Annotated in this window: 39 protein-coding genes and 1 pseudogene (1 of these 40 cut by a window edge); 24 read left to right on the top strand and 16 right to left on the bottom strand. The window is 45.9% G+C overall.

Annotated features, from left to right (window positions below; all coding sequences use genetic code 11):
- From H8S63_RS06975 to H8S63_RS07020, 10 genes are all read left to right on the top strand, one after another.
- Window positions 1-2,525: the 3' portion of a two-component regulator propeller domain-containing protein gene (locus H8S63_RS06975; RefSeq protein WP_186926300.1), read on the top strand. The gene continues 1,000 nt to the left of window position 1, outside the view; only the last 2,525 of its 3,525 coding nucleotides appear in the window; its start codon lies off the left edge, out of view; its stop codon occupies window positions 2,523-2,525.
- 115 nt (window positions 2,526-2,640) lie between these two features.
- Window positions 2,641-5,250 (top strand): cellulase family glycosylhydrolase, encoded by a 2,610-nt coding sequence (locus H8S63_RS06980; protein ID WP_022275171.1) that lies wholly within the window; start codon window positions 2,641-2,643, stop codon window positions 5,248-5,250.
- Window positions 5,251-5,331: 81 nt separating this feature from the next.
- Window positions 5,332-8,307 carry a TonB-dependent receptor gene (locus H8S63_RS06985; RefSeq protein ID WP_186926302.1) on the top strand — a complete coding sequence of 992 codons (2,976 nt, stop codon included), beginning with the start codon at window positions 5,332-5,334 and terminating at the stop codon, window positions 8,305-8,307.
- 19 nt (window positions 8,308-8,326) lie between these two features.
- On the top strand, window positions 8,327-9,934 hold the full coding sequence (locus H8S63_RS06990) for a RagB/SusD family nutrient uptake outer membrane protein (protein ID WP_186926304.1): 1,608 nt from the start codon (window positions 8,327-8,329) through the stop codon (window positions 9,932-9,934).
- Window positions 9,935-9,957: 23 nt separating this feature from the next.
- Window positions 9,958-11,721: a DUF5114 domain-containing protein gene (locus tag H8S63_RS06995; protein WP_186926306.1), complete on the top strand. Its 1,764-nt coding sequence runs from the start codon at window positions 9,958-9,960 to the stop codon at window positions 11,719-11,721.
- Window positions 11,722-11,733: 12 nt separating this feature from the next.
- Entirely contained in the window at window positions 11,734-12,852 is a 1,119-nt protein-coding gene (locus tag H8S63_RS07000) for a glycosyl hydrolase 53 family protein (RefSeq protein WP_186926308.1), read from the top strand.
- Window positions 12,853-12,958: 106 nt separating this feature from the next.
- On the top strand, window positions 12,959-15,406 hold the full coding sequence (gene galB / locus H8S63_RS07005; protein ID WP_370527606.1) for a beta-galactosidase GalB: 2,448 nt from the start codon (window positions 12,959-12,961) through the stop codon (window positions 15,404-15,406).
- A 270-nt stretch (window positions 15,407-15,676) separates the two neighbouring features.
- A complete protein-coding gene (locus H8S63_RS07010; protein ID WP_186926312.1) occupies window positions 15,677-16,126 on the top strand; it encodes a nuclear receptor-binding factor 2 in 450 nt (149 codons plus the stop codon).
- A 47-nt stretch (window positions 16,127-16,173) separates the two neighbouring features.
- Window positions 16,174-18,621, top strand: a complete 2,448-nt coding sequence (locus H8S63_RS07015) for a DUF3160 domain-containing protein (RefSeq protein WP_229102131.1) — start codon at window positions 16,174-16,176, stop codon at window positions 18,619-18,621.
- Complete coding sequence (locus H8S63_RS07020) at window positions 18,621-19,547, top strand: CapA family protein (RefSeq protein WP_186926316.1); 927 nt, start codon at window positions 18,621-18,623, stop codon at window positions 19,545-19,547. The genes H8S63_RS07015 and H8S63_RS07020 overlap by 1 nt, the downstream gene beginning before the upstream one ends.
- Before the next feature lie 23 nt (window positions 19,548-19,570).
- On the opposite strand, the gene H8S63_RS07025 is transcribed toward H8S63_RS07020, so the two are convergent.
- Together H8S63_RS07025 and H8S63_RS07030 are read right to left on the bottom strand one after the other, a co-directional pair.
- Entirely contained in the window at window positions 19,571-20,257 is a 687-nt protein-coding gene (locus H8S63_RS07025) for a TrkA family potassium uptake protein (protein ID WP_007758853.1), read from the bottom strand.
- A 4-nt stretch (window positions 20,258-20,261) separates the two neighbouring features.
- Window positions 20,262-22,091 (bottom strand): TrkH family potassium uptake protein, encoded by a 1,830-nt coding sequence (locus H8S63_RS07030; RefSeq protein ID WP_186926318.1) that lies wholly within the window; start codon window positions 22,089-22,091, stop codon window positions 20,262-20,264.
- A 131-nt stretch (window positions 22,092-22,222) separates the two neighbouring features.
- Here H8S63_RS07030 and H8S63_RS07035 point away from each other — a divergent pair, with 131 nt between their 5' ends.
- From H8S63_RS07035 to H8S63_RS07100, 14 genes and pseudogenes are all read left to right on the top strand, one after another.
- Window positions 22,223-23,593: a TrpB-like pyridoxal phosphate-dependent enzyme gene (locus H8S63_RS07035; protein WP_055278192.1), complete on the top strand. Its 1,371-nt coding sequence runs from the start codon at window positions 22,223-22,225 to the stop codon at window positions 23,591-23,593.
- 125 nt (window positions 23,594-23,718) lie between these two features.
- Window positions 23,719-27,780, top strand: coding sequence for a two-component regulator propeller domain-containing protein (locus tag H8S63_RS07040; protein WP_186926320.1), 4,062 nt, complete (start codon window positions 23,719-23,721; stop codon window positions 27,778-27,780).
- Between the two features lie 87 nt (window positions 27,781-27,867).
- Window positions 27,868-28,096 (top strand): annotated as a pseudogene (locus H8S63_RS19840) (ATPase); the annotation flags it as partial.
- A gap of 1,045 nt (window positions 28,097-29,141) precedes the next feature.
- Complete coding sequence (locus H8S63_RS07050; protein WP_032588465.1) at window positions 29,142-29,552, top strand: hypothetical protein; 411 nt, start codon at window positions 29,142-29,144, stop codon at window positions 29,550-29,552.
- A gap of 62 nt (window positions 29,553-29,614) precedes the next feature.
- Entirely contained in the window at window positions 29,615-29,950 is a 336-nt protein-coding gene (locus H8S63_RS07055; protein WP_004310306.1) for a hypothetical protein, read from the top strand.
- A gap of 7 nt (window positions 29,951-29,957) precedes the next feature.
- Window positions 29,958-30,173, top strand: coding sequence for a hypothetical protein (locus H8S63_RS07060; RefSeq protein ID WP_005643957.1), 216 nt, complete (start codon window positions 29,958-29,960; stop codon window positions 30,171-30,173).
- Window positions 30,174-30,184: 11 nt separating this feature from the next.
- A complete protein-coding gene (locus tag H8S63_RS07065) occupies window positions 30,185-30,406 on the top strand; it encodes a hypothetical protein (RefSeq protein ID WP_008019901.1) in 222 nt (73 codons plus the stop codon).
- A gap of 23 nt (window positions 30,407-30,429) precedes the next feature.
- Window positions 30,430-30,849: a PcfK-like family protein gene (locus H8S63_RS07070; RefSeq protein ID WP_004310304.1), complete on the top strand. Its 420-nt coding sequence runs from the start codon at window positions 30,430-30,432 to the stop codon at window positions 30,847-30,849.
- Window positions 30,846-32,111: a PcfJ domain-containing protein gene (locus tag H8S63_RS07075; protein ID WP_004310303.1), complete on the top strand. Its 1,266-nt coding sequence runs from the start codon at window positions 30,846-30,848 to the stop codon at window positions 32,109-32,111. The genes H8S63_RS07070 and H8S63_RS07075 overlap by 4 nt, the downstream gene beginning before the upstream one ends.
- A gap of 24 nt (window positions 32,112-32,135) precedes the next feature.
- Window positions 32,136-32,393, top strand: coding sequence for a hypothetical protein (locus tag H8S63_RS07080; protein WP_005827305.1), 258 nt, complete (start codon window positions 32,136-32,138; stop codon window positions 32,391-32,393).
- 31 nt (window positions 32,394-32,424) lie between these two features.
- On the top strand, window positions 32,425-32,643 hold the full coding sequence (locus tag H8S63_RS07085; protein WP_008770680.1) for a DUF3873 domain-containing protein: 219 nt from the start codon (window positions 32,425-32,427) through the stop codon (window positions 32,641-32,643).
- Complete coding sequence (locus H8S63_RS07090) at window positions 32,583-32,888, top strand: hypothetical protein (protein ID WP_004310302.1); 306 nt, start codon at window positions 32,583-32,585, stop codon at window positions 32,886-32,888. Before H8S63_RS07085 ends, H8S63_RS07090 begins: the two co-directional genes overlap by 61 nt.
- Before the next feature lie 53 nt (window positions 32,889-32,941).
- Complete coding sequence (locus H8S63_RS07095; protein ID WP_004310301.1) at window positions 32,942-33,250, top strand: hypothetical protein; 309 nt, start codon at window positions 32,942-32,944, stop codon at window positions 33,248-33,250.
- A 116-nt stretch (window positions 33,251-33,366) separates the two neighbouring features.
- Window positions 33,367-33,588: a hypothetical protein gene (locus H8S63_RS07100; RefSeq protein WP_004310300.1), complete on the top strand. Its 222-nt coding sequence runs from the start codon at window positions 33,367-33,369 to the stop codon at window positions 33,586-33,588.
- A gap of 62 nt (window positions 33,589-33,650) precedes the next feature.
- Here the strand turns inward: H8S63_RS07100 and H8S63_RS07105 are convergent, their stop codons facing one another.
- The 14 genes from H8S63_RS07105 to H8S63_RS07170 all read right to left on the bottom strand — a co-directional run bounded on the left by H8S63_RS07105 (window position 33,651) and on the right by H8S63_RS07170 (window position 44,785).
- The gene (locus H8S63_RS07105) at window positions 33,651-34,178 is read right to left on the bottom strand and encodes a glycoside hydrolase family protein (RefSeq protein ID WP_005827312.1); all 528 of its coding nucleotides are present in this window, start codon (window positions 34,176-34,178) and stop codon (window positions 33,651-33,653) included.
- Window positions 34,175-34,681 carry a DUF3872 domain-containing protein gene (locus H8S63_RS07110; RefSeq protein WP_032595742.1) on the bottom strand — a complete coding sequence of 169 codons (507 nt, stop codon included), beginning with the start codon at window positions 34,679-34,681 and terminating at the stop codon, window positions 34,175-34,177. The genes H8S63_RS07105 and H8S63_RS07110 overlap by 4 nt, the downstream gene beginning before the upstream one ends.
- On the bottom strand, window positions 34,681-35,580 hold the full coding sequence (locus H8S63_RS07115) for a toprim domain-containing protein (RefSeq protein WP_004310298.1): 900 nt from the start codon (window positions 35,578-35,580) through the stop codon (window positions 34,681-34,683). The genes H8S63_RS07110 and H8S63_RS07115 overlap by 1 nt, the downstream gene beginning before the upstream one ends.
- An 8-nt stretch (window positions 35,581-35,588) precedes the next feature.
- Window positions 35,589-36,164 (bottom strand): conjugal transfer protein TraO, encoded by a 576-nt coding sequence (locus H8S63_RS07120; RefSeq protein WP_151858437.1) that lies wholly within the window; start codon window positions 36,162-36,164, stop codon window positions 35,589-35,591.
- Window positions 36,165-36,166: 2 nt separating this feature from the next.
- Window positions 36,167-37,225: a conjugative transposon protein TraN gene (gene traN / locus H8S63_RS07125; RefSeq protein WP_032588475.1), complete on the bottom strand. Its 1,059-nt coding sequence runs from the start codon at window positions 37,223-37,225 to the stop codon at window positions 36,167-36,169.
- A 69-nt stretch (window positions 37,226-37,294) separates the two neighbouring features.
- Window positions 37,295-38,650: a conjugative transposon protein TraM gene (gene traM / locus H8S63_RS07130; protein ID WP_032595739.1), complete on the bottom strand. Its 1,356-nt coding sequence runs from the start codon at window positions 38,648-38,650 to the stop codon at window positions 37,295-37,297.
- Entirely contained in the window at window positions 38,631-38,939 is a 309-nt protein-coding gene (locus H8S63_RS07135) for a TraL conjugative transposon family protein (protein ID WP_004308924.1), read from the bottom strand. The genes traM and H8S63_RS07135 overlap by 20 nt, the downstream gene beginning before the upstream one ends.
- Before the next feature lie 6 nt (window positions 38,940-38,945).
- Window positions 38,946-39,569: a conjugative transposon protein TraK gene (traK, locus tag H8S63_RS07140; RefSeq protein WP_004308925.1), complete on the bottom strand. Its 624-nt coding sequence runs from the start codon at window positions 39,567-39,569 to the stop codon at window positions 38,946-38,948.
- A 31-nt stretch (window positions 39,570-39,600) separates the two neighbouring features.
- Window positions 39,601-40,605: a conjugative transposon protein TraJ gene (gene traJ, locus H8S63_RS07145; protein WP_004308926.1), complete on the bottom strand. Its 1,005-nt coding sequence runs from the start codon at window positions 40,603-40,605 to the stop codon at window positions 39,601-39,603.
- 3 nt (window positions 40,606-40,608) lie between these two features.
- Complete coding sequence (locus H8S63_RS07150) at window positions 40,609-41,238, bottom strand: DUF4141 domain-containing protein (protein ID WP_004308927.1); 630 nt, start codon at window positions 41,236-41,238, stop codon at window positions 40,609-40,611.
- A 30-nt stretch (window positions 41,239-41,268) separates the two neighbouring features.
- Window positions 41,269-41,652 (bottom strand): DUF3876 domain-containing protein, encoded by a 384-nt coding sequence (locus H8S63_RS07155; protein ID WP_004308928.1) that lies wholly within the window; start codon window positions 41,650-41,652, stop codon window positions 41,269-41,271.
- A 37-nt stretch (window positions 41,653-41,689) separates the two neighbouring features.
- Window positions 41,690-44,194 carry a TraG family conjugative transposon ATPase gene (locus H8S63_RS07160; RefSeq protein ID WP_005827325.1) on the bottom strand — a complete coding sequence of 835 codons (2,505 nt, stop codon included), beginning with the start codon at window positions 44,192-44,194 and terminating at the stop codon, window positions 41,690-41,692.
- The gene (locus H8S63_RS07165; protein ID WP_004311206.1) at window positions 44,191-44,523 is read right to left on the bottom strand and encodes a DUF4133 domain-containing protein; all 333 of its coding nucleotides are present in this window, start codon (window positions 44,521-44,523) and stop codon (window positions 44,191-44,193) included. The genes H8S63_RS07160 and H8S63_RS07165 overlap by 4 nt, the downstream gene beginning before the upstream one ends.
- A gap of 10 nt (window positions 44,524-44,533) precedes the next feature.
- Window positions 44,534-44,785, bottom strand: coding sequence for a DUF4134 domain-containing protein (locus H8S63_RS07170; protein WP_255467635.1), 252 nt, complete (start codon window positions 44,783-44,785; stop codon window positions 44,534-44,536).
- Between the last annotated feature and the right edge of the window lie 36 nt (window positions 44,786-44,821).

The raw sequence follows: 44,821 nt of genomic DNA on the forward strand, positions 1-44,821 counted from the left end.
CTCAAATAACGGGTACAGGAGACGGAAATCAATTCTACTCGTTATTCCGGGATTCCAAAGGGATGTATTGGTTTGGCGGCACAAACGGATTACTCCGTTTTATCCATCCTACCGGAAACAGACATGAGGCTGTCTGGTACAGGATGGGAGATAAAGCACACCCTTTATCACACAATCGTATCCGCCATATCTATGAAGATAAAGAGCAGCAATTATGGATAGCTACAGATGGCAGTATCAACCGTTATGACTATACGACACAAGAATTTGTACACTATAACATTATCGACAGCACAGGAACCTACAATACAAATTGGGCTTATTACATCTTCGAAGACGATTCCGGAAACCTATGGATCGCCACCTGTTTAGGCGGAATCTTTGTAGTAGACAAGCATAAATTAATGCAATCTAAAGTCGGACAATACGTAGCCGAATACAATTACTCTATTCACAATGGACTGTCGGGTATGTTTATCAATCAGATTATGCCCGATAAGGAAGGTAATGTATGGGTACTGCTATACAACAGTAAAGGGCTGGATAAAATCAATCCACGCACAAAGCAGGTCACCAAACTATTTTCCGATGAGTTGAGCGGAGAAAAAAGCCCGAATTATCTACTATGTGATGCGGAAGGTATGCTTTGGGTAGGATTTCACGGGGGAGTAATGCGTATCAACCCTAAAGACTCCAGTCGGCAAAGCATTTCTTTCGGGAACTTTAATAATAACGAGATTTTGTCCATGACATCGGTCAAAGACCATATATGGGTTTCTACCACGAACGGGCTTTGGATTATCAACCGGGAAACGATGGATGCGCGTCAGCAGAATATGACGGATAAGCGTTTTACCAGTCTGCTGTTCGATTCGAAAGACGGAAATGTTTATTTGGGAGGCGCTGACGGTTTTGCCATATCCTGCCCGGAAATACAAGCCATGAATCGTCCCGAACGTCCCATTCTCCTGACAGCTTTGTACATTAACAATCAATTGATGGACCCACGCATAGCGAATATTCCCAATATACGTTACACCAATGCCATTGAACTGAAGTACAATCAGAATAATTTGGCTTTTGAGCTGTCCGACCTCCCCTACTCTCTCGAAGAAAAGAATAAATTCGTTTACCGGCTCGGAGGTATGGACAAAGAATGGAATTTTCTGCCATCCAATACGAACCGTATTACTTATAGCAATTTGAGTTATGGGGATTATCAATTATCTATCAGCAAAGTAGAAAAAAACGGAGTTCCTTCGGAACATCCTTATATATTGGACATAAAGATCCTGCCGCCCTGGTATTATACGCTTTGGGCAAAAATAATCTATTGCCTTTTACTTCTAAGCCTGGTCGCTTGGACTATCAATTTCTTCCGGGTTAAAAACCGATTGAAGATGGAACGCCTGGAGAAGGAGAAGATTTTGGAACAGTCACGTCAGAAAATGGCATTCTTTACAAACCTATCCAATGAACTGAAAACACCACTTAGCCGGATTATAGCTCCTGTCAGCCAGTTGTTGCCTGCCACAGAGACTGAACATGAGAAACAAACGTTAGAAGAAGTACAGCGCAACGCCATGAAGATAAATTCGTTGATTCATCAGGTACTCAATTTCAATCGGATAGAGGGTAATGCGGATTCATTACTCATTCTGTCGCGTATCGAACTGGTATCTTTCAGCCGTAGCCTGTTCTCCGTTTACGAAGAGAATTCCCGGCTCACTTTTCATTTTGAAGCGAACAAAGCCAAAATTTATGCGGATATGGATGCAATCAAATTGGGTGTGATACTGGACAATCTGCTCTCAAATGCCGTAAAATATACTCCTGACAGCGGAAGCGTGCGGTGTTCCCTTTTTTATTCGCAGGAAACCGGACAACTGGACATTTGTGTATCGGACACCGGAACCGGAATTCCGCAACAAGACATTCCATATATCTTCCAACGTTTTTATCAATCCCCCCGTTCGGGAAATAAGGAAGGTACAGGTATCGGGCTTTACTTGGTGAAGACCTATACGGAACTGCACGGCGGACATATCAACGGAGTTACCTCCAAAGAGAATCAAGGTACAAGCATAGGACTAAGTATTCCCATTACCGCCATTGAAGAAGAAGGAATTACCCCTAGTCATCAAACCAAAAAATCGCTGGAGTCATTGCCTGTGCTCAAACCCATCGAAGCTGAATCACAAGATGAGAAGTTCTTGTCAAATATCATCCGCCTGATTGAGGACCATCTTTCCGATGCAGACCTGAACGTGAATGCCCTATGCGAATTGTCCGGCTTCAGCAACAAACAGATCTACCGGAAGATTAAACAACTGACCGGAATGTCTCCTGTGGAATATATCAAATCGATCAGAATGAAAAAGGCGGCAATGTTACTGCAACAAAAGAAATTCACCATTGCCGAAGTAATGTATATGGTAGGTTTTTCCAATCACTCTTATTTCTCCAAATGTTTCCAATCGGAATTCGGAAAAACACCCCGTCAATACTTAAATGAAGAGCTGTAGGGGCATTCTAAAGCATTTCGTCCTATTTTTATCCTTATATGTCCAATCTGTGCTTTCACCTGATTTACCAATAATTTACCTTTGTCACTATCAATGAACCGATAAATTTGATAGCATGAAAAGACTATTTATTCTTACCTCCATTTGTTTATTATTCGCCTTTGTCAATATACAAGGGAAATCATCTTCTACACCTTTTATATATATAGACGGAAACGGAGTGATACGTTGGAGTGACACCCGCCAGGAAGCCTCTTTCTTCGGTGTGAACTACACACTCCCCTTTGCCCATGCCTATCGTGCCTTAGGTTATCTGGGACTTGATCGTAAAGCTGCTATAGATAAAGACGTATATCATATCACCCGTTTGGGATTGAACGCTTACCGTATCCACCTTTGGGATGTCGAACTCACAGACGAGCAAGGAAATCTCCTTGAAAACGAGCATCTCGACCTGATGGACTATCTGATTGCCAAACTCAAGGAACGGAACATTCATATTGTTATCACCGCCCAAACCAATTTCGGAAACGGTTACCCGGAACGGAACATTCAGACCGGTGGTTTCTCTTATAAATATGATAAATGCGACGTGCACTCTCACCCGGAAGCCATTACCGCACAAGAGACCTATCTCCACAACCTAGTGAAACATATCAATCCTTATACCGGAATAGCCTATAAGGACGATCCTTCCATAGTGGGATTTGAAATCAATAACGAACCTTGCCACTCCGGTACGAAGGAAGAGGTAAAGGCATATATCAACCGAATGTTGGAAGCGATTCATAGAACCGGGAACCGTAAACCTGTCTTCTATAATGTAAGCCACAACGAATATGTGGTAGAAGCATACTATGAGACTGCCATTCAAGGCACTACTTATCAATGGTATCCTATCGGACTGGTATCCGGACAAACGCAACAAGGAAATTTTCTTCCCTATATAGACCGCTATGATATTTCTTTTGCCGATAAGGTGAAAGGATTTCACAAGAAGGCACGCCTGATTTACGAATTCGACCCGGCAGATATTATGTATTCCTATATGTATCCGGCTATGGCACGTACTTTCCGTATGGCAGGATTTCAATGGGTTACGCAGTTCGCATACGACCCGATGGACATTGCATACGCCAATACGGAATACCAGACTCATTTTCTGAATCTTGCCTATACACCACACAAAGCAATCAGCATGAAAATTGCTGCCGAAGCGGCACGCAATCTGAGAAGAGGAGAATCATACGGTAGTTATCCTCAAGATACACTGTTTGGTGACGGATTCCGTGTCAGCTATACGGAGAATTTAAGCGAGCTGAATAATGGAAGGAAATACTATTATTCCAACAATACCCACAGCCTGCCCCAAAATGCTTCACAGCTTATGTCCATTGCCGGTTGCGGCAGTTCTCCCGTCGTACATTACGAAGGAACCGGTGCATATTTTATTGACTGTCTGGAAGCAGGAGTATGGAGGCTGGAAGTAATGCCGGATGCAGTGACAGTCAGCGATCCGTTTGCCAAACCGTCACTTGCCAAAGAGGTAGTCAGCATTATCTATGGTTGTTGGGATATGGCTCTTCAAATTCCCGATTTAGGAGAATCATTCACTCTTACCGCACTCAATAAAGAAAACCAACGGAAAGAAGAGACTGTAAAAGACGGAGTTATCCGTAATCTTCAACCGGGTGTTTACTTGTTGAAACGCAAGAACTGCACACCGAAGCAGAATTGGACAACAGATTCCCGGTGGAATTCCATTCGTCTCGGAGAGTTTGCAGCCCCTTCCCCGCATACGACAGATTACAAAGTCATCCACAATCCTGCACAAGTCACCGAAGCAGACAGAGATTTAACAATTCTTGCACAAGTGGTTGGAAACACTTCTCCGGACTCCGTGATTATCTACACAGACAAAGTGTCTTTCTGGAATGATCATAATCCATCTATCAAGATGAAACGTATAAGCGGCTATAGCTATCAAGCTACAATTCCTGCCGCAGAACTACAAGAAGGTTGTTTTAAGTATAACATTATTGTCTGTCGGGGCGACAGTACCCGTACTTATCCTGCCGGAAATTCCGTAAAGGGATTTTCTTCTGGAATAAAAGGAAATCCGTTGGATTGGGATTACATTGCCGATTCATATTGGACTACCCGTATTGTCGCTCCCGACAGTCCAATACAATTATTGAGCGTGACAGACACACATAGTGGCATAGAAGCCTATACGCTTCCCGAATGGAACGACCTGAAACGTACCTTAATCGATTTTTCTCCGATTGAAAAGCCATTACTCCGTTTCGCCTTCACATCCAAAGGAGAGAAAACACAGCACTTCCTGCGCAAATCCATTCAAGACGTGCTAAAAGAAAGAAAAGGAAAATTAAAGAGTTGCACCACTCTTTGCATCCGTGTCAACCGCCATAAGAATCTCCCTGAAGGATTCTATGCAGGATTCATCACTTCAGACGGATATACATACAAAACAATTTGCAGTACCCCTTCACCGGAAGGAATCATACGTATCCCTTTGAAAAAGTTGCATCAAGCGGACACGGCATTACTTCCGATAGCTTATCCGACTTTTCTGAAACAATATTTCCATCCGGAAACAGACATACCTTTCCAAATGGAGAAGGCAGAGAAACTGGAATTGTCTCTATTAGGAAAAGACAAGACAGAATCCATCATCGAGCTAGGGGAAATCTGGCTGGAATAAATAAAGTAATTCTATACTCGGTCCAGAACCTGATCTAAAAGTAAATATAATAACAAATCTATTATCAATAACACAGTAATTATGAACAGTAACATCTTAAATCTACGCCATCTGACTGTACTACTCATGTTGTGTACAGCCTTTTTAGGAGGCACGATTTCGGTCTTCGCACAGCAAGGAGGCAAACGAATCACCGGACAAGTGATTGATGAAAACAAAGAACCTATGATTGGAGTAAGTATTCTCATTGTAGGTACCTCTACCGGAACGGTTACCGACTTCGACGGTAATTATACGCTGAATGTGCCGCAAGGCAATAAAGAACTTCAATTTTCTTACATCGGATACGAAACTAAGATTGTAGCCATCCCAACAAGCAGCGCTACACTGAACGTTCAGATGAAAAGCGACTCACAAGTCTTGAGCGATGTCGTTGTCATCGGATATGGTACGCAACGTAAAAGCGACCTTACCGGGTCGGTTACAAACGTCAGCAGCAAAGACTTCAATATGGGGTTGGTCAGCTCTCCCGAACAACTGATAAACGGTAAAATATCCGGTGTGCAAATCATGTCCAACAGTGGTTCTCCTACTTCGGGAAGTACAATCCGTGTTCGTGGCGGTGCTTCACTGAATGCCAGCAACGACCCTTTGATTGTATTGGATGGTGTTCCTTTGGAACAGGGAGGTATCAGTGGTAACGACGGCAATTTCCTTAGCCTCATCAACCCGAACGATATTGAGAGCATGACCATTCTGAAAGACGCATCCTCCACAGCTATCTATGGTTCGCGTGCATCCAACGGGGTTATCTTGATCACTACCAAGAAAGGAAGTTCGGACAAACTGAAGTTTACTTTCAGCACGACTAACTCCGTACAGACACGTACCAAACTGGCGGATATGATGAGCTATGACGAATTCGTAAATACCATCCAAAGCAAAGGTACCGATGCGCAACAGGCATTACTCGGCACCGCACATACAGATTGGAACGATGAAATCTATCAAAACGCATTCGGTACGGACAATAATCTGAGCGTTGCCGGAAAGATAGCCAAAAACCTGCCGTTCCGTGCATCCGTTGGTTATTACAACCAAAGCGGGTTATTACGCACGGACAATGCAGAACGTTATACGGGAAGCATCACGCTAAATCCGTCTTTCTTCAAAGACCACTTGAAACTGAATATCAATGCCAAAGGGTCTATCAACAAAAATACATTCGCCAATACCGGAGCTATCTGGGCAGCGGCAACCATGAATCCTACCATTCCCGTATATTCAGGAGCAGACAATTTCGGCGGATATACGGAAGCTATCGATAACACCGGAGCTCCCGTGAACGGAGCGGTCATGAATCCGGTCGGACTTCTCAAAATGAATGATTCTCACAGTACGGTGAAACGTTTCATCGGAAATATCGATGCAGACTACCGGCTGCATTTCTTTCCCGATCTGAAGTTGCACGCTACATTGGGTTATGACTATGCACAAGGTAAAGGAAGTGTATATGTCCCGGCTGAGGCGGCACAAAACTATACAACTTCCGGTTTGGACTATACTTACGGACCGCAGAAAAAGGTAAACCGTTTGCTTACCTTATATGCCAACTACAATAAACTGGTAGAATCCATCAAGAGTAGTTTTGATGTAACAGCCGGTTACGACTATCAATATTGGAAATCCACTACCCCGCTCTACTATGAGACAAATACACTCGGAGAAATTCAAAAAACATCCAAAGCTACCGATGACCGTCATGTGCTGTTATCTTATTACGGTCGTCTGAACTATTCGTTCGACTCACGTTATATGTTGACGACAACCGTACGCCGGGATGCCACTTCGCGTTTCGCAAAAAATGTACGCTGGGGTACTTTCCCTTCAGTAGCTCTCGGATGGAGAATGACGGAAGAGTCTTTCCTGAAAGATAACAAGATATTAAGTACATTGAAACTCCGTGCAAGCTACGGCGTGACAGGGCAGCAGGACGGTATCGGTAATTATAATTACCTACCTGTCTACAATATCAGCCAAAGCGGTGCATCCTCCCTGATTGGAGGTAACCCGATCCACACGTATCGTCCGGAGGCTTACGTACCCGACCTGAAGTGGGAAACGACTACTTCATGGAATGCCGGATTCGATTTCGGTTTTCTGCAAGACCGCATCACCGGTAGCTTTGACTATTATACCCGCCAGACCAAAGACTTGATTGCAACCGTACCGGCTGCAGCAGGTACTACTTTCGACCGCAATATCACCACAAACGTAGGCAATGTAGACAGCGAAGGCATTGAGTTCAGTATCAACGCTACTCCGATACAAACAAAAGACTGGAATTGGGATTTGAGTTTCAACATGACTTGGCAAAAGATGAAGGTGAAAAACCTTTCACTCGCAGCCGGTACTCAAGCTACCAACACTTCCGTAGGGCCGTACATCGACAGCTATCAATTGCAAGTATTAAGTGAAGGATACGCACCTTATATGTTTTACGTTTACCATCAGCTATATGACGAAAAGACAGGCAAACCGGTAGAAGGCGCATACGTAGACCTCGACGGAAACGGGGAAATCAACACCAATGATTTATATCGCTATCATTCTCCGGCACCGGATTACATTCTCGGTTTCAGCACTTCACTGCGTTATAAGAAATGGACGTTAAGCACCAGTCTGCGTGCCAATATCGGCAACTACGTTTACAATGCCATGGCAATGAATGCCGGAGCTTGGGAGACGGTCAGCTATAACTCTTATCAATTGAATAATCTTTCCAGAAGTTATCTGAAAACCGGATTTAAATCACGTCAGTATCTATCCGATTATTATGTAGAGAATGCTTCTTTCTTAAAGATGGATAACCTGTCATTGGGATACAACTTCGGAGAAATTTATAAAGGATGTAGCCTGAATGTCAGTGCAATGGTTCAGAATGTATTCTGCATCACCAAATACAGTGGTGTGGATCCGGAAGTTCCCAACGGAGTGGATAACTCATTCTACCCCCGTCCGCGTACATTCTCCCTAAATATCGGTCTTAACTTCTAATTATCAAAAACATCCAATCATGAAAAAGATATTTTATATAGCCTTTTACTTTTGCAGCACGTTGCTGTTCACTTCCTGTATAGGCGACTTGGATCAATATCCACACGTAGACGAAACTTCGTCGTCCATTTACACCAGTGCGGAAAACTACAAGTCTGTCTTGGGGAAAATATATACTTCCATGGTAACTACCGGTCAGGAAAAAAACGGTAACGAAGATTTGAGTAGTAACAGTGGTCAGGATTATATGCGTTGCTATTTCAATTTGCAGGAATGCGGTACGGACGAAGTAGCATCTACTTGGCTATCCGGTGACAATGTAACGGGACTGACTTATTTAAGTTGGGACGCCAACGACCCTTGGGTATCGGACATGTATTATCGTATCTACTACAACATCGCTTTATGTAACGAATTCCTACGCAACGCAACGGATGATAAAATCGGCTCTTTCTCCGCCGATGACCAAAAGCAAATACGTACTTACCGTGCGGAAGCCCGCTTCATGCGTGCTTTGTTCTACTATCACGCACTCGACCTCTTCCGCAATATTCCGTTCGTAACGGAAAATGATCCTTTGGTCGGTTATCTACCTCCCCGCTATACAGGAGCGCAGATTTTCAATTACATCGAAAGCGAACTGAATGCAATCACAAATACAAGTGATACGAATAATTGTTTGTCTGCTAACGGAAGTGATATGTACGGTCGGGCAACATTAGGAGCGGCATATACGTTGCAGGCAAAACTGTATCTGAATGCGAAAGTTTATACCAACACCGACAATCAGGAAATGTATACGAAGTGTATTACAGCCTGCAAGAATGTGATAGCACAAGGGTATTCATTGGAAAGCGATTATGCGAAATTATTCAATGCAGACAACCATCTCCGTACCAATGAAATAATCTTCACCCTTCCGGTGGATGCAACGAATACCGTATCATGGGGGTCTTCTACTTATATCGTTTGCGGGGCAGTAAGTAATACATCCGAATTACAGAAACCGGAGGATTATGGTGTAAAGAGTGGTTGGGGAATGTTCCGGGTACGAGGCAATATTCCTGAATTATTCACAGGATATGAAAATACTGATAAACGATATATGTTTTTCACCACCGGACAAAGTCAGGACGTAGAGATTATAGACGACCAGACGAATGGATACTTTGTAGAAAAATGGACGAACCTGACCGACTCGAAAGAAACGGCCTCCAATACAGCTGATGGCGGAGTAAATACAGACTATCCCTTATTCCGCTTGGCGGATGTTTATCTGATGATAGCGGAAGCTTTCAAAAGAGGCGGAACGGGAATTGACGCTACTACTGTAGTAGGATATATCAATGATCTACAACAACGGGCATACGGTGATAATAGTAACAATAAGACAGAAGATGAAATTACCTTATCTTTCATCCTAGACGAACGCGCCCGCGAATTATACTGGGAAGGATACCGACGCACGGACCTGATACGTTACAGTCTGTTCACCTCAAACGATTACAAATGGCAATGGAAAGGTGGAGTCAAAGAAGGTACAGGAGTAAACGATAGATATAACATTTACCCAATACCAACAACTGAGTTGACTGCCAATCCGAATTTATACAATGAAAACTATTAATCACGCTTATACGTATCAACGATATGAAAAAAATAAATAACCTACTCACTTTACTTTTCGTCCTCCTGCTATCGGGAGCGTGCGAAAAAGACGGAGACAAGTTCTTCCTCTCCAGTCCTGAAGAAAGCGCATTAATCGCTTCGGCCGATGCAGTCGTACTGACAGAAGCAACTGCCAAGCTATATGCCTTGTCACTTGCTTGGACAGACCAGACTTTGCAAATAAGCGATGCAAACTATCAAGCGACTACCCGAGTACAGACTACCATACAAATATCACGGTCGGAAGATTTTTCCGGAACAATCATTGAATCAACAGAAAGCGGGCTTTCTAAAAGTTATACAGTTTCTGCATTAAATATCATCGCTTATAAACTAAATGCGACAGCAGAAGAGGCTGCGCCACTTTATTTCCGATTGGCAGGAAGTAACGGAAGTAACATTACTCCTGTATACAGTAACACAGTAAAAGTGATGGTGACTCCTTATCCGATTGATATGCACTATGCCGACATCATCAACAAAGAAACGGTAGCTGACTCCGGCAAAGATTTCTATTCAGCCAATGCAGATGGTCAGTATCTAGGATTTTTCGGAGCTGTAGCTTATGAGGGTATTTATGTACAAGAAGCCGATGGAACAACTTGGCACACAGCTCAGTCCGGTGGTATAGGCACTCCGTTTTTACTGACAACGGATGCAGCTGACGGTACATGGGATATGTGGTTTCCAGGACAATCAGGATGTTATTTTGTCAATGTCAATACAGTCAAGAGGCAATGGAATGCCTTACTAATACCTCAACTGGAAGTAAGCGGAATTGACGGTATCACAATGGAATATAAGCGTGCCGATAATCAGTGGAGAGGTGTATTTACAGGTACAGCAGGAACAGATGTTACCATTCAAATCAAAGGAACAGGTAAGTTCTATGATAATACGAGTGTTAGTGGATCAGATAATGGGATTGACGACAGCAAAGCTCAAAATACCTCGTTCGCTTTTGGCGGAACAGCAGGGCAATTGACATTCAGCACAGGTGAAAATGTAACAGCAGGAAACATCACAGTGAATGTACCGATGACAGGTGAATGCACGTTAGTTATTGACTTGAATAATCCGGAAGCATGGACGGTCAGTGTGACGGAAAAAGAAGAAGAACCTGAGCCTGAACCAGAAGAAGGAGAATATTTATATTTACCGGGGATAGGTCCAGCCGTCAATGGACAATGGGCATACGACCATAAAATTACCATTTACGATAAAGACGCTCAGAAATATGCTGGAGTTGTAAATGTCGCTTCTGAATGGGGAGATTACGCAATGTGTCTGGTTAATTATTGGGACGAGAGTAAATTGTACACCTTAGCCACAGACGACAACACAAGCACTGCCGAAAGCGGAGATTTAATCAATGGAAAAGGAAATAATCTAACAGCTCCAGATAACGGTCTTTATTTATTTGAGGTATCTTTGAAAGAGCTGAAATATAGTGTCAAAGCCGTAACAGGCATCTATTGCTACTTAGGCATATCCGGCAACGATGACCTCCCCCCCTTACAGTCTACTGACACAGAAGGATTATACACAGGGACTATTACATTAGACCAAGATTCCGAATATGGTGTAAAATTCATAATAAATAATGACCGGGCAGGATCTTACGGAGGATACGATGGCAAACTATATTACAATGCCAACAAAGGAATATATCCAGTAACTACCGGAACTTACGATATCAGTGTAGACTTGATAAACGGCACTTATACTATCCAATCTATAAATTAAGATATTATAACTATGAAACGATTAAAATATATACTACTTACGGCTTCCGCACTATTGTGCGGAACCTTCTTCACCGCTTGCAGCGATGATAACGACACTCCCACTTTTCCGGAGAAAACAGAAACAGTTTACGATATGTCCGGCTTTGTTCGGGGAGCAGACGTCAGTTGGCTCACAGAGATGGAAAGTTCCGGCTATAAATTCTACAATGCTAAAGGTCAAGAACAAGAATGTATGTCATTGCTACGTGACTTAGGTATGAATGCTATCCGCTTGCGCGTTTGGGTCAACCCGGAAAATCCGACAGAAAAAGATAACGTATACGGTTGGTGTAACAAAGAAGATGTCGTACTCAAAGCGTGGCGGGCTCATAATTTAGGTTATCGTCTCATGATAGATTTCCATTACAGTGATGCTTGGGCAGATCCCGGTAAACAATACAAACCTCAAGCATGGAAAAACCACTCGGTAGAACAATTGCAGGAGGATATCGCCAAGCATACCAAAGATGTACTCAACACTCTGAAAGAAAAAGGTATAGATGTAGAATGGGTACAAGTGGGCAACGAAACTCGATACGGAATGTTGTTCGATGAAGGCAATATAAATAAAGAAAATGGAACCGTAAATTTTGCCAAGTTCGTAACAGCAGGTTATAATGCAGTAAAAGAAGTTTATCCGCAGGCTAAAGTCATCGTACATATAGACCGTGGAAATGAAATTGGACAATTCCAGAAAGTATTCGGAGATCTACAAGCTAATCAAGCCAAATGGGATATCATCGGAATGTCTCTTTATCCTCAAATGGATCCTGACAATGAAGAAGATTCCAATTTTGTTGCAGCAGATTGGCGTAAAATGAATACAGATTGTATCGCAAATATGCAAAAACTCTATGAAGAATTCAACACACCCGTTATGATGTGTGAAATAGGCATGACATGGAACAATGAAAACGCCGAAGCATTTTATACAGACTTCATTACTAAAGCTAAATTACTAGGTACTGATATATGTCCCGGAGTATTCGCTTGGGAACCTCAATGCTATGGCGGTTGGAAGGGATATCACAAAGGTATGTTCGATGACGACGGAAGACCTACCAGTTCATTTAATGCCTTCAAGCGATAAATTTATTGATTAGTTTTTATACCTTTACACCGGCATTACTATGTGAATGTAATGCCGGACATTGACATTTAATAAATCCAACTAATAGTATACCTGAAAAGCAAAAATGAACATGAAACATCCCAAACAGTTATTAACTGTACTTTTGATGGGCGTTGCCTGCACATTGCAAGCACAACGCAGTGAGACACTACTCGAAAAGGACTGGAAATTCAGTAAAGGAGATTTCAAAGAAGCCAACCAGCCGGAGTTTAATGATACCCAATGGGAATCGGTTGTTATTCCACATGATTGGGCAATCTTCGGTCCGTTTGATGTAAACAATGACCTACAAAATGTAGCAGTCACACAGAACTTCGAGAAAAAAGCTTCCTTGAAAACCGGACGCACCGGCGGACTGCCATACGTAGGCACAGGCTGGTATCGAACAAGTTTTGACGCTCCTGCCGACAAAGAAGTAACACTTCTTTTTGATGGGGCTATGAGCGAAGCACGTGTCTATGTAAACGGAAAGGAAGCTTGTTTCTGGCCTTTCGGCTACAACTCCTTCCACTGCAATGTAACTCCCTTCCTCAACAAAGATGGAAAAAAGAACACACTCGCCGTACGTTTGGAAAACCGTCCACAATCTTCACGCTGGTATCCGGGAGCTGGTTTATACCGTAATGTACATCTGATTGTAACAGACAAAATTCATGTACCCGTATGGGGAACACAAATCACAACGCCTCATGTCGACAAGGACTTTGCATCCATACGCCTTCAAACGAAAATTGAGAATGCAGGCGAGAAAACACAACTCCGTATCGAAACGGAGATTCTTTCTCCTGATGGAAAAGTCGTTACCCGCAAAGAAAATACAAGCCGCATTAATCATGGACAGCCATTCGAACAGAATTTTATTGTAAATGCGCCCGAACTCTGGTCACCGGAGAATCCGTCACTCTATAAAGCCGTTTCCAAGATTTACGCAGACAATAAGTTGGTAGATACTTACACTACACGTTTCGGTATCCGTAGTATTGAATATATTGCCGACAAAGGATTCTACCTGAACGGAAAGCATCGTAAGTTTCAAGGAGTATGCAATCACCATGATTTAGGTCCGTTGGGTGCCGCTATTAATGTAGCCGCTCTCCGGCATCAGCTTACACTATTAAAAGATATGGGATGTGACGCCATCCGTACCTCCCACAATATGCCGACTCCCGAACTTGTAGCCTTATGTGACGAAATGGGATTTATGATGATGATTGAACCATTTGATGAATGGGATATCGCCAAATGTAAAAACGGTTATCACCGTTATTTCAATGAATGGGCAGAACGTGATATGGTGAATATGCTTCATAATTACCGTAACAATCCGTGTGTAGTAATGTGGAGTATCGGAAATGAAGTACCGACCCAATGCAGTCCTGTCGGTTATAAAGTAGCCAAGTTCCTGCAGGATATTTGCCATCGTGAAGACCCTACCCGTCCCGTTACCTGCGGAATGGACCAAGTGACTTGCGTACTTGCCAACGGATTTGCCGCTATGATCGACATTCCGGGACTTAACTATCGGGCTCATCGCTATAAAGAGGCATACGACCAACTCCCACAAAATCTGATATTAGGAAGTGAGACAGCTTCTACCGTCAGCTCACGCGGAGTATACAAATTCCCTGTGGAAGATAAAAAAAGTGCCACTTACGACGACCACCAATGCTCTTCATACGATGTGGAAGCCTGTTCCTGGTCAAATATTCCGGATGAAGACTTTGCGCTAGCTGACGACAACCATTGGACAATCGGACAATTCGTATGGACAGGATTTGATTACCTAGGTGAACCATCGCCATACGATACAAACGCATGGCCTAATCACAGTTCAATGTTCGGCATCATCGACCTTGCCAGTATCCCTAAAGACCGTTACTATCTTTATCGCAGTGTATGGAACAAAAAGGCGGAAACATTACATATCCTGCCACACTGGACATGGCCGGGACGTGAAGGGAAGGTTACTCCCGTATTTGTATACACCAACCATCCTACAGCCGAACTGTTTATTAACGGTAAAAGTTACGGCAAACAAAGTAAAAACAACAGCTCGCTTAAAAACCGTTACCGCCTAATGTGGATGGATGCTATATATGAGCCGGGCGAGATAAAAGTAGTGGCCTACAATAAAGATGGAAAAGCAGTAGCTGAAAAAATTGTCCGCACTGCCGGAAAGCCTCATCACATCGAACTGGTGAGCAACCGCAACGAACTGACAGCAGACGGAAAAGACTTAGCCTATATCACCGTCAAAGTGGTAGATAAGGATGGAAATCTATGTCCCGCTGACAGCCGACAGATAAACTTCTCCGTAAAAGGAGCAGGCAAGTATCGTGCCGCTGCTAATGGCGACCCGACAAATCTGGAGCAATTCCATCTTCCGAAAATGCATACCTTCAACGGAATGCTGACAGCCATAGTACAATCCGGTGAAACAGCCGGAGAAATCGTACTCACAGCAAAAGCAAGTGGAGTGAAAGCTGGAAATATTCGTATCCAAACGAAATAACACATTTCAAGAACAAACAATATCTTAATCTGCCACCGGATTGCACTTCTATCGAAAGTCGTCCGGTGGCTTTTATATATAAATACAGGCAAGGCCTTTTCTTTTGCAAGAAAAGGAGCTTATAAATGCAAGTTAATATTTATCTTTGCATCAGAAAAAATTACGGATATGTCATATAGGACTTCTTTCCTCCTTTTAACAGGTCTTATGCCTATATTCTGTTCATGTCACGACAATAACAGGTTTGAATGGAAGGTTGCTCAGAAACACATGGAAGTGTCTCTGAATAAAGAGTCCGACTCACTTTATGTTATCCACCTGGACACGGATCGCCCCAGTCATTCTACCTGGGAATTGCCCTACCCTGTCTATCAATTTGATTATGGAGATATTACAGGAAACGGAGTTCCCGAAATCATTGTCGGAGTTATCAAACCGACAAGATTTGATCCCAAACCGGACAAACGGTTATTTATTTACCGGATTGCAGATGAAGCTTATATCCGTCCGCTTTGGTTAGGGTCAAGGGTAGCACAACCATTGGAAGACTTCAGAATAATCCGTGAAGAGACTCCCACACGGATACGGACTCTAGAACGGGAACGCAGTGGGAATTTTCTAGTCGCAGAATACATCTGGAGAGGATTCGGTCTGGATTTCAAGCGATACTTAAAACGGGAGGTTAAAAAACAGGAAGCCATACATATCCTCAAACATTAGCTACTATCATCATACTATATAGCGTAATTAATTGAATGGAAATAAACATGAAACGACTATTATTATTCACCTGTATACTATTGTTCATTCTCTGCGGATGCAAGAATAAAAACAAAAACAACCAAATCATGTCCGCTGTATCTGCACAAACAGATACAATTACCAATCCCGTTTCCTCGCTGTTGACTGATACGGTACTACCTCAGTTCATTGATTTAAAGCAGGATATCAGCCATCTTTCTTTTCAGGAACTACGGTTATTACGCAGTTATCCGTATGCCATACATGGCTATCATTTTATGGAAGCGGATATCAATGCTTTTTTCTCAGCCAATACCAAATGGTACAACAACTTAGTCAATGATATATATTGGGACGCAGAAGAAGGAAAAGGTAAGTTTGCAGAAAGCTATGAAGAGGTCAACCTGACACCTGAAGAAAAAGCCTTTGTCGACCGTATTGATGCACGTATGACAGAACTACGCCAGCATCAATTCATACAACGGGATTCCTATTACCTGGGAAATACAAATAACATCGTCAACTTGTTTCAATTTAAGGATATAGACAAAGAAATATTGGAGAAACTACAACAAAACAACTTTGTCATCACAAAAGGAAATAACCTGCAACTCTTTCATGCCTACGAAGAAAACGACTACCGCCAAGTACCTAATTTTATTACTACCGACCTGTATCTGCAAGCATTCCACATGTATTTCTCTTATATCCTAAAGAGTCTGGAAAAGCAACATATCATTCCTACACTCGAAATGCTATGCCATTCTTTCAATGCAGCCTGCATCAAGCTGGCCGAACAAACGGAGGACGAATCCCTAAAAGATATGGCCGAACACGCAGCAACCTTCTATGCCATCCCTTATTATCTGCTGACCAATAAGACGCTTACCGTTCCCTCCAAATATGAAACAGAATATCAGGAAGAAATAGAGCACATTAATAAACAGGAAGATAACTTTTCTGACTTTCTTTCATACAAAGATGCATATTTCCCGTATAGCCTTTTCAAGCCTCGTGGACATTACACGCGAGAACCGCAATTACAAGCATATTTCAAAGCAATGATGTGGCTGCAAACTGCCTGCTTTTGCAGGGAGCAACAGGAACAATTGAAACGTTCCATTTTTCAGGCTGCCGTACTTTGTACTTACAAAAGTATAGACCAGACACCACTGATAAAGTTATATCAACATATCTATACCCCACTCACATTCCTAATGGGGGAAGCCGACAACCTATCCATCTTTGATATCGCCCGAATTTTGGAAAAGAATAATGCCATACATATTGAAGACGCACTGACAGCCGGACAAATAGAGAAAGTGAATCAGGCTCTTATTGAATTGGCAAAACATAAAAACAACATAAAGCCTCAGATAGAAATCACTTGCCGGGATAAAATAAACTTTATGCCACAACGGTATCTATCTGACAATGAAGTAATTCAAAAGTTAGTTGATGTCAATCCCAATAGTCAACGAGCCTACCCGAAAGGTTTGGATGTATTCGCGACCTTTGGCACAGGTACTGCTGAAAGTTTGTTGATTGATTTTTATAAAGAGCCTAATAACTGGAGCGAATATTCTAAAGAATTACAACAACTAAAGGATAAATTCAAAACAAGTAAATCCACACAACTCTCTGTCTACGAACTATGGATGAAGAGTTTGCTCACCATGCAACAAACGGACAAAAATAATCCGGGATTCATGCAAACTCCTGAATGGGGATACAAGAATCTGAATACTGCTTTGGCTTCTTGGGCAGAGTTAAAACACGATGCCATACTTTATGGAGAACAGCCGATGGCTGCTGAATGTGGAGGTGCCGGACCTCCCGATCCAATCGTTGTAGGATATGTAGAACCTAATCTACCTTTCTGGAGGAAAATGGAGAACATTCTCCAGGCCACCCGACTAATCCTGCAACAGAACGATTGTATGACCGATGACCTGAAAGGAAAAACCGATCAATTGAATGACTACGTCACCTTCCTTATTCAAGTAACAGAAAAAGAACTGAGAGGAGAGAAACTGACAGAACCGGAATACCGGACACTGGAATATATGGGTAGCAGTATTGAGTATTTCACTTTATCTGTAGTTGACCCAGATTTGCATCTGGATGATTGGTCATTAGTACAAGGTCCGGACAAGTCGATAGCCATAGTAGCCGGTATTTATACCCGCAATATAAGGGGTTGTAACAAGAATGGAATACTACATATAGCGACAGGAAATGCCAACAATATTTATGTCGTAGTAGAAATAGAAGGCAACCTCTATTTGACTCGCGGGGCGACCTTCAGCTATTACGAGTTTGTCCAGCCACTAGGCACAAGGCTTACCGATGAAGAATGGCAAAAAATGCTGGAAGAAAAGAAAGCACCCGCCGTACCAGAGTGGATGAAGAGTATCCTGATAGAGAAGGAGCCTCATGTAAATGAAAGAGTTTTTTATAGTTCCGGTTGTTAATGAACTTTTATCAGATAAGCCGAATCACAGCTGGCATTGGAATCATATTCCTAATGCTGGCTGCCTGTCAACAGCCTTCAGAAGAATGTCTGTCTATCGCTTTCACTGGAGACGTCCTTTTGGACAGGGGAGTACGCCAACAAATCCGAAAAAAAGGTGTCGAACACTTATTTGAATCAGTCACACCACTGTTCCGCTCCGTAGATGCAACAGTTATCAATCTAGAGTGCCCTATTACCTCCGTTCGTTCACCACTGCACAAGAAATATATCTTCCGCGCTGAACCAATATGGGCAACAGTTCTATCCCAAGCCGGTATTACTCACGCTGCTATGGCAAATAATCATACAATAGATCAAGGACGAAACGGATTGACAGACACCAATCAATATCTCTTATCCTCTGGAATTACTCCGGTAGGCTACGGAGATACTTCCCCACAAAGTTGCCAGCCTGTTCTTATTAAGAAAGGAAAGATAGAAGTGGCACTTTACAACTCCGTTGCACTTCCTTTGGAAAACTGGGTATATCTGGAAAACAGCCCCGGTATCTGTCAGCAGCCGATAGAGGAACTGAAAGAAGAAATCACAAACTTCAAACGGCAGAATCCCAAAAGTTACATAGTCGTTATTCTTCATTGGGGAGTAGAATATCAGCCCCTCCCTACCCTTGTCCAAAGAAAAGGTGCACACTCGCTCATTCGCGCCGGAGCGGATGCAATCATCGGACACCATCCTCACATCATTCAAAAAGAGGAATATTACGATGGCAAACCAATCTTTTACAGTTTGGGGAATTTCGTATTCGACCAGCACAAACCGGAAACTACGCAAAGTTTAATTGTACAACTAAACTTTACAACCACAGAATGCAATGTCCAACTTCATCCTGTGGTTATTAATCATTGCAAACCGGAACTCCAATAGCCGATATTCACATAAAGCAATTATCAGATAGCTTTCCAGAAAGCCTGGAAATCACGGTATTTACCGTAACAAACCAATTCGTCCCCCTCATTTACTTTCTCATCCTCCGGCAAATTGTTTTTCACATGAAGCTCTGTCAGGGAGATCCCCAAACAATTAGTTATTTTATCCGCACGTTTCAGCCCGATAAGTTTTAAATGAAACTCTCCATCCAAATTCAGTTCATTCACAAAATATCCCACAAACTTCTTCGGTACGGTAAACTTCACTACATAATATTCCGAGTCAATACGGAAACCCTCCATATTTGTCCCGAAGTCAAGTAATTGCACCAAGTTACGTGCAGCATCTTCTTCCGGAGTCAGAATCTTCTCCAAGTTGAAAGCCTCCAATACCGCCTTATGCACACCGTCAATTGCACGGGCATAAATACGGGCTACTTTCTTCTGCTTCAGCAGGGCCACTACCCGCACAGACGCACCGAAGTTTTCGCCAATCGCCACAATCACCACATCCACACTATTCAGCGGAAGTACCGACAAAGATTGTTCGTCCGTCGCGTCAATTACAAAAGCAGTAGCCACCTTATCTTTGATTGCGTCCACACGGCTTTCGCTGATATCCGCACCAATAATTTCATGTCCCAATGCGGACAACTCTTCTGCCAACACATGACCATAATTCCCTAAACCAATAATAATATACTTCATATCTTTAGTTTATGATGATGTTATCACTCGGATAACGGTATTTTGTATTCTTTTTCTGTTTCACAATTCCAAGCATTAATGTTATCAAGCCCACTCGACCGATAAACATCAATAACGCTACCAATAATTTGCTTGCATCACACAAACTCGGAGTCAGATTCAAGCTGGAGCCTACCGTGCTAAGCGCCGAAACACATTCGAACGTCAATGCCATCAACGATGCTTGCGGTTCGAGCATACTCAAGATAAAAATAAAAAGAAATAGCACGCTCAATGACATAACCACTGTTGCATTGGAACGCCGGATAGAATCATGAGACAACTCCCTACCAAACACCTCGACACGCTCCGTACCACGCAACACAGCTACGAGATTGAGAACAACTACCGCAAAGGCATTCACTTTGACACCACCGGCAGTAGACTGCGCCCCACCTCCAATCCACATCAACACCAGATAAACCAACAACGTCTGTACACTCAGAGAGGCCAAATCGACACTGCTGAAACCGGCGGTTCGCGGACAAGTGGCATTAAAGAATGCCTGCGTCCATTTATCTGCAACAGGCATCCCCGCAAACGAAGCATTCCATTCGAAAGCGGCAATCGCCAATGTACCGATTACCAAAAGCAGAAAAGTCATTATCAGCACAATCTTCGTATTCAAATTATAAAGATGATGCACCTTGTGCCTTTCCAACTTACGGGTACGGATAAACCTCCAGAAATGACGCAGATGATATAGAACGATATCCTTGAAGTTAACCAAAATAGGGAAACCGATCCCACCCAGAATAATCAAAAAGGAAACAGAGACAAACAACCAGTTATGATTGGTCATCACCATCGGATTCCCCAAATTGCCGGAAAGCGTAGAGAACCCGGCATTACAGAAAGCCGAAATGGAATGAAAAGCAGCAAAAGCCAGTTCCTCATCCAGATTCATCCCCAATGTACCATGAATACTGAACCAGATAGCGACCATACCGATTCCTTCAATCACCAATGTAAAGCCCAATATATATAATAAGGTAGACAACAAAGAACCCAATGAATTGGAACTGACCATATCCCGGACAACCAACTGATTATAAAGAGAGGTATTTCCCATAAAGAACATCGCAAAGAAACTCGTTAATGTCATCACTCCCAAACCACCGATTTGAATCAGCAAGATTATAACAACGAGCCCTCCTGTCGTAAATGTAGTCGACACATCCACCGGTACTAGCCCCGTCACACACACCGCACTCGTAGCCGTAAACAGCGAATCGACCCAAGTAATGCCATTCACCGTACACTTTGGCAACATCAATAATCCCGTGCCAATAAGAATGATAGCCAGAAAACTGACTGCCAATATCAAAGACGGGTTGGTACGCCGCCCCAACAGACGTACCAATCCGTTGGACAGATTCAATAAAGAAAAGACCAGCAATAATATCAAATGGTAAAATTTGCCATCCAAGAACTCCCAGAACTGCAAGATAGCTCCTTCCTCCTCCGGACGATGAAAAATGACAGGTATCAAAGTCAGGTACAACAGCCCGCTCAATATCCAGGCCAATTTCCGATATTGCTTTTTAGTGCTCCTATATTCAAGCGAAATATGCAACGTTACATCAATCAGAAAGATAATCCATACAGCCTTATACAGAACTTGTATTTTCGCAATTTCATCTACCGACAACGGAAAGCCGTGTTCATAAATCACTCCGACAATTAGCGTAAGAGACGCTAAATAAGTTAAAGCCTCCACTAAGCCCAGTATAATTCGTATATAAGGTTTTAGCAGTTTATTCTGATATAACAGGAATTTATGATAAATCTTCATATCATATTTTTTATAACGTCGTGCAAACTTAATTAAAATAACAATCAAAACCGATTCTTTGTTGACAAATTTATCTGAATATTAAAAATTTTGCCTACTTTTGGCAGCAGATAATTAAAAACCACAATATTATGAGTGACAAAAGAAAACGGTATATCCTACCGGAAGAAGAAATTCCACATTACTGGTACAACATCCAGGCTGATATGGTAAACAAGCCAATGCCACCGTTGCACCCGAAAACTAAACAACCACTAAAAGCAGAAGATCTCTATCCTATCTTTGCGGAAGAGTTATGCAGACAGGAATTGAATCAGACCGACGCTTGGATTGAAATACCGGAGGAAGTACGCGAAATGTACAAATATTACCGCAGCACACCGTTAGTCCGTGCATACGGATTGGAAAAAGCACTCGGTACTCCGGCTCATATCTATTTCAAAAACGAAAGTGTAAGTCCCATCGGTTCTCACAAATTGAATTCCGCATTGGCACAAGCATACTATTGCAAGCAGGAAGGCGTAACCAATATCACTACCGAAACAGGTGCCGGACAATGGGGAGCAGCTCTTTCCTACGCGGCAAAAGTCTTCGGTTTGGAAGCGGCCGTTTATCAAGTAAAGATCAGTTATGAGCAAAAGCCCTACCGCCGTAGCATCATGCAGACGTTCGGAGCACAGGTTACTCCTTCTCCATCCATGTCTACCCGTGCCGGTAAAGATATTCTGACCGCCCACCCCAACTATCAAGGTTCATTAGGAACAGCTATTTCCGAAGCTATCGAACTGGCACAAATGACTCCCAACTGTAAATACACGCTTGGGTCGGTACTTAGCCACGTCACCCTTCACCAGACCATCATCGGTCTGGAGGCCGAAAAACAAATGGAGATGGCAGGTGAATACCCGGATATCGTGATCGGGTGTTTCGGAGGAGGTTCCAACTTTGGTGGTATCTCTTTCCCGTTCATGCGTCATAACATACTGGAAGGAAAGAAAACCCGTTTCGTGGCAGCCGAACCCGCTTCATGCCCTAAACTGACACGCGGTAAATTCCAATATGACTTCGGTGACGAAGCCGGATATACTCCGCTCCTTCCGATGTTTACATTAGGACATAATTTTGCTCCGGCGCATATCCATGCCGGTGGTCTTCGTTATCATGGCGCAGGTGTGATTGTTTCACAATTGCTCAAAGACAAATTGATGGAAGCGGTAGATATCCAACAGCTGGAATCATTCGAAGCCGGTTGCCTGTTCGCACAAGCAGAAGGTATCATTCCGGCTCCCGAATCCTGCCACGCCATTGCAGCTGCTATTCGTGAAGCTAACCAATGTAAGGAAACAGGGGAAGAAAAAGTTATCCTGTTCAACCTTTCCGGACACGGTCTGATCGATATGGCTTCATACGACAAGTATCTGGCAGGTGATTTGGTCAACTATTCATTGACGGATGAAGATATTCAAAAGAATCTGGACGAAATCGGAAATTTAGAAAAATAATAAGATTTTTAAATCATACAAATAAGCCTGGAATCATTTCCGGGTTTATTTTTTCTATCTTTCATTATACCGTATATAAAAGATTTTACTACCTTTGAAGCCATTATTAATCTTATGACCTAATAATGAGCAACCTTAAAAATATAGTCATTTGCCTGCTATTTCTGTGTTTAGGTACCCATTCCGCTTTTTCGGAAATACCGGAACCTATCAACTTCTCTTACATCTCCATCAATGAAGGATTGTCACAAAGCACTGTATTCGCCATCGATCAGGACAAACGGGGCAATATGTGGTTTGCCACTTATGATGGGGTAAACAAATATGATGGATACGCATTCACGGTTTATCAGCACAATGAAGATGATCCTAACAGCATTGCCAATGACATTTCAAGAATTGTCAAGACCGATAGTCAGGGACGGGTTTGGATAGGAACACGAGACGGTCTATCTTATTATGATGAAGAAAAAGACCAATTCAAGAACTTTTTCTATGAAAAAAAGGGCAAACGGCAACAGGTCAACGGCATCGCAGAAATCTCTCCTGAGCAATTGTTGGTAAGCACACAGGAAGGTCTGATCATGTTCGACTGCAAAGAATCCAAGTTTGTAGAAGATGCTTTCAGCACTGCCATGCACAAAATCATAGCTTCCGCTCTTTACCGGCATGGTGACATAATCTATATCGGTACGATGGAAGACGGACTTTACAGTTATTCCGTCACTCAAAAAAATCTGGAGAAAGTGACTCCTATACTGGATACCAAGCGGATTCAGGCTATTTTACAGCAATCTCCCACCCGAATATGGATAGCCACCGAAGGGGCAGGCTTATTATTGCTCAATCCGAAAACTAAAGAACTAAAGACATACCTCCATTCCTCCTCTGATCCGAAAAGTATAAGTTCCAATTACATACGTTCTCTGGCATTGGATTCACAAAACCGTCTATGGATAGGAACTTTCAATGATTTGAATATTTATCACGAAGCCAGTGACTCGTTCGTTTCATATAGCAGCAGTCCGGTAGAAAGCGGCAGCCTTTCGCAACGTTCCGTCCGAAGTATTTTTATGGATTCACAGGGAGGAATGTGGCTTGGCACCTACTTTGGCGGTCTCAACTATTACCATCCCATCCGAAACCGATTCAAGAATATACAGCGCATCCCATATAAGAACTCATTGAGTGACAATGTAGTAAGCTGTATTGTAGAAGACAAGGACAAGAATCTGTGGATAGGAACCAATGACGGCGGATTGAATCTATACAACACCAAGACACAACATTTCACCCATTACGCCTTGCAAGAAAACGAGCGTGAAATCGGTATCGGTTCCAACAATATCAAAGCTGTATATGTGGATGAAGAAAAATCATTGGTATATATAGGTACACACGCCGGAGGATTGAACGTCCTACACCGTAACAGTGGACGGATGGAAAGTTTCAATCAGCTGAACAGCGAGCTTGTCAATGAGAATGTATATGCCATCCTTCCCGACAAAGACGGTAATCTCTTATTGGGAACACTCAGCGCTTTAGTCCGTTTCAATCCGAAAGAACGCAGTTTTACAACCATAGAAAAAGAGAAAGACGGCACGCCTTTCACTTCTCAACGAATCACAATCTTATTCAGGGATTCCCACAAACGACTTTGGATTGGCGGTGAAGAGGGTATATCAGTCTTTCAACAGGAAGGACCGGAAATACAGAAAGTTACGATACTACCTGAATCATCAGTTACAAAGTTATTTACCAATTGCATTTACGAGGCTTCCAATGGTATTATCTGGATAGGCACACGTGAAGGAGTCTATTGCTTTAATGAGGAAGAAAAAACAATCAAACGATACACAACAATTAATGGACTGCCCAATAATGTGGTCTACGGCATACTGGAAGATACTTTCGGACGACTTTGGCTGAGTACCAATCGTGGTATTTCCTGTTTCAATCCGGAAACGGAAAAGTTCCGTAACTTTACAGAATCGGATGGATTACAAAGTAATCAATTCAACTCCTCCTCCTACTGCCGCACTTCCAACGGGCAAATGTACTTTGGTGGTATCAATGGTATCACTACTTTCCGTCCGGAATTGTTGCTGGACAATCCATACACTCCGCCGGTAGTAATAACCAAGCTACAGCTATTTAATAAAACGGTCCGTCCGGACGATGAAACAGGCATATTGACTAAAAACATCAGTGAAACTGAAAGTATCACACTGAAATCCTGGCAAACAGCTTTCACCATTGAGTTCGTCGTATCCAATTATATTTCAGGACAACATAATACTTTCGCTTACAAGCTGGAAGGATACGATAAAGAATGGTATTATCTGACAGACAAACGTAGTGTTTCCTACTCTAATCTGCCACAAGGGACTTATCATTTCATGGTAAAAGCCGCCAATAGTGACGGTAAATGGAACACTATCCCAACTGTACTCGAGATTATCGTACTTCCGATATGGTATAAAACATGGTGGGCTATTCTTCTTTTTCTAGCCACTTTTATCGGCTTCATCACTTTCGTTTTCCGTTTCTTCTGGATGCGCAAAAGCATGGAAGCTGAACTGGAAATAGAACGCAGAGACAAAGAACATCAGGAGGAAATCAACCAGATGAAAATGCGTTTCTTCATCAATATCTCCCATGAACTTCGTACCCCATTGACTCTTATCCTGGCTCCTCTGCAGGATATCATCAATAAGATAAGCGATCGTTGGACACGAAACCAATTGGAATATATCCAACGAAACGCTAATCGTCTGCTACACCTTGTCAATCAGTTGATGGATTATCGCCGTGCCGAACTCGGAGTATTCGAATTAAAAGCCAAGAAAGCGAACGCTTACCAACTGATACAAGAAAATTTTTTGTTTTATGATAAACTGGCACGCCACAAAAAGATAACTTATACTCTCCACTCCGATCTGGAAGATAAAGAGGTACTTTTTGATCCTAATTATCTGGAATTGATAGTAAACAACCTGCTTTCGAATGCTTTCAAATATACAGAAAGCGGGCAAAGCATTACTGTCACGTTGAAGGAAGAAAATAATTATCTAGTGTTGCAAGTCAGTGATACCGGTATCGGTATTCCTATCAATAAACAGGGAAAAATATTCGAGCGTTTCTACCAGATCGAAAGTGAACATGTAGGAAGTGGTATCGGACTTTCATTGATACAACGTCTGGTCGAACTACATCACGGACATATCGAACTGGATAGCGAAGAAGGAAAAGGAAGTACGTTCTCCGTCTATCTGCCACAGGATATAAGTATCTACAAGCCCTCCGAACTGGCTGCTAACGGCAATAAGAGCGAGGAGGAACAGGTATATTCCACCAATTCCAAAGAAATGTATTTCATCGACACGGAAAAGGTGGAGAATGAAGCTATAGAATCCGGTGACAAAAAGCGAGGAACCATTCTCATCGTAGAAGACAACAATGAAATCCGGCACTATCTAAGTAGCGGGCTTGCCGAACTGTTCAATATATTAGAGGCAGGAAATGGCGAAGAAGCATTAGAGAAATTGAAAGGAAATGAGGTAGATATTATCGTGACTGATGTGATGATGCCTGTTATGGATGGTATCAAGTTATGCAAAAATGTGAAACAGAACATTCCGACCTGTCACATTCCGGTAATTATGTTATCAGCCAAAAGCGAAACAAAAGACCAGATGGAAGGTCTGCAAATGGGTGCGGACGACTACATCCCCAAACCTTTCTCTCTTTCGATCCTGACCACGAAGATACAAAATATGATGCGTACACGCAGACGTATGCTTGAACGTTATTCCAAGTCTTTGGAAGTAGAACCCGAAAAGATCACGTTTAATGCCATGGACGAGGCTTTGCTTAAACGTGCCGTAAGTATTGTAGAAAAGAATATGGACAATATCGAGTTCTCCACCGATGAGTTTGCCAGAGAAATGAACATGAGCCGCTCCAACCTGCACTTGAAACTGAAAGCGATTACCGGTGAATCCACGATCGACTTTATACGTAAGATTCGTTTCAACGAAGCTGCCAAACTATTGAAAGACGGACGTTATACCGTAGCGGAAGTCAGTACAATGGTAGGATTCAATACCCCGTCTTACTTTGCTACAAGTTTCAAGAAATATTTTGGATACCTTCCGACAGAATACATTAAGAGGACAAAAGGATAAGTCCGAATCCAAAAATGCTCGAAATTTGTTCTCAGATAAATGGAGGAAGCAATATGATAGAAAGAGCATTACAACAAACCATTCATGAGTTCCTCGTTCGACTTAGCCAATAAAGTAAATGAGCCTCTTACCGGAAGAAAATGGGAATATAGTTACACATCCCGGTTCGGAAAGTGAAATTCTGAAGTTACTATCAGACAGCTACCTATATAAAGATATTTTAGATTGGGGACACATCAAAAAGGCAGACAAGATTGTAAAACTCCTTCAAGCACTGGCTTTTCAAATAGGCTCTGAAGTCTCTTATAATAAATTACTCCGGAGAATATAGAAGATTTTTTATTATAAAACAGCAATATGAACCTCTCTTTCATCGCCTGTGACATTTTTGTAGTTATTCTAAGTATTATAGGGGGAAATACAAAAATGTTGCAATCCTCATTATCAAAGGTTTAAGTCCAAAAGCAGGGGTAAAATAGAATAAGTTTACAAAAAACAACAGGATGTTTTCGCTTTTTTCCAAGAGAAAAGTGCATTTTTTCATTAGTGCATTACAGTTGTGTAACCGATAAGTTACACTTGTCTTTCCATATGGTTACACAACAGCAACCAGTCGATTACTCAACTCCAACTCATTAACTCTATCAGACGAACTTATCAAAAGACCAAGATGTTTTGCATAATACAAGTAGACGAGATTATTAATACTACAGCACAATTTTACAAAATGCAACGGCCTTTTCCACGTATCAAACAGGAACATTGCACAAAATTGAAATACTATTCAATAAAATTATCCATAATCAGGCTACTTTACTCCATATATTTGCAGACAGAAGTTACGAAAAGAGTGTAATTTATTGGAAATGAGCATTGGGTAATCGCTCATAATAGTAATAGGTTACGAATTAGTTAGTTATCTACTGCATTATTCTTCTGTGCGTTGCGTAACCTTCAAAGAACTCTTCGTATGCAAAAGTAACAATAAAACGGGAGATTTAGAAATGAATCTCCTGATTTTTTCTTCTCACACAAGTTTTTCCGTAAAAGCGATTTTATCCGTCAGCACACCATCGCCCAAAAAGATTTTGAACGAACGTGTGCCGACTGCCGCATAAGCGGAGAAAAGGGCTTTGCCTCACGCCTAAACAATAGTTTAGACTGATGAGACAAGGCCCCTTTCTTTTGTGCTTATGCCAAAGAGGTGCTTTTACGGGGTTTTGACGATTTTTCTTTTTTCGTTGTCCTTTTGAGCCGGAAGCGGAAAGCCGTGTATGACCGCACATTCCATAAATGGAACAAGCCGTCACTCACGGCAGACAAACCGGGAAGAATGATTTTATCCATCCGACCAAACACGTTTGGCCAAACAGATAAAAACATACTTCCTTGCCGATGGTTTGCTCGGTTTCACGCTACCGGCTATGTTCTTTTCTGTTGGGGATGTCTTTTTCACGGATTTCTCTTTTGAAGTTTTCCTGTCTAATCTGCCTCCACTTCCGTTTACCTCCATTTTCGCGCCTTTCAGTGAGCCGCATCAGGCAGTCATTTTCGTGCTGGGTGCAAAGGTAACTCCGGGATTGTACGGGAAAGCAAGGTCAAGCCTCCTGTTTTCTGGAAAAATCTCCAGCCTTTCGGGTAGTATTTTTCCGAAAAACCTTGCATTCCCTAATCCCTACCTTTTTAAGCACCCGAAACGAAAACGACCGATGCGACAGAAAGACGCATTAAAAAAAATGTCGGATAAACGAGAAGCAGATAAGATAGTTTGAAACTCAACTCCCTCAGCTCTTGAATCCGCATTAAAAAACAAAAAATCAAAAACAAAACGGATATGAGAACGGCAATAGCAACAAAATTCGTGGCATGGGAAGTACCAAGTTTGGAGAACCTGCAAGGCAGCAAGGTGTACGGACTTCGCACCAAACTGAACAATGGTGAGAAATTGAGCCGAGAGGAAAAGGATTGGCTTACACGCAACGTGAACAGCAACACCTATTTCAAGAGCGCAGTACCCTTGCAAGGTTGGATGTTTGACTTTTCCGACATTCTCCGAACCTACATTGTAAAGCAGTATGGACATTGGGCGGAATACAAGGCTACCGACAAGACCGCACTCCGCAGTTTCCTATACGGCAGGATAGACAGCATCGTGGAACTTAACAAATGATACGGCTATGACAGCAACGGTAAATTTCAGACAAATGGCGCAATACATAGGGCTTGCGATATGCACCCTAATCATGCGCACCGCCTTTTGGGTGTCCGGCATCCTTTGGTACATCGTCAGAGAGATAATAAACGGAGTGTTCCGAGTGGCAATAGGGGTAATCGTGGCTATTCTTTCCGTTATCCTGTTCTTCGGCTTCATTCTTTGGTTATTCACCCTTTAATCCCTACCGACATGGCAAAGAGAAGAAGCAAGACAGTGGAGCAACAATGCAGATACTACGAGGTGGGCAACATCTTCGAGTACATGGTGGAAACATACCTCAACGGCAATATGTCCGTGTTCCGTGGACTCTACCACGAACTGAACAAGGACGCACGGAAGGACTTTATAGACTTCCTATTGAGCGAGGTTGAGCCGATTTATTGGAGGGAGATTTTGAAACATACTATTTGACAACTCATAAAAACGACAGCGATATGAAAGGAACAGACCATTTCAAGAGAACGATACAGATGTATTTGGAACAACGTGCGGAGGAAGACACGCTCTTTGCGAAGAACTACCGCAATCCAGCCAAGAACATTGACGATTGCGTAACCTACATTCTGAACTATGTGCAGAAAAGCGGTTGTAACGGCTTCACGGACGGAGAGATATACGGACAAGCAGTACACTACTATGACGAGAACGAGATTGAGGTGGGCAAGCCTATCCAATGCCAAGTGGCGGTGAACCACATTGTGGAACTCACGGCAGAGGAAAAAGCAGAAGCACGTCAGCAGGCAGTCCGCAGATACCAAGACGAGGAACTCCGCAAGTTGCAGAACCGCACCAAGCCGACAAAGGCGAAAACAGAAACCCAAGTTCAACCCTCATTATTTGATTTTGGCTTATGAAACCGAGAAACAAATTTGAAAAAGCAGTTCTTGCCCAAAGCAAGAAACTACGCCCGATAACCCCGATACAGATAAATTGGGCATTCCGTAATTGCGTGGAGCATTATGCACACCGCTTGCCGAAAGGTCGTACCACTTGTATGGATTGCGGTCATAGTTGGGTAATGACGGAGCAGACCGAGCATTGTACGTGTCCCGAATGTGGAGCAAGTTTGAAAGTCTGCCTCACCTATCAGCGCAAGGTAAGACAAAAGCAGTATTTCACAACCCTTACCACAAGCGGAGAATACCAAGTGCTACGAATGTTCTTGCTTGTCGTGGGTATGGAGAAAGGGGTTAATGCCAAGTCCTATGCCCTTGAAATCGGGCAGTATTGGTGGAATGAACAAGGGCGTAAGGCTGTTGTTGCCATTCCACGCACATTGGGATGCTACATCGACACGTTCTCATTCGCTTCTCCTTTTGCTATCCGCAATGACAATGAAGCGTACCGCCATATCTCATATTCCCCGATATATCCAAGATATAAGGTGTTGCCGACGCTCCGCAGAAACGGCTTTAACGGCAATTTCCACGACATTGTACCCACCAAACTAATACCGGCATTATTGTCGGACAGCCGTGCGGAAACGCTGTTGAAGGCAGGGCAATATCCCATGTTGCGCTACTATCTGTACCACTCTTTCAATATTGGAGAGTATTGGGCTTCAATCAAGATATGTATCCGCAACGGCTATACTATTGAGGACGGCTCAATGTGGCGTGACACCATAGACCTCCTGCGTCATTTCGGCAAGGACACAAACAGCCCGAAATACGTTTGCCCTGCCGACCTCAAAGTTGAACACGACAAGTTGGTGGCAAAGCGCAACCTGCAAAGGAAACATGAGCGGACTGAACAGCAACGCAGGAAAGCGATTGAGGACGAGAAACAATATCTGAAAGCTAAGGGCATATTCTTCGGACTTGCCTTTACCGACAGCCTTATTTGCGTCAAAGTCATAGAGAGCGTGGAAGAAATGGCAGAGGAAGGAAGGACGATGCACCATTGTGTGGGCGGTTACCACAAACGAAAAGACTCCCTTATCCTATCCGCCACCATTGACGGAAAACGAATTGAAACGATAGAGGTGTCACTAAAAACTTTTGAGGTGGTGCAGTGTCGTGGCGTATGCAACGAGAACTCCGAATACCACGACCGCATCATCGCCCTTGTGAACAAGAACGCCAACCTTATCCGCCAGCGGATGAAAGCGGCATAATATCGACATCTAACAACTAACATTATGGAAGTAAGATTTGAAAGCATGGTTTTCCTATGGGATGATAAAATCCCCACGATGTTCCTTGAATTTATGAACCTCCTCACTCTTTGTCAGAGTGAGGAGCAATTAAGGGCGAGCGTCAAGGACTTTGCCGAGAAACACGAACTTGACAAGTTCTTCCTTTACGGCTTCGGCTCTCATCATTTCTACCTGCACCAACGCTACACGAGCGACCCCGAAATGGTGATGCAACACAGAGTGCTGTCTGTACATTTCTAATCATCTAAATAACAACGACTATGGCAACAAAATGACAATTAACGGAGTAAGCACCTGCCAATCGGCAGGAACGGAGAACTACGAGAAATTCCAAACGGGTATCGACAGACGCAAACGCACCCTTGTGCAATACGACTACCGCCACACGGACGGGGAACTTTTCTCTTGTGTCAAACCCACATTAGACGAATGTCGAGCCGCACGGGACAAGTGGCTAACGGCAAAGGAAAGGAAGGAGGAGAAGCGATGAACGAAGCAGGCTACCAAACGCTGATAGTCAAATTCAGCGAACCCATTACGGCATTGGACGGCATCTTTGACGATGCCGAAGCGTGGGGAGTTGATACCCTAAAGGGGTGGATAGACAGCTATGAAAGCAGCCGTTTCACTGCCATTGACAGCCATACGGCAGTCATCACGAGCGAGTATAGCATGGAATGTCTGAAAGAGTGGCTGGAAAAATGCACACCCATAACCGAGAAAACAGAATTTTGAACATTGGGGCGGTGTCCGCACCGCCCGAACCATAAACCTAAAAGACAACGGATATGATAGCAAAGACAATTTTAGAGCAGATTGGCGGCAGACGCTTTGCCGCCATGACGGGAAGCAAAGACTTCACAGACATGGGCAACGGCTTGCGCATGAGCCTTGCGAGGAACAAGACCAGTGCCAACCGCCTTGACATCATCTATGACGGAGGGGCAGACCTATACAATATGCGTTTCTACCGCAAGACGTTCAGCAAAAAGACATTCGAGAGCAGGACGAAGGACATTGAAACGCACGAGGGGATATATTGCGATATGCTGGAGGAAATGTTCACGATGGTAACGGGACTTTACACCCGCTTTTGAGGGGTGGGCGGCAAAAGCCGCCTACTTTCTTTCATGAGCATGATGGCGGATAAGAAAGTAGGCAAAGAAACCTTTGTACCAATCTACGATAGTATTCACAAAAACAAGTTTTAATCATGGAAACAATCAGACAGAACGGAAAAACCATCTTGTACAGCAACGACGGCATAAGCATAAAGATGGTTTTCAAGAACCTTACGGGCAGGAATTTTCAAGGTCAGGAATATACAGACTATATCCGGCATATCGCAATCGGCAGCATGGGATTTTCACCCGGTATCATAGAGCATTGCAGGGACGGTGAGGTTGCAGGCAAAGGGACAATCCCGAATGTATGAAAACTGAAACTCCGATGAAGTTGGCGGCTTCATCGGAGTTTCTTTCGTCAGACACTTATTCTTTATGGTACATACAGCAGCGCAAACTCAGCCTTCCTTCGTTTGAGCAGCATGGCGTGGCGTTTCCCCTTATAGTTACAGAAAGCGATATACTCCCGGTAGATGTTCCTGTCACCCGCCTCCAGCTTTCGGATTAGCGTGCTTTTGGGTATCTTCCCACTCCCCAAAAGACGGTACGGACCGACATTGTAGGCGAGCGTGGCAAGCAGAAGCGAATCCTTCCCGAACTGCTGGAACATCGCGCAGAACTTCCGCAGGTCTTTTCGCAGAAGCGCGTCCGCCTGCCGCTTCGTCATGGTGCGTGCCGAATACCTTTCCCCCGGCTGCAACCGATGTCCATATCCTACATACGGGTGATGTTTTTCCGAATGCCAGCCCTCAAAATACTTCGTGCATCGCACCGCCCTCTCAAATGGTGGCAGCCGGTAGATAGCCGCCTGCCCGTCCGTTCCCTCATGGCGTCTGTTCCGTGCGGACACGGAACAGACCGCCAGAAGCGAACAGAGGATAGCCATGAATACACGCATCATCGTGTAAAGGGCTTGAAGTTCCCGATGGGGACAACAGTGATAACCCCGTCATCCTTCACGTTTCGGTTGTTGAAGTCAAATTCCAACTCATAGGAGTTGCCGAAATTGTCCTCCACTACCACGATGAAGTTGTGCGCCTCGTCACCTTGCGCCGTGTAGTACAGCCGGAACTTCTCGTTTTCGAGCAGGTAGCGGTCATTGGGCAGGAAAGTGATGCCGTTGTCCATTTTCAGTGTGCCCTCACCCTCGAACTGGAAATACCGGATGGTATAGAGGGTATTGGCGAAATCGCCCGTTTTCTTCAGCTCACAGCGGATTTCCACCGTCTGCCCCTTTGTGACCTTGTTCGGCACGGGCATGGTTTCCACCGTGAAGGGATAGGATTGCTGGATGTCCATATCGTCGTCGCACGATACGAATGTGAATGACACTGCGGCGAACAGGCAGAGTGCCAACGCCTTGAAGATTGATGTTCTCTTGTTCTTGTTGTTCAGTATGTTCATTATTCTTTGATTTTTAGATTGTTGTTCTTTTGTTGTTTTCTTGATACTTGTTGCAGGTACTCGTTCAAGTCCTTGCAGCCTTGATAGATGCCGGAACGGTCTGTCACCTTTCCTCCGTAGCGTGTCCGCAGGGCTTCCATTGCCCTGCGTCCGGCTTCGTCTCGGTCGAGGTAACAGTCGATGCGCTCGTACCCGTCCAGATGTTTCAAAGCCTTTTCCACGTTGGCGACGGAGTTCAGCACAAGGCAGTCACCCGTTGCCAAACCGAGCGTGACGGCGGACAGGAAGTCCATAAAGCCCTCGAACACGCTGCACACGTCCGCCGGGATGTCCCCCGCCTTGACCAGCGACACGTCCTTTGGTGGTACGCAACCCTTGAAACGGCGGCTTCGGGTTTCATAGCCGCCCGACACGTTCGGAAAGCCGACGGCAAAGTACCGCTTACCACGCACGCCGTAGTTCAGGCGGCAGCAGTGGCGGGATGCAACGGCATAAGGGATGCCTCTTTCCTTCAAATACTCCGTCAGCGGAGAGCGGAGCAGCGGGACGGCTTCCACTCCCTCAAAGGCAGGTTCGGACGGTTCCGGCAGGTACAACGGCTTTTCTGCTGCGGCAAGCGGCATACGGGCGGTTTCCGCTATGAATCTCGCCTGCGCCATGAAATCCCCGCTTCGGGTAAACTCCCCGACAAGCGTGAAGATGTCGCCGCCCTTGCCCAAGCCGAAGTCGTACCAGAGCTGTTTCGCCACGTTCACACGGAAGGAGGGCGTGCGTTCACTGCGGTATGGCGCACGATACCACAGCTCGTTTCCGCTCCTTCGGACAGGCTCATGTCCCAGCCGTGCGAGAAAGTCCGCAATGGGTATCTGCCTCATATTCTCAATGTCCGTCCGTTCCATGCGACGTGTCAGTTGATGATTATCTTGACGCCCGCCCCGAACTGCGTATGGAACTTCCGTGTGTCGCCACCCCACAGCAGGCGCTCCCGGAGGTTGGCGAGCAGGGCGATACGGTCAGCCACGTAAAACTCCACATCGAGCGTCAGCGCACCGCCGTAGATGAAGGCGTCCCGGTCATGGAGCGTGGAGCCGTCATGCAGCACTTTCTCGCCCCAATTCACCGACTCATATCCGGCGAGAGCCGAAGCCCCCGCATAGACGAACACTATTTTACGGGCGTCGGAGAGTATCTTGAAATAATAACCGCCCTCCGCCGTGAACTGCGCCACAGGTATGGCGGTATCCTTGTACGGGTTGTTCTTCAAGAGGTATTCGCCACCGAACACCCACTTGTTACCGTTCTTCGTGTAGGTGGAGAGAGCCGCCCCGAAACTGTAACCGCCATTGTTGCCACTTAAACGCATACCGTCCACAAGGTTAGCTCTCAATTCGATGCCCTGCATCTTCGGCAGGCATCGCTGGGCGTGCGCCTGCCCCGTGAACAGGGCAAGCGACGCGATGATGATTGCGATGTACTTTCTCATGGTCAGCGCACTTGAAGTTCGTTGATGGTATTGGCACGTACCAAGTCCTCGTTTTCAATCACGAAAGACTGGTGACGCCCCCCGTTCTTCTCGTTGAGTTCCACCACGAGGCATTTGTCGTCGGGAATGGTGAACTTCGCCATCGTGAATACCGTGCGCTCGCTCTTCTTGCCCGGCACGAGTGTGGCGTAATTCTGCGCACGGAGCGGCAGGATAATCTGCTCCTGCACGGCGGTACGCTTCGCCACCTTCTTGTCCACGATTTTCCATGTGATGTAGTCCACATCGAAAGGCACGTTGCTCTGGTTCTTTATCTCCGTGTGGAAATAGAGTAACCCATTATGCGTGTAGATACCTTTCAGCAGGTACTGGATGCCGAATCGCTTGCAGCCGATGTGCTTCACCTCACGCTTGTTCTGCTTGTGGATGGACTTCATGATAAGGCGCACCAGCATCGGGCTTTCGCTGCCCAGTTCCTTCAGGTAGATTTCCTGCGCGTTGTTCGGGCGGTTCACCTTCTCGCCGTCATGGATGAAGTCGCACATCTCCACGTTGAGAAGCAGCGGTTCGGAGGCGTACTTCACGTTAAAAGTATAGAAACTCCCGTCCTCCGTGATTACCGACATATTGGTTTCGTTCGGGAAGTTACGCACGGTAGCTTTCACGCGGATGACGTTCTCCGCTCCGTCGGCTTTACCCGCAATCAGGTCGGGCGAGCCTAAATCGACGTAGCGCACCTCCGAGGGGAAAATGACGTGGACGGTCTTGTCGTAGGTCACTTCCAATCCGTGCGGGGGAACCATGCGGTCGAAGGTCAGCTTCTTTGTCAGCCCGTGATACAGATCGCCGTCCGCCTCCTTCTGCGGATAGACCTCCTTTGTCAAGGTCGGTTGTTGGCTTTGCCTTCCTCCTCCTTGCGAGGCATAGTCAAGCGAGCTTGTCTCTGCTCTCGCTTCGTTCGTCGGTTCACTTCCGTTGTTCTCTCCAACGGTTACGTTCTCCTGCGCGTTGGCAGTTATGATGCCCATAGCGAGGGCAAACATGATGATTACTTTTTTCATTCTACTTTGGATTTTAGTGGTAAATAAAAATTTGGTTGTTGTTTTTTTAGTCGTTGATTGTTATTGTTTTCAATCTCTGTCCTGATATAGCATGACCTTGTATCCGGATTTCAGATGCACCTTGACGGTACGCATCTTCTTGGCGATATACTGGCTCGTGCCTTGTATCAGCCCCTTGCCCAAGTCGGAGGCGAGCTGCGCCCCTGCGTTGGTGGAGATATTAATGCTGCTGCCCAGCGAGCCGCCCATGTTGGCGGCAACCTCCCTGACGGCGTTCATCTCCATCGAGTTTGGAATGAAGATGCCGGGCTGTCCGTCCGTGTCATACACCGCCAGTTCTACCGGGATAATCGTACCTGCGTACTCCAGCGAAGTAATTTCAATATCGAGTCGTTCGCCCTGAATCTTTGCCGTGCCTACCACCACTGCATTGCGGGGTATGATTTTGTCCGCCACTGCCATCGGCTCCAGCAGCCGTAATCTTACCGCCTGCCCGTCAGTCACACTCTGCGCCCCATAGACACACGCCGATATGGTGTTCCTGTCCGATACAGTCGTGACACCCACCGCCGTATTGAAACTGCGGTTGCGCTCCTGCGAGAAGGAGGCGACAAACTCAGCGTTGCTCATCGGCTGTGAGAGCGAAGATACCACCTGATGCGTTACCTGCCTGACAGGTGCAGCCGTGTTCTTTCCGGCTTTCTGCACGGGGTAAGGCTCTGCCGCCTGTCCGACAGGTGGCTGTGTGCCGTTCTGCCCGCCCATGTACTTCGCCGCCAGTTCATAGGACTTCTCCATGAGTGCCACTTGGTCATCCATAGCGGATGCCTTGCCTTTCTCGGTTTCCAGTTCCGATTCCAGCGAGGCGATACGCTCTAACAGTTCGTCCATTTCCGCGTTGTCGTTCTTCGGCTGCTCATAGAAGTTGCCGAGCGTGGTATTGAGGTCGCGGTAGGCAGCTGCGGAGGATTGGATGGTTTTCGGAGCGGATGATTTTGCTGTTGCATCTTCCGCATTTCCGGGATTAGCAAGGTCGAAGTCCCTGCCGCCGTCCGTTTCCGCCACCTCGCGGTCGAACATATCGCCCAGTTCCTGCATGGCGCGGCTGCGGTTCTCCTGCCGTTCCTCCATTGCTCCCTGTTCGTAGGCTTTCGCCTTGTCGCCGATGATCTGGCGGTTCGCCTTGTCAGCGTCGGGCATTTCGATGTTGTAACCACCCGTTCCCGGTTGCTGCTCCTTGTCGGAAGACGGGGCGAATATCAGCCACATAGCACCGATGAATACCAGCACTATAGCGGGCAGCACTATCATTTTCTGACGTTTCAGCCTTTGGGCTTCGGTCAGCGGCTTGCGCTCCTTCTTCGGTTTCCCGTTGTCGGGAGCCGCCTTGTTCTCGTTTTTAGGTTCATTCTTCGTCTGTTCCATATAAATAAGGTATTACATTATGATTGTTGTCCGGCTTTATGGACAGTTCCACCTGTCCGGCATGGTCTGTTACCATCCGGCTGCCGTCATTCCTGCCGATTTCATAGACGGCTTTGCCGAAGGTGTAGAGGGCAAGCACCGCAAAGGCGGCGAGCATCGCCAGCACGATGCGCCTGCGTGTCTTCGGGGGCAAACCGTCCAGATAGCCTTTGAGCCTTGCCACCAGCATTTTCTTTTTGTCGTGGAGCTTCCAGTACGCACGCCAAAATGATTTTTTGATTTTCTTCATGTCCGTTTACCTTTTGATGGTTTGTAAATCCTTGTTCTCGATGATGGTGAATCCCTCGATGGTGAAACCGTTGGGATTGTCGTCCGAACGGGACGAGTTCAAGAGGCGGCACGTAGTCACGAGGCTGCGCTCGGTGACGTTGCTCTGCCGGATGATCTTCTGCGTGGCGTAGGTCACGGCACGGTAGGGATAGCCGTTGAAATCGCACACCACGCTGTCCACCTTCAACACCTGATTGATGTTCCCGGCGATGATGCGGTTGTAGTACCCCTTCTCGGCAAAGTCCGAATAGTAGTTGTACACGCTTTTGTCCGCTAATAGCAGGGCGCGTTTCACGTTATGCTCTATCGCGCTCTTTTCGGGTGAGAGCGTGAAGAACAGCTCGTGGAAACGGCGCACGTGTTCCCTCGCTTCTGCCGGACGGTTCTGCGACAAGTCTTGCGAGAGAGCCAGCATCAGCGACTTGCCGTTGTCCAGCACGTAAATCTTTTCCCGTTGCCGCTCCGCGAAGCGGTAGGAACTCCACACGCTCCATACCGTTATTACGGCACACAACGAGAGGAAGACGATACCGAACAGGCGTATCTGCCTGAACGATGATTCGATGTTTTTAAGTGACTTAAATTCCATTGTTGTTTATTCGTTTTTAATTGTCAGTTGATTATTTCAGCAGCTTCCCGACACGTCCGACCACGTTTCCTGCGGCTGCGCCCGCCACGCTGCCCGCCATACTTCCGGCTCGTCCTGCCGTCTGGTTCACGTTGCGACCGTAGCTTCCCATGCCTCCGGCTTGGATAATCCAGCCTGCTACCGTGGGGATGGTGAAGTAACCAATGATGCCGATTATCATGAAGACGATGTACACCCCGTCGCTCGAATCCAGCGAGAAGTTCGGGTCAGCCTGCATCCGTTCGATGTCGCTTTGCAGCATCAGCACTTGTATCTTCGCCAGTATGGTGCTGAACATATCCGACACGGGCAGCCACAGATAGACCTGTATGTAGCGGCATATCCACTGTGTAAGCGTGCTTTGGAAGCCGTCCCACACCGATATGGCGAAGGCTATCGGACCGAGTATCGCCAGCACCACGAGGAAGAACGTGCGGATGGTGTCTATCACGAGGGCGGCGGCTTGGAACATCAGTTCCAGTATCTCGCGGAAGAAGTCGCGGATGCCCTTCTTCATGTTGTACATCCCGCGCTCGATGTACATCCCCGCCATCGTCACCATGTCGCCGGGCGACCAGCCCAGTTCTTCCAGTTGTTTGTCAAACTCCTCATTTGACACGAGGTAGGCGGTTTCGGGATTGCGCATCATCGCTTCGTACTCCAGTTTGTCCTTCTGCTCACGGTATCGGTTCATGTCCAGCGTTTCCGCCTCCAGCATCTTTGCCGTACCCTGCACGACGGGCGACATGATGCTGTTTATCGTACCCAGTACCACCGTCGGAAAGAACATGATGCACAGACCGATAGCGAACGGGCGGAGCATAGGGAACACGTCTATCGGTTCGGCTCTCGCCAGCGACTGCCATACCCGGTAGGCCACATAAAAGAGTGCGCCCAGCCCGGCGATGCCTTTCGCCACGCCCGCCATGTCCCCGCATAGCGGCATCATCTGTTCGTAGAGCGAGCGCAGAATTTGGTGAAGGTTGTCGAAATTCATAGGCTACCAATATCTTTCGTTCATGTTCCCGTACAGCCCCATGATGCGGTCAAGGTCGTTTTTCTTCTTCGCACGCAGGTAACTCACGCTAATGTTCTTGTTGGTGTAGTAGCTCACGAGGTTGCGGTAACGCTTCATTTTGGAGTAGCAGCGTTCCACCACGTCCATGCGCTCCTTGTCCGTCATGGAGAGCGTGGTGATATTCACCACATTCTTCAGTTCCGTCAGCACATCGTTGGATTCCTCCAATAACTTGGTGTAGCCAAAGGCGATGGCTCCCAGTTCCTCCACCGTGAAGTTGTCGTCACGCATCATCTTCTGGAAACTGGTCACATAGGTGTCGGTGATGTCACCCACCATCAGAATGGTCTGCTGCACCTTCCGGGCGTCCTTTACCAGATTGTTCACGGATTTGAGTGCGTCGTAATACTTCTTGCCCTGTTCGTAAATCTTCACGGTCTCTTGAAAATTTTTTATCATATTCTGGGCGGTCGTGGAAGTGTGTACCACGTTCTTCGAGGTGTTCACGATGCTCTGCGCGATGTTGGACGGGTCTATCACCGCCCACTGTGCGCTTGCCCTGCCGACTGCAAACAGGCACAGGCAGATAATAAGTGTTATTCTTGTTCTCATGTTACTTTGGATTTTAGTGGATTTCATTATTTATTGCTCGCCTATCGGATGGTCCGGTTTCGGGTTCACACGCACGTAGTCCCCGTTCGGCGAGAAGGTCAGGATGTCCGTCGCCTCGTTGTAGGACACGTCGATGCGGAATCCGGTGTTCATGAACAGATTGCCGTTCTCCTCCTGCAAGAGATAGGTTTCCGGCTTCAGCTTGCGGCGGATGCCGCTCCGCTTGAATACCGTCACCTTATAGGCTTCGCCCTCCTTGTAGATAAGCACGTCGGGCTTGCCCTCCACACTCTCCCAGTTTCCGCAAAGCAGGTCGCGTCGGTTGTCCGTTATGTCGCAGGATTGCAGCACCATGACCGCCAGCCCGATTAAACACTTGCTGACTTGCAGCATTTTCGTTCTTGATATACTCATACGCATTTTCTTTTTTAGTTGATGAATCTGTTTCTATTTATTCCTTTTTTCTCCGCCTTTCGGCAAGCTGCCGGATGACGGCTTCAATGTCGCCGCCCAACTGTTCCGCCAGACGGTAAACCTCTACTTTTTCCGTTTCTTCGGTGGTGTACGCCAGATACTCTTCAGCACTAACTTCGGTGGCATAGACTGCCGACTGCGTGCCGCCCAGTCCTATCCACACTTCCTTGTAGAGCCTTGACGGGTTGTTCGCCATGTTGATGGAGAGTATCTGCGACTTCTCTTTCTCCGTCAGACCCAACAGGGACTGTATGGCATCAAACTTGTTCATGTACTTCCGCTGGTCAAGGAGTATCTTGCAGTCGGAGTTGTTGATGATGCTCTCCTTGACGACGGGCGAGGAAATGATGTCGTCCACCTCCTGCGTCACCACGATTGCCTCCCCGTAATACTTGCGCACGGTCTTGTACATATAGCGCAGGTACTCAGCCATGTTCGCCGAAGATAGAGCCTTCCAAGCCTCTTCCACTATCAACTGTTTCCTTACGCCTTTCAATCGGCGCATCTTGTTGATGAAGGCTTCCATGATGATGATGGTCACCACAGGGAAAAGCTCGCGATTTTCCTTTATACTGTCAATCTCGAAGACGATGAACCGCTTGCCGAGCAGGTCGATGTTCTCCGTGGAGTTGAGCAGGAAGTCGTAGCGTCCGTCCCGGTAATACTGCCGCATGGTGGTGAGCATATTGTCGATGTTGAAGTCGGACTTCTCCACCTTTATCTCACGTTCCGCCAGTTCGCGGCGGTAGTCGTCGCGCATATACTCGTAGAAGGTGTTGAACGAGGGGACGATGCTCCGGTCAGCCCTGATACGCTCGATATAGGCGTTCACCGCACTGCCCAGTTCGCCGCTCTCCGTCTTCGTCACTTTGTCGTCCTCCGACTTCCAGAGCGTCAGCAGCAATGTCTTGATGCTGTCCTTTTTCTCCACGTCGAACACGTAATCATCGGTGTAGAACGGGTTGAACGAAATCGGTTTCTCCTCCGTGTAGGTGAAGTACACGCCGTCCGCCCCGTTTGTCTTGCACCGGATCATCTCGCACAAGCCCTGATAGGAGTTTCCCGTGTCCACCAGCACCACGTGCGTACCCTGCTCGTAGTATTGCCTCACGAGGTGGTTCATAAAAAAGGATTTGCCGCTGCCCGAAGGACCCAACACGAACTTGTTGCGGTTGGTCGTGATACCCCGCTTCATCGGCAGGTCGCTGATGTCGAGGTGCAACGGTTTTCCCGTAAGCCTGTCCACCATCTTGATGCCGAAGGGCGAGAGCGAACTGCGGTAGTTGGTTTCCTCCGTGAAGAGGCACACCGCCTGCTCGATGAATGTATGGAAACTCTCTTCCGCCGGGAAGTCCGCCGCGTTGCCGGGCATCGCCGCCCAGTAGAGCGTCGGGCAGTCGATGGTATTGTGGTGCGGCACGCACTCCATGCTTGCCAGCTGGCTGCCCACATCGTTCTTGATATGCTTCAGTTCCTCCGCGTCATCGCTCCACGCCATGACGTTGAAGTGCGCCCGTACCGAGGTCAGCCCGTAGGAATGGGCTTCGTTCAGGTACTGGTCTATCCACTCGCGGTTGATGCTGTTGCTCCGGCTGTATCGGGATAGCGACTGCATATTCCTTGCGGACTTCTCGAACTTCTGCAAATTTTCCTCGCTGTTGTCGATAATCACATACTGGTTATAGATGTGGTTGCAGGAAAGCAGCAGCCCCACGGGGGAGGCGAAGGAGAGGCGACAGTCCGAGCGGTCGGTGGAGAGTTTCTCGTAGCGGATGTCGGTAGCCACCTTTCCTGGCATATCCTCCGCGTCGGAGAGGGTGTGCAGGCACAGGCGGTTGTCACCGATACGCATTTCTTTTGCCGAGAGGTCGATGTCCTGCAAGGTCGTGTCGCCTTCGGGCATGAGCGAGAAGTAACGCTCTATCAGCCCGGCGGACTTCTCCGTCCCGACAATCTCGTCGGTGGAGAGGCGGCGCAGCCTCACAAAGCCGCTGTCGTTCATGATGCGCTCGAACTGTTCGGCGGCCTCCATGAACTTCCCGGCGGTTTCCTTGTCCAGCTCCTTCGGGATGATATGTCCCCGGCACAGCGTACTGAAGTTGCTCTGCATACGGTTACGTTCTTTCGTCGTCTTGGTCAAGTAGAGATAGCAGGAGTGTTTCAGGTACGGACGCTCGTTGAAGTGGCGTTCAAAGGAACGGCTCAAGAAACTCATGTCGTCCTTCTGTAACTCCGGCATATATTTCTCCTTGATGAACCAATCCTGCTTATGCACGACGCAGAAGTACGGCAGCACCTTGATAGCCTTGCACCAGCAGCCGTGTATCGCCTCGTACTCTGCGCCCGTCACGGTGTAAAGCTCCGGCAGTTCCACCTCAAAAGCCACCGTGATGTCGGCGTCTTTGGAGATGATGCAGCCATGCTCCACCGCCAGCAGGGGGAACTTGTTTTCCAGTGTTGTCATTTTGGATGTATTTCTCATGTCGTTTCTTCCTTTCGTTGCCGTTTGAGTAATCGGGTGATCCGCCGTCGGTTGATAAGGTATCGGGGATGGCTCCTTGCCGCTCCCAATTTCATCAGCCCGTGTTCGCCGTACCGGGCGTTCAGCGCGAAGGTCTGCCATACGAGGACGGAAGACGATGCCGCGCCGAAGCCGATACATATCCACTGGTCGATGCCGACCATATAGAGGATGACGAACAGGACGAAGAGAGCCAGCAGACCTCCGCAGAAGATGAAGAGGTACTGAGCCTTCAAACCCTTGAACTCGACCGGACGGCCGATACCCTTGTTTATCGGGTATTCAGCCATACATTGTTTATTAAAGGAAGAATGAGCGCAGGATAGTGGCGGCGACAATCAAGAAGATACAAGCCCCGAACCACGAGGCGGCGGTCTTCGAGGTGTCCGGGTCTCCGGACGAGAATTTTCCGTACACTTTCACGCCACCGATAAGCCCGACTACCGCGCCGATGGCGTAGATTAATTTCGTGTCGAGTAGGTCAGCCCCATTGCTGGGGCTTTCCCCTCTAAGAACCGTGCATGAGAGTTTCCCCTCACACGGCTCAAGCAACGCATTGCCATTCTTACTGAAGGAATAGTTCTGCCT

It is taken from the genome of Bacteroides sp. NSJ-39 (assembly GCF_014287315.1).
GTDB lineage: Bacteria > Bacteroidota > Bacteroidia > Bacteroidales > Bacteroidaceae > Bacteroides > Bacteroides finegoldii.

Coding starts and splice junctions, on each gene's coding strand:
- H8S63_RS06980 (WP_022275171.1), top strand. CDS start 2,641: ATGAAAAGACTATTTATTCTTACCTCCATTTGTTTATTATTCGCCTTT.
- H8S63_RS06985 (WP_186926302.1), top strand. CDS start 5,332: ATGAACAGTAACATCTTAAATCTACGCCATCTGACTGTACTACTCATG.
- H8S63_RS06990 (WP_186926304.1), top strand. CDS start 8,327: ATGAAAAAGATATTTTATATAGCCTTTTACTTTTGCAGCACGTTGCTG.
- H8S63_RS06995 (WP_186926306.1), top strand. CDS start 9,958: ATGAAAAAAATAAATAACCTACTCACTTTACTTTTCGTCCTCCTGCTA.
- H8S63_RS07000 (WP_186926308.1), top strand. CDS start 11,734: ATGAAACGATTAAAATATATACTACTTACGGCTTCCGCACTATTGTGC.
- galB (WP_370527606.1), top strand. CDS start 12,959: ATGAACATGAAACATCCCAAACAGTTATTAACTGTACTTTTGATGGGC.
- H8S63_RS07010 (WP_186926312.1), top strand. CDS start 15,677: ATGGAAGTGTCTCTGAATAAAGAGTCCGACTCACTTTATGTTATCCAC.
- H8S63_RS07015 (WP_229102131.1), top strand. CDS start 16,174: ATGAAACGACTATTATTATTCACCTGTATACTATTGTTCATTCTCTGC.
- H8S63_RS07020 (WP_186926316.1), top strand. CDS start 18,621: ATGAACTTTTATCAGATAAGCCGAATCACAGCTGGCATTGGAATCATA.
- H8S63_RS07025 (WP_007758853.1), bottom strand. CDS start 20,257: ATGAAGTATATTATTATTGGTTTAGGGAATTATGGTCATGTGTTGGCA.
- H8S63_RS07030 (WP_186926318.1), bottom strand. CDS start 22,091: ATGAAGATTTATCATAAATTCCTGTTATATCAGAATAAACTGCTAAAA.
- H8S63_RS07035 (WP_055278192.1), top strand. CDS start 22,223: ATGAGTGACAAAAGAAAACGGTATATCCTACCGGAAGAAGAAATTCCA.
- H8S63_RS07040 (WP_186926320.1), top strand. CDS start 23,719: ATGAGCAACCTTAAAAATATAGTCATTTGCCTGCTATTTCTGTGTTTA.
- H8S63_RS07055 (WP_004310306.1), top strand. CDS start 29,615: ATGAGAACGGCAATAGCAACAAAATTCGTGGCATGGGAAGTACCAAGT.
- H8S63_RS07060 (WP_005643957.1), top strand. CDS start 29,958: ATGACAGCAACGGTAAATTTCAGACAAATGGCGCAATACATAGGGCTT.
- H8S63_RS07065 (WP_008019901.1), top strand. CDS start 30,185: ATGGCAAAGAGAAGAAGCAAGACAGTGGAGCAACAATGCAGATACTAC.
- H8S63_RS07070 (WP_004310304.1), top strand. CDS start 30,430: ATGAAAGGAACAGACCATTTCAAGAGAACGATACAGATGTATTTGGAA.
- H8S63_RS07075 (WP_004310303.1), top strand. CDS start 30,846: ATGAAACCGAGAAACAAATTTGAAAAAGCAGTTCTTGCCCAAAGCAAG.
- H8S63_RS07080 (WP_005827305.1), top strand. CDS start 32,136: ATGGAAGTAAGATTTGAAAGCATGGTTTTCCTATGGGATGATAAAATC.
- H8S63_RS07085 (WP_008770680.1), top strand. CDS start 32,425: ATGACAATTAACGGAGTAAGCACCTGCCAATCGGCAGGAACGGAGAAC.
- H8S63_RS07090 (WP_004310302.1), top strand. CDS start 32,583: ATGTCGAGCCGCACGGGACAAGTGGCTAACGGCAAAGGAAAGGAAGGA.
- H8S63_RS07095 (WP_004310301.1), top strand. CDS start 32,942: ATGATAGCAAAGACAATTTTAGAGCAGATTGGCGGCAGACGCTTTGCC.
- H8S63_RS07100 (WP_004310300.1), top strand. CDS start 33,367: ATGGAAACAATCAGACAGAACGGAAAAACCATCTTGTACAGCAACGAC.
- H8S63_RS07105 (WP_005827312.1), bottom strand. CDS start 34,178: ATGATGCGTGTATTCATGGCTATCCTCTGTTCGCTTCTGGCGGTCTGT.
- H8S63_RS07110 (WP_032595742.1), bottom strand. CDS start 34,681: ATGAACATACTGAACAACAAGAACAAGAGAACATCAATCTTCAAGGCG.
- H8S63_RS07115 (WP_004310298.1), bottom strand. CDS start 35,580: ATGGAACGGACGGACATTGAGAATATGAGGCAGATACCCATTGCGGAC.
- H8S63_RS07120 (WP_151858437.1), bottom strand. CDS start 36,164: ATGAGAAAGTACATCGCAATCATCATCGCGTCGCTTGCCCTGTTCACG.
- traN (WP_032588475.1), bottom strand. CDS start 37,225: ATGAAAAAAGTAATCATCATGTTTGCCCTCGCTATGGGCATCATAACT.
- traM (WP_032595739.1), bottom strand. CDS start 38,650: ATGGAACAGACGAAGAATGAACCTAAAAACGAGAACAAGGCGGCTCCC.
- H8S63_RS07135 (WP_004308924.1), bottom strand. CDS start 38,939: ATGAAGAAAATCAAAAAATCATTTTGGCGTGCGTACTGGAAGCTCCAC.
- traK (WP_004308925.1), bottom strand. CDS start 39,569: ATGGAATTTAAGTCACTTAAAAACATCGAATCATCGTTCAGGCAGATA.
- traJ (WP_004308926.1), bottom strand. CDS start 40,605: ATGAATTTCGACAACCTTCACCAAATTCTGCGCTCGCTCTACGAACAG.
- H8S63_RS07150 (WP_004308927.1), bottom strand. CDS start 41,238: ATGAGAACAAGAATAACACTTATTATCTGCCTGTGCCTGTTTGCAGTC.
- H8S63_RS07155 (WP_004308928.1), bottom strand. CDS start 41,652: ATGAGTATATCAAGAACGAAAATGCTGCAAGTCAGCAAGTGTTTAATC.
- H8S63_RS07160 (WP_005827325.1), bottom strand. CDS start 44,194: ATGAGAAATACATCCAAAATGACAACACTGGAAAACAAGTTCCCCCTG.
- H8S63_RS07165 (WP_004311206.1), bottom strand. CDS start 44,523: ATGGCTGAATACCCGATAAACAAGGGTATCGGCCGTCCGGTCGAGTTC.